At 44.1% G+C, this 57,671-nt stretch carries 49 protein-coding genes and 1 tRNA gene (1 of these 50 running past the window's edge); 23 read left to right on the top strand and 27 right to left on the bottom strand.

The genetic code is table 11. The features are described from left to right. Together mobA and mobB are read left to right on the top strand one after the other, a co-directional pair. On the top strand, window positions 1-180 hold the end of the coding sequence (gene mobA / locus M5X66_RS01540; protein ID WP_036948657.1) for a molybdenum cofactor guanylyltransferase MobA. 414 nt of this gene lie to the left of the window's left edge; the window shows 180 of its 594 coding nt (coding positions 415-594); its start codon lies off the left edge, out of view; it ends in the stop codon at window positions 178-180. After that, window positions 177-695: a molybdopterin-guanine dinucleotide biosynthesis protein MobB gene (mobB, locus tag M5X66_RS01535; protein WP_108478748.1), complete on the top strand. Its 519-nt coding sequence runs from the start codon at window positions 177-179 to the stop codon at window positions 693-695. Before mobA ends, mobB begins: the two co-directional genes overlap by 4 nt. 34 nt (window positions 696-729) lie before the next feature. On the opposite strand, the gene M5X66_RS01530 is transcribed toward mobB, so the two are convergent. From M5X66_RS01530 to M5X66_RS01505, 6 genes are all read right to left on the bottom strand, one after another. Then, window positions 730-1,743 carry a LacI family DNA-binding transcriptional regulator gene (locus tag M5X66_RS01530; RefSeq protein WP_270103822.1) on the bottom strand — a complete coding sequence of 338 codons (1,014 nt, stop codon included), beginning with the start codon at window positions 1,741-1,743 and terminating at the stop codon, window positions 730-732. Next, on the bottom strand, window positions 1,740-2,480 hold the full coding sequence (locus tag M5X66_RS01525; protein ID WP_154599887.1) for an MBL fold metallo-hydrolase: 741 nt from the start codon (window positions 2,478-2,480) through the stop codon (window positions 1,740-1,742). Before M5X66_RS01525 ends, M5X66_RS01530 begins: the two co-directional genes overlap by 4 nt. Then, on the bottom strand, window positions 2,470-3,546 hold the full coding sequence (locus M5X66_RS01520) for an ABC transporter ATP-binding protein (RefSeq protein WP_154599886.1): 1,077 nt from the start codon (window positions 3,544-3,546) through the stop codon (window positions 2,470-2,472). Before M5X66_RS01520 ends, M5X66_RS01525 begins: the two co-directional genes overlap by 11 nt. A gap of 12 nt (window positions 3,547-3,558) precedes the next feature. Continuing rightward, window positions 3,559-4,371 carry a carbohydrate ABC transporter permease gene (locus M5X66_RS01515; protein ID WP_108478746.1) on the bottom strand — a complete coding sequence of 271 codons (813 nt, stop codon included), beginning with the start codon at window positions 4,369-4,371 and terminating at the stop codon, window positions 3,559-3,561. 2 nt (window positions 4,372-4,373) lie between these two features. Then, complete coding sequence (locus tag M5X66_RS01510) at window positions 4,374-5,237, bottom strand: carbohydrate ABC transporter permease (protein WP_108478745.1); 864 nt, start codon at window positions 5,235-5,237, stop codon at window positions 4,374-4,376. 64 nt (window positions 5,238-5,301) lie between these two features. Further along, window positions 5,302-6,519, bottom strand: a complete 1,218-nt coding sequence (locus tag M5X66_RS01505) for an ABC transporter substrate-binding protein (protein WP_270103821.1) — start codon at window positions 6,517-6,519, stop codon at window positions 5,302-5,304. 223 nt (window positions 6,520-6,742) lie between these two features. Here M5X66_RS01505 and M5X66_RS01500 point away from each other — a divergent pair, with 223 nt between their 5' ends. Beyond that, window positions 6,743-7,441 (top strand): helix-turn-helix transcriptional regulator, encoded by a 699-nt coding sequence (locus M5X66_RS01500; protein ID WP_036948745.1) that lies wholly within the window; start codon window positions 6,743-6,745, stop codon window positions 7,439-7,441. A 51-nt stretch (window positions 7,442-7,492) separates the two neighbouring features. Continuing rightward, the gene (locus M5X66_RS01495) at window positions 7,493-8,092 is read left to right on the top strand and encodes a glutathione S-transferase family protein (RefSeq protein ID WP_036948643.1); all 600 of its coding nucleotides are present in this window, start codon (window positions 7,493-7,495) and stop codon (window positions 8,090-8,092) included. Between the two features lie 87 nt (window positions 8,093-8,179). Here M5X66_RS01495 and gorA read toward each other — a convergent pair whose 3' ends face one another. Then, window positions 8,180-9,532 carry a glutathione-disulfide reductase gene (gene gorA, locus M5X66_RS01490; RefSeq protein ID WP_036948641.1) on the bottom strand — a complete coding sequence of 451 codons (1,353 nt, stop codon included), beginning with the start codon at window positions 9,530-9,532 and terminating at the stop codon, window positions 8,180-8,182. Between the two features lie 132 nt (window positions 9,533-9,664). Beyond that, window positions 9,665-10,507 carry a 23S rRNA (adenine(2030)-N(6))-methyltransferase RlmJ gene (locus M5X66_RS01485; protein WP_036948638.1) on the bottom strand — a complete coding sequence of 281 codons (843 nt, stop codon included), beginning with the start codon at window positions 10,505-10,507 and terminating at the stop codon, window positions 9,665-9,667. A gap of 229 nt (window positions 10,508-10,736) precedes the next feature. Between M5X66_RS01485 and M5X66_RS01480 the strand changes: the two genes are divergently transcribed. Together M5X66_RS01480 and yhjD are read left to right on the top strand one after the other, a co-directional pair. Continuing rightward, complete coding sequence (locus tag M5X66_RS01480) at window positions 10,737-11,138, top strand: DUF1090 domain-containing protein (RefSeq protein ID WP_270103820.1); 402 nt, start codon at window positions 10,737-10,739, stop codon at window positions 11,136-11,138. A 175-nt stretch (window positions 11,139-11,313) separates the two neighbouring features. Further along, the gene (gene yhjD, locus M5X66_RS01475) at window positions 11,314-12,306 is read left to right on the top strand and encodes an inner membrane protein YhjD (protein WP_148444782.1); all 993 of its coding nucleotides are present in this window, start codon (window positions 11,314-11,316) and stop codon (window positions 12,304-12,306) included. 45 nt (window positions 12,307-12,351) lie between these two features. Here the strand turns inward: yhjD and M5X66_RS01470 are convergent, their stop codons facing one another. Then, window positions 12,352-13,410, bottom strand: a complete 1,059-nt coding sequence (locus M5X66_RS01470) for an NAD(P)H-dependent flavin oxidoreductase (RefSeq protein ID WP_154634012.1) — start codon at window positions 13,408-13,410, stop codon at window positions 12,352-12,354. A 244-nt stretch (window positions 13,411-13,654) separates the two neighbouring features. On the opposite strand from M5X66_RS01470, the gene M5X66_RS01465 reads away from it, so the two are divergent. Continuing rightward, entirely contained in the window at window positions 13,655-14,647 is a 993-nt protein-coding gene (locus M5X66_RS01465) for a serine hydrolase domain-containing protein (protein ID WP_154599879.1), read from the top strand. A 61-nt stretch (window positions 14,648-14,708) separates the two neighbouring features. On the opposite strand, the gene M5X66_RS01460 is transcribed toward M5X66_RS01465, so the two are convergent. The 10 genes from M5X66_RS01460 to glyQ all read right to left on the bottom strand — a co-directional run bounded on the left by M5X66_RS01460 (window position 14,709) and on the right by glyQ (window position 27,183). Further along, the gene (locus tag M5X66_RS01460; RefSeq protein WP_036948628.1) at window positions 14,709-16,241 is read right to left on the bottom strand and encodes a M16 family metallopeptidase; all 1,533 of its coding nucleotides are present in this window, start codon (window positions 16,239-16,241) and stop codon (window positions 14,709-14,711) included. 354 nt (window positions 16,242-16,595) lie between these two features. Beyond that, on the bottom strand, window positions 16,596-17,294 hold the full coding sequence (locus M5X66_RS01455; RefSeq protein WP_036948625.1) for a HAMP domain-containing protein: 699 nt from the start codon (window positions 17,292-17,294) through the stop codon (window positions 16,596-16,598). 196 nt (window positions 17,295-17,490) lie between these two features. Next, the gene (gene dppF, locus M5X66_RS01450) at window positions 17,491-18,501 is read right to left on the bottom strand and encodes a dipeptide ABC transporter ATP-binding subunit DppF (RefSeq protein WP_036948621.1); all 1,011 of its coding nucleotides are present in this window, start codon (window positions 18,499-18,501) and stop codon (window positions 17,491-17,493) included. Beyond that, entirely contained in the window at window positions 18,498-19,478 is a 981-nt protein-coding gene (dppD, locus tag M5X66_RS01445; protein WP_036948618.1) for a dipeptide ABC transporter ATP-binding protein, read from the bottom strand. Before dppD ends, dppF begins: the two co-directional genes overlap by 4 nt. Window positions 19,479-19,490: 12 nt before the next feature. Then, window positions 19,491-20,393 (bottom strand): dipeptide ABC transporter permease DppC, encoded by a 903-nt coding sequence (gene dppC / locus M5X66_RS01440; protein ID WP_108478736.1) that lies wholly within the window; start codon window positions 20,391-20,393, stop codon window positions 19,491-19,493. Window positions 20,394-20,404: 11 nt separating this feature from the next. Next, complete coding sequence (gene dppB, locus M5X66_RS01435) at window positions 20,405-21,424, bottom strand: dipeptide ABC transporter permease DppB (RefSeq protein ID WP_036948611.1); 1,020 nt, start codon at window positions 21,422-21,424, stop codon at window positions 20,405-20,407. 176 nt (window positions 21,425-21,600) lie between these two features. Beyond that, window positions 21,601-23,211 (bottom strand): dipeptide ABC transporter periplasmic-binding protein DppA, encoded by a 1,611-nt coding sequence (gene dppA, locus M5X66_RS01430; protein WP_154637303.1) that lies wholly within the window; start codon window positions 23,209-23,211, stop codon window positions 21,601-21,603. 676 nt (window positions 23,212-23,887) lie between these two features. Then, window positions 23,888-23,964 (bottom strand) — tRNA-Pro (locus M5X66_RS01425). 231 nt (window positions 23,965-24,195) lie between these two features. Then, the gene (gene glyS / locus M5X66_RS01420) at window positions 24,196-26,265 is read right to left on the bottom strand and encodes a glycine--tRNA ligase subunit beta (protein ID WP_036948602.1); all 2,070 of its coding nucleotides are present in this window, start codon (window positions 26,263-26,265) and stop codon (window positions 24,196-24,198) included. Between the two features lie 9 nt (window positions 26,266-26,274). Beyond that, complete coding sequence (gene glyQ, locus M5X66_RS01415; RefSeq protein WP_006659589.1) at window positions 26,275-27,183, bottom strand: glycine--tRNA ligase subunit alpha; 909 nt, start codon at window positions 27,181-27,183, stop codon at window positions 26,275-26,277. Between the two features lie 199 nt (window positions 27,184-27,382). On the opposite strand from glyQ, the gene M5X66_RS01410 reads away from it, so the two are divergent. Beyond that, the gene (locus tag M5X66_RS01410; protein ID WP_154633913.1) at window positions 27,383-27,946 is read left to right on the top strand and encodes a DNA-3-methyladenine glycosylase I; all 564 of its coding nucleotides are present in this window, start codon (window positions 27,383-27,385) and stop codon (window positions 27,944-27,946) included. A 205-nt stretch (window positions 27,947-28,151) separates the two neighbouring features. After that, the gene (locus tag M5X66_RS01405; protein ID WP_108478732.1) at window positions 28,152-29,408 is read left to right on the top strand and encodes a valine--pyruvate transaminase; all 1,257 of its coding nucleotides are present in this window, start codon (window positions 28,152-28,154) and stop codon (window positions 29,406-29,408) included. Window positions 29,409-29,627: 219 nt separating this feature from the next. On the opposite strand, the gene M5X66_RS01400 is transcribed toward M5X66_RS01405, so the two are convergent. Next, window positions 29,628-31,286: a putative transporter gene (locus M5X66_RS01400; RefSeq protein WP_036948594.1), complete on the bottom strand. Its 1,659-nt coding sequence runs from the start codon at window positions 31,284-31,286 to the stop codon at window positions 29,628-29,630. Window positions 31,287-31,694: 408 nt separating this feature from the next. Here M5X66_RS01400 and M5X66_RS01395 point away from each other — a divergent pair, with 408 nt between their 5' ends. Further along, window positions 31,695-31,985 (top strand): YceK/YidQ family lipoprotein, encoded by a 291-nt coding sequence (locus tag M5X66_RS01395; RefSeq protein WP_230083380.1) that lies wholly within the window; start codon window positions 31,695-31,697, stop codon window positions 31,983-31,985. A gap of 288 nt (window positions 31,986-32,273) precedes the next feature. Here the strand turns inward: M5X66_RS01395 and M5X66_RS01390 are convergent, their stop codons facing one another. Beyond that, a complete protein-coding gene (locus M5X66_RS01390) occupies window positions 32,274-33,602 on the bottom strand; it encodes a DUF3748 domain-containing protein (protein WP_187369818.1) in 1,329 nt (442 codons plus the stop codon). Between the two features lie 123 nt (window positions 33,603-33,725). On the opposite strand from M5X66_RS01390, the gene M5X66_RS01385 reads away from it, so the two are divergent. After that, on the top strand, window positions 33,726-34,340 hold the full coding sequence (locus M5X66_RS01385; RefSeq protein WP_036948588.1) for a trimeric intracellular cation channel family protein: 615 nt from the start codon (window positions 33,726-33,728) through the stop codon (window positions 34,338-34,340). Between the two features lie 37 nt (window positions 34,341-34,377). Here the strand turns inward: M5X66_RS01385 and ligB are convergent, their stop codons facing one another. Then, a complete protein-coding gene (gene ligB, locus M5X66_RS01380; protein ID WP_036948586.1) occupies window positions 34,378-36,090 on the bottom strand; it encodes an NAD-dependent DNA ligase LigB in 1,713 nt (570 codons plus the stop codon). Window positions 36,091-36,400: 310 nt separating this feature from the next. Here ligB and gmk point away from each other — a divergent pair, with 310 nt between their 5' ends. The 5 genes from gmk to recG are packed head-to-tail and all read left to right on the top strand — an operon-like array spanning window position 36,401 to window position 42,340. Then, on the top strand, window positions 36,401-37,024 hold the full coding sequence (gene gmk / locus M5X66_RS01375) for a guanylate kinase (protein ID WP_036948585.1): 624 nt from the start codon (window positions 36,401-36,403) through the stop codon (window positions 37,022-37,024). 56 nt (window positions 37,025-37,080) lie between these two features. Beyond that, window positions 37,081-37,356 carry a DNA-directed RNA polymerase subunit omega gene (gene rpoZ / locus M5X66_RS01370; RefSeq protein WP_006659598.1) on the top strand — a complete coding sequence of 92 codons (276 nt, stop codon included), beginning with the start codon at window positions 37,081-37,083 and terminating at the stop codon, window positions 37,354-37,356. A gap of 19 nt (window positions 37,357-37,375) precedes the next feature. Beyond that, window positions 37,376-39,505 (top strand): bifunctional GTP diphosphokinase/guanosine-3',5'-bis pyrophosphate 3'-pyrophosphohydrolase, encoded by a 2,130-nt coding sequence (gene spoT / locus M5X66_RS01365; protein WP_154599873.1) that lies wholly within the window; start codon window positions 37,376-37,378, stop codon window positions 39,503-39,505. Between the two features lie 30 nt (window positions 39,506-39,535). Continuing rightward, the gene (trmH, locus tag M5X66_RS01360) at window positions 39,536-40,249 is read left to right on the top strand and encodes a tRNA (guanosine(18)-2'-O)-methyltransferase TrmH (protein ID WP_036948577.1); all 714 of its coding nucleotides are present in this window, start codon (window positions 39,536-39,538) and stop codon (window positions 40,247-40,249) included. 9 nt (window positions 40,250-40,258) lie between these two features. Continuing rightward, window positions 40,259-42,340, top strand: a complete 2,082-nt coding sequence (gene recG, locus M5X66_RS01355) for an ATP-dependent DNA helicase RecG (RefSeq protein WP_036948574.1) — start codon at window positions 40,259-40,261, stop codon at window positions 42,338-42,340. Between the two features lie 117 nt (window positions 42,341-42,457). On the opposite strand, the gene gltS is transcribed toward recG, so the two are convergent. Next, window positions 42,458-43,672, bottom strand: coding sequence for a sodium/glutamate symporter (gltS, locus tag M5X66_RS01350; RefSeq protein ID WP_036948572.1), 1,215 nt, complete (start codon window positions 43,670-43,672; stop codon window positions 42,458-42,460). Between the two features lie 233 nt (window positions 43,673-43,905). Here gltS and M5X66_RS01345 point away from each other — a divergent pair, with 233 nt between their 5' ends. Next, the gene (locus M5X66_RS01345) at window positions 43,906-45,294 is read left to right on the top strand and encodes a uracil-xanthine permease family protein (RefSeq protein WP_036948569.1); all 1,389 of its coding nucleotides are present in this window, start codon (window positions 43,906-43,908) and stop codon (window positions 45,292-45,294) included. 125 nt (window positions 45,295-45,419) lie between these two features. Next, entirely contained in the window at window positions 45,420-47,213 is a 1,794-nt protein-coding gene (locus M5X66_RS01340) for an AsmA family protein (protein WP_270103819.1), read from the top strand. A 96-nt stretch (window positions 47,214-47,309) separates the two neighbouring features. Here M5X66_RS01340 and fabY read toward each other — a convergent pair whose 3' ends face one another. The 4 genes from fabY to typA form a co-directional block, all read right to left on the bottom strand. Continuing rightward, window positions 47,310-48,233, bottom strand: coding sequence for a fatty acid biosynthesis protein FabY (gene fabY, locus M5X66_RS01335; RefSeq protein ID WP_036948563.1), 924 nt, complete (start codon window positions 48,231-48,233; stop codon window positions 47,310-47,312). 27 nt (window positions 48,234-48,260) lie between these two features. Then, window positions 48,261-48,698, bottom strand: coding sequence for a D-aminoacyl-tRNA deacylase (dtd, locus tag M5X66_RS01330; protein WP_036948561.1), 438 nt, complete (start codon window positions 48,696-48,698; stop codon window positions 48,261-48,263). Between the two features lie 55 nt (window positions 48,699-48,753). After that, the gene (gene yihX / locus M5X66_RS01325) at window positions 48,754-49,368 is read right to left on the bottom strand and encodes a glucose-1-phosphatase (protein WP_036948558.1); all 615 of its coding nucleotides are present in this window, start codon (window positions 49,366-49,368) and stop codon (window positions 48,754-48,756) included. 250 nt (window positions 49,369-49,618) lie between these two features. Beyond that, entirely contained in the window at window positions 49,619-51,442 is a 1,824-nt protein-coding gene (typA, locus tag M5X66_RS01320; RefSeq protein ID WP_036948555.1) for a ribosome-dependent GTPase TypA, read from the bottom strand. A 426-nt stretch (window positions 51,443-51,868) separates the two neighbouring features. On the opposite strand from typA, the gene M5X66_RS01315 reads away from it, so the two are divergent. The 5 genes from M5X66_RS01315 to M5X66_RS01295 all read left to right on the top strand — a co-directional run bounded on the left by M5X66_RS01315 (window position 51,869) and on the right by M5X66_RS01295 (window position 57,529). Further along, complete coding sequence (locus tag M5X66_RS01315) at window positions 51,869-52,657, top strand: PadR family transcriptional regulator (protein ID WP_270103818.1); 789 nt, start codon at window positions 51,869-51,871, stop codon at window positions 52,655-52,657. A 347-nt stretch (window positions 52,658-53,004) separates the two neighbouring features. Next, the gene (glnA, locus tag M5X66_RS01310; protein WP_036948546.1) at window positions 53,005-54,414 is read left to right on the top strand and encodes a glutamate--ammonia ligase; all 1,410 of its coding nucleotides are present in this window, start codon (window positions 53,005-53,007) and stop codon (window positions 54,412-54,414) included. 164 nt (window positions 54,415-54,578) lie between these two features. Next, entirely contained in the window at window positions 54,579-55,628 is a 1,050-nt protein-coding gene (gene glnL, locus M5X66_RS01305; RefSeq protein WP_036948543.1) for a nitrogen regulation protein NR(II), read from the top strand. A 9-nt stretch (window positions 55,629-55,637) separates the two neighbouring features. Then, complete coding sequence (gene glnG, locus M5X66_RS01300; RefSeq protein WP_270103817.1) at window positions 55,638-57,086, top strand: nitrogen regulation protein NR(I); 1,449 nt, start codon at window positions 55,638-55,640, stop codon at window positions 57,084-57,086. Between the two features lie 179 nt (window positions 57,087-57,265). After that, window positions 57,266-57,529 carry a helix-turn-helix domain-containing protein gene (locus tag M5X66_RS01295; protein WP_154609485.1) on the top strand — a complete coding sequence of 88 codons (264 nt, stop codon included), beginning with the start codon at window positions 57,266-57,268 and terminating at the stop codon, window positions 57,527-57,529. The last annotated feature ends 142 nt before the right edge of the window (window positions 57,530-57,671 follow it).

Raw genomic sequence — 57,671 nt, 5'->3', positions numbered from 1 at the left:
CATCGGTCTCTCCAGAAACCGTTGAATGATTACCTCGCAAGAGGAGATCGCAAACTGATGCTATTTATGCGTGAAATCGATGCAAAAGGCGTCATGTTTACCTCTGAAACCGGCACATTTGCTAATTTAAATACGCCGGAAGATAGCCGTAACTGGGAGTTACAACAAAAAAAATCATGAACCAGAACACGTTACCTCTACTCGGGATCACCGCCTACAGTGGCACCGGGAAAACTACTTTGCTCAAGAAAGTTATCCCTTTACTGAGACTACGTCATGTTCGTGTGGGCTTAATCAAACACACGCATCACGATATGGAAATTGATACGCCGGGCAAAGACAGTTATGAATTACGCAAAGCAGGTGCAGCCCAAACGTTAGTAGCCAGCAATCAGCGCTGGGCATTAATGACCGAAACCCCTGAATGCAATGAAATGAATCTGAGCTATCTGGCTAGCCGCTTTGATCCTGCTTCGCTAGATCTGATCTTAGTGGAAGGATTCAAAAGTGAGCCCATCGATAAAATCGCGCTATTTCGATCCGATGTAGGTAAGCCGCTAAACGGCTTAATTGACGAGTATGTCGTGGCGGTTGCCAGCGACGAAATTATTGATACCGACGTGCCACAATTGGATATCAATAACCCCGAACAGGTGGCGGATTATATTGTTTCCTGGTGGCAGAAAAGCCAGTAAATTGGCTCTCTAAATGCCTCATTCGAGGCATTTTTTATGCGCTTTTGCGTACAACCAGTTCAGGTTCAAGCTTGATAAGATTCGGTTGATTCTCTGACTGCGCCCAAATGCCTTCAAGCAAGGTAATCACTTGCTGGGCAATACGATTTACAGGCTGCGCCAATGTGGTGAGTTGATACCCTTCCCACCCCGCCATCGGAATATCATCACACCCCACGATCCTGAGTTGTTCAGAAACCGTGATATTCAACTTTTGCCGGCAACAATCCATTACCCCGAGCGCCAAAGAATCTGCGGCACAAAATAAGCCATCCAACGATTGTAGTTGCTGCTGATGCTGCAACGCCGCTTCAAAACCCGCTTGATAACGATAGCTCCCCGCAGATAAGCACATTGGCTCAGGATAACCCGCTGCCATTAAATAGTTTTTAAAACCTTGATAGCGTTCATTTGATGCTTGCCCATCTCCACGCCCAGCCAGAAACCCCAACCGAGTTAAGCCTAAACTTAATAGATATTTTGCCGCCATTTCTCCGGCTAATTGGTTATCTGTTTGTACTGATGGAACCAATCCCGCAGCATCACTGCGTCCCAGCGTAATTAGCGGTAAAGAGAGTTTTAAACATTGATGAAAATGCTCGACTGACAGTGACCCCACGACAGCAACCACCCCATCAATTTGATATCCCGATAATTGCAAAATCGCCGCATCAAGGTCGCCCGCCTTTTTCACATTCAATAGCATTGGCTGTTTCCCATGCCCTTGTAATGCGCTGGATAAGGCTTCAAACAAATAGGATTCATACGGGTTCGATAAGTCACTGACAAGGATCGCCACGATATTGGAACGTTTTTTCTGGTTAGGCGTACTCAGTGTGCGAGCAAAAAAATTAGGTTGATAGCCCAATTGCTTCGCAGCGTCTAAAATCTTTTGCTGTTTCTTCGGGTGAATACTCGCACCTTCGGTAAATGCCCGTGATACCGACGAACGGGAAACGCCTGCCACTTCCGCCACATCCGATGCCGTCACTTTGCGATTTTGCATCATGATAAGCATTCCCCCTGCTGAGCCAACTGAAGAAACGGATATTCGGCAATATGTTCACGCAGGCTATCTCGGTAACGCGGCTCAATATGATAAAGCCGCCATTGGCTATTAGATTTGGGAGATAACTTTTGCAACCGCTGGTGTAGTGATGCCCAAGAGCCATGACTGGGATGAATATCGAGGGTTTCACACTCCAAAAATACCCAATCACTTTGCAACGCCAATTGTTCCCCTTGGGGTGAAATCTCACCATCCCCTGAATAAAACAGACTACGCCCCGAATTCGCCGTCAGGTGCAAACTGCGGTTACTGACCGAATGTTGAGTTAACGCCGTTGTCACTTTCCAATCACCAATAAATTGAATCTCTTCACTATTTTGTTGGATGATCTCAAAACCTAATTGCGCTTTAGGCCAATATGAAAAAGCAAGAAGCGGCGTCAATAGCGCCCATTGTTCCCGCTGAGCAATAATCGTCAGTGGGCGCTTTCGTCGGTACGAATCCATCCAGTTAAGCAAGGAGGTTAGCCCCAAACAGTGGTCAGGATGGGTATGGGTTAAATAGATAGCATCCAATTCTTCCACATGCATTTGTCCAAACAGCGCTTGAGGCACCGTCGGACCACAATCCACCAGCAATTGGTAGCCTGACTCTTCCACCAGAATGCTAGCATTGATGCGTTCGCTATCATAAGCATCCCCCGTTCCCACTACCGTAATTTGAAAACTAGGCTGCATGGTTTTTCCTTGTTTTAGCCATTTCAATCCGTTGTTCTTGCTCATCAAAAAGGTGCAACGTCGAACCCGATAAGCTTATGGGTAACCTGTCCCCCAATCCATAAATCTGGTCACTCTCCACCACAAAATGCAGCCCTTGTAGTGAACCGAAGCCTTGTAGAGAACCCTTGTCTTGTAATAGGCCATAGTAGAGCCGTGAATGCCCTAGAGGCTCCACCACCGTGATTGGCATAAAGGCATCCGGGTTTTGGCTATCCACCACCACTTGATTAGGACGAACGCCTATACACTCCGTTCCAGCAGGTAGCGAAATATCGATTGAATCGAACATTTGCGGTGGGAGAAAATTCATCACCGGTGACCCAATAAATGACGCTACAAATTTATTGGCTGGCTTCTGGTATAACGTTTCAGGCGTACCTACTTGCTCAATGCGTCCTTGATTTAAGACCACAATGCGGTCAGCCAAAGTCATCGCTTCAACTTGGTCGTGAGTCACGTAAATCATGGTGGCTTTCAAGTTTTGATGAAGTTGCTTCAAGTAAATGCGCATTTCGCCACGTAGCTTCGCATCAAGGTTTGACAGCGGTTCATCAAACAAAAATAACTCAGGGTCACGCACAATCGCACGCCCAATCGCCACCCGTTGACGCTGCCCACCAGACAGAGCCGATGGTAGTCTGTCAAGCAAATGAGTTAATTGTAAATTCTCGGCGGTTTCCCGTACTTTTTGGGTAATTTCTCGCGCACTCATTCCCGCCATCTTCAGCGGAAATCCCATATTCTTTTCCACGCTCATGTGGGGATATAGGGCATAGGATTGGAACACCATCGCCACTTGTCGCAGTGAGGGATGCACATCATTCAACGGTTGACCATTGAGTCTCAATTCCCCCTCAGTGATGGATTCTAGCCCTGCAATCATACGTAGCAACGTGGATTTCCCGCAGCCAGAAGGTCCAACAAACACCACGAATTCGCCATTATCGATGGTTAAATCCACCTGTGGGATCACGCAATGCCCTTCGTAGCTTTTACCAATATTAATCAGTTCAAGTTTTTTCATGATAAGTGCCTACTATTTCAATCCCATCGAGAAACCACGTAATAAATAGCGCTGCATATAGCCCGCCAGCGCCAGCATCGGCAGCGAAGAAACAATCCCTATCGCCATCATTTCTCCCCATGCAGTACCGTCTTCAGTCATAAAGTTAGAGATAAATAATGGGATAGTGAATTTGTCTGGCGTATGAATAAATAACAGCGAGAATAAAAACTCATTCCAACCGAGGATCATGGAGAAAATCGCCGTCGCGACTAACCCCGGCGCACAAAGCGGAAAGACGATATAGGCTAAACGGCGCAGTAAGTTCGCCCCATCCATCGCCCCTGCCTCTTCAATCTCTAATGGAATATCGCGAATAAAACCGAGCAGCATCCAGATACAAAACGGCAAGGTATACACCTGATAAGACAAAATCAGCCCAATGCGCGTATTCAGTAACCCAACTTGGTTCATCAAGGAATAGAGCGGAATGGCAATCACAATCGGCGGCATCATTTTAATAATCAATACACCGAGCAAAAACACGTTATCGAGCTTAGCAGGGAAGCGATAACGCACTAAGGCGTAAGCACAAAAGAACGCCAGTACCACCGAAACCGCCGTTGCCCCCACCGAGACTAAAACCGTGTTGCCCACTAAGCGCAGCAAGTCCCCTTCAAATAGCTTTTCAAACGACGATAAGCTCGGTTGGCTTGGTAGTAATTGCGCCCCCGATTGCATAATTTCAGACGGGGATTTAAACGCCGTGCCGAACATCCAAATAATCGGCAGCGTCATGATCAACACTGCCAACCAAACCAACAATGTATGTATTTTGGCTTTCATGATCAGCGTCCTTTCATTACGTTTCGGGCATAAATCAATGTCATCAGCAAGGAAATCGCCAACATCACTAACGCCGCCGCACTCGCCATGCCTAAGTCAAAGAAGCGGAAACCGTATTTATAGACAAACATAGATAATGTCTCGGTTGAATTTCCTGGACCGCCCCCCGTCATCACATACACTTTGTCGAATAACTTAAAGGTATCGATAGAGCGCAATAAAAATGCCAGCATCAGTTGCTTTTTGATCAGCGGAAGCGTGATGTAGACAAAGGATTTCCAGCCTTTTGCACCATCCACCATCGCCGCTTCGCCAATATCTTTAGGAATGGATTGCAAGCCCGCCAAAATGATCAGAAATGCCATTGGCGTCCATTGCCAGGTATCCACTAACGCTATGGAATATAAGGCTAAATCCGGATTGAACAACCACTCTTGGGCGGGTAAACCCACCGCCACCAGCAGGCTATTTAAGAATCCAAAATCATAGTTGTACCAAGAGCGCCAAATCGAGGAGCACACCAGCGTGGAGAGCATCATCGGGTAGATAATGATGGGCAACGCAAATTTTCGCCCAGCAAATTGACGGTTAAACAGCAGTGCTAGCCACAGCCCTAAAAGAACTTGGGCAATGGACGCCACGAGGGTAAACACGAAAGTATTTTTAATCGCAGCCAGAAAGAAAAAGTCATCGAACAATTCCGAGAAATTCGACCAGCCAATAAAGTGATAGCTGTCATCGATATAATCCACTTGCCCAAATGCGTGATACAGCACGGATACGATGGGATACAACGTCAATAACCCCAGCATAATCAACACTGGGAGGAGTAACCAAAACAACTGTTTACGGTTTTCAAATAACATACTCAGCATTCCATAAAGGCGCTAGAAACTAGCGCCATGAAAAACATCACTATTTTTTTGGGTGCTATTTTTTGGTGCTACGTTCAATGCGTTTTTGCGCTTGTTCCAAAGCTTGATCTCCGGTCATTTGCCCCATCATCGCCATTTGTAAAAAGTCCCCAAGAATACTTTCCACTTCTGCCCAGTTTTGAATGCGTGGGCGTGCTTTACCCGCTTCTAATGCGGCTGCTTGTTGCGGATACCAACGGTATTGACTAACAACTTGCGGGTCTGCGTAGACGCTATGGCGCGTTGGCGGTGTACCAAAGTTTAGTGCTAACGCTTTTTGCATTTCGGCACTGCTAGCAAATGCAAGGAATTGCTCCGCTTCCACTTTGTTTTTCGCATCCGCCGGAATCGCAAGCTGCCAGATACCCAGCATCGGTGATGGCTGTCCTATTTCTGCTGGTGGAGCCATCATTTCCATTTTGCCGACCACATTCGAGACTTTGGCATTATCAAGATCCGGCACCCAAGCTGGCCATACTTCGATTGCCATTGCTGCGGTACCTTTTTGTAATGCATCGCGAACTTCATCTGCGTTAAACACATCCACCCCTTTCGGCGCATATTGCTTCATGGCTAAGAAGGTTTCTAACGCTTGTTTGGCCTGCGGGGTATTCAAGGTCGGTTTTCCGTTACTATCGACAACGTCGCCACCATATCCCCACAGAATGGGTAAAAATCCCGTCACGATCGGGTTGCCTTTTACTCCGCGGTACACCACGCCATTGGCTTTGCCATCTTGGCTAATGGTTTTCGCTGAGTTCAACACATCCGTCCATGTTTTCGGCTGTTGAAGTTTGTACTGATCGAACAGGTCTTTATTCCACGCGAACATTGCCACGTTACCCACCATTGGCAATGCATAGCTCGCACCTTTGCCATCTTGGCGACCGATATCCACGGTGGATTGAATAAAGTCTTTATCTTGGAGTGAGTCAGGAAGTGGAGATAGCCACTTGTTGGCGAGGAATTCAGGTGCCCACGTGTCATCCATTAAAATCACGTCATAGTTACCGGTTTTCTCGCGCATGGAGAGCACGACGCTTTCATATAGCCCTTTACTCGGACGCTTAACTAACGTGATTTGTGCCTTAGGATTATTTTTTTTATATTCGTCGACAACAAACTGCATCGCATCACCGTAACTGCTATCTCGTCCAGCAATAATTAATTCAGAGGCGCTAGCGCCAAGTGTTGAGGCTATCAGAGCGGATGCCAATAATGTGCGCTTAATCATTTGCTTCTCCTAGTGGATGTCTCTTGTTCTTTGTATGAATTTTCGGTTGAGTCGTTTTTGCACGCGCGTTCAAATTGCCATGGCAGGCTACGGCTGGAAGATGACAGTTAGATGAAGGTGAAGTGAAGGTTTTATTCATAATGGCAAAGACGATTGGAATTCAATGATGGCTTTCTTTAGTATGATGGGCAATTCTTTGCATAACATCCTAACTGAGAGCCGAATGACTCGCACCCAACGCTTACTCACATTGATTCAGATCCTGAAAGAGAATCGCTATCCGGTCACCGCAGATGCCCTCGCCTGTCAGTTAGAGGTGAGTGTTCGTTCCATTTATCGGGATATCGAATCGCTACGCGACCAAGGAGCTGAAATTACAGGTGAAGCGGGCATTGGTTATCAGTTAAAAAGCGGATTGTTACTGCCACCATTGATGTTCGATGAGAATGAACTAGAAGCGCTAATTTTAGGTTTACGCTGGGTACAAAGTAATGCCGATGAAGAACTCAAAAACTCTGCCCTGCGCACACTCAATAAAATTAATGCTGTGGTGGGTAAAGAGGCACAGATCATCCTAAACAGTAATACGCTATTTGCCCCAACGACCCAACTTAATGAAATTGACGAGCATGTGGCTAAAAATTTACGCCTGAGTTTACGGGAAGAGCGCAAAGCCAAAATCGCGTATGTGGATATTAAAGGACAATCCAGTGAACGAATTATTTGGCCGATTGCGGTGGGTTATATGAAAGATACCCAAGTGTTAGCGGCGTGGTGCGAATTGCGCCAAAGCTATCGCCATTTCCGCTTAGATAGAATCCAAGCTTACACCGTCTTGAGTGAGTCGCTGCCCTACCCGAAAGGCTATTTACTCAGCCGTTGGCAGAAAGAAGTTTTGTGTGTCACTCCTGACAATTTCTGACACCGCCTTCGCTTATAGTCAGTGCTCTACTTAATTTAAGGAAAAACCACTATGAGCGAGCTAGTTCTATTTACCAATGCAATGTCCCGCGGCAATACCGTTGATTTACTATTAAAAATGATGGACGTTCCCTATAAGCGCATTGAATTAGCTTATGGTGCAGAGATGCACACCAAGGAATATCTTGCCATTAATCCGATGGCAAAAGTGCCGGCTTTAGTTGATGGTGATGTGGTTGTTACTGAGTGCGCGGCGATTTGTCTTTATTTAGCCGATAAGTTTATTGAAAAGGGTTTTGCCCCCGCACTTAATAGCCCTGAGCGTGGTGCTTATTACCGCTGGTTTTTATTCACGGCAGGTCCGATTGAATCTGCGTTTACCGTCCTTGATTTAGGTGTGGAATTAACAGAAGAACAGCAAAAATCGTCAGGCTTTGGTAGCGTTGAACGCACTTTAGCGACGCTAGATGTCTGCCTCGCCAGTGCCAAACCGTATATTTGCGGTGAAACATTAACCGCAGTGGATGTGTATGTGGGCTGCTTTGTGATGTTTTTAATCAAATATTGTGGATATACCGCAACACCGCCGATGCAAACCTATATGGATAGCCTAGCAACACACCCAGAGATTGCTACGCTGCTAGCGATGTAGTACCTATTATCATCACCGTGAAATGCAAAAAGGCGCAGAATTAACCTGCGCCTTTTTAATTTCTCGCTAAAGAGAGTTAAACGATGCTTAACGCATTGTCACAAACTCTTCCGCAGCAGTTGGGTGGATTGCAACAGTGTTGTCGAAATCTTTCTTGGTTGCGCCCATTTTGAGAGCGACCGCGAAGCCTTGCAGCATTTCATCCATACCAAAACCGATACCGTGGATGCCGACAATTTTCTCTTCTTTACCCACACACACCAGCTTCATGCGGCATGGTTGGCGATGAGAAGTGACTGCGGTATACATCGCGGTAAATGAAGATTTATAGCATTTCACTGCATCTGCACCATATTTTTCAATGGCTTCTGGCTCAGTTAAACCCACTGTACCAATTGGCGGATGGCTGAATACAACCGTTGGCACGTTGGTGTAATCTAAATGTTCGTCAGGTTTGTTGTTAAACAAGCGCTCAGATAGACGGCGACCCGCAGCAACGGCGACTGGCGTTAATTCTACCGCGCCGGTGTTATCGCCCACCGCGTAAACGCCAGCCACATTGGTATTCTGATATTTATCGACTTTAATATAGCCTTTCGCATTTAGCTCAACGCCTGCCGCTTCAATATTCAGGTTATCCGTCATTGGCTCACGACCGATTGCCCAAATCAGCGCATCAACAGTTTGCTCGTGACCATTTTCTAATTTCAGTGTCAGTGAACCGTCTGCATTTTTGACCACTTCTTTCGGAATAGATTCTGTGTGCAGCGTTGGACCTTCTGCATTCATCACTTCCACTAACGTTTCAATAATAAGCGGGTCAAACGCACGCAGTGGAGCATGTTTACGCACAAATAGGTGTGCTTCACTACCTAAACCATTCAGTACGCCAGCCAGTTCAACGGCAATGTAACCCGCACCGACAACAGCAACACGCTTAGGCAGTGCTTCCAGTTCAAAGAAACCGTCAGAAGTCATGCCATATTCCGCACCTGGGATAGCTGGGATCACCGGGCGACCACCCGTTGCGATCAAAATATGATCCGCGGTGTAAATCTCGCCATTCACTTCAACGGTATGTGCATCAACAAAACGAGCAAAACCTTTGATCACATCGACTTTGTTATTGCCAAGTACGCGATCGTAAGATTGGTGGATACGGTCGATATAAGCAGTACGGCTCTCAATTAATTTCTTCCAGTTGAAATCATTGATAGTGGTATCGAAACCATAGTCTGGACCATAGGCGCGAATAGCTTCAGAAATTTGCGCTGCATGCCACATCACTTTTTTCGGTACACAACCGACGTTAACACAAGTGCCGCCTAACTCTTTAGCTTCAATCAGGGCACACTTTTGTCCGTACATTGCCGCACGGTTCATTGACGCAATACCGCCGCTACCGCCGCCAATTGCAATATAGTCGTAATGTTTGCTCATAACTTGGTGATTCCCATTTGTTGAATTACGAATACGTTAATATTCTCTTATTATGCTATGTAAACATAAACATTTAAGATAGCTATTGCCTGTTACTGCAATAGCTAGAGTCTATTATTACTCAAGTACAATTTACTCAGGTACAATCCACTCAACTAATGTATGCCCAGTGCCTTCTGGCACCAGTGTTTTATGTAACCATGGCAGGACATTTTTCATCTGCTGCTCAAGTTTCCAAGGCGGGTTAATGACAATCATACCGGATGCGGTCATGCCGCGTTGGTCGCTGTCAGGGCGTACCGCTAATTCAATTTGCAGAATTTTACGGATACCCGTAGCTTCTAGCTGGTTCACCATACGTTTGATTTGTTGGCGTAGAACCACTGGATACCAAATCGCATAAGTGCCTGTTGCGAAACGTTTATAACCTTCAACAACGCCTTTTACGACCGCTTCATAGTCTGATTTCATCTCATAAGGTGGATCCATCAGCATAAAACCACGGCGGCTTTGCGGAGGTAATTTCGATTTTAACTGCTGATAACCATCTTCGCGGGCAACTTGTGCACGCTCATCGCGAGAAAATTCAGTACGCAATAATGGATAATCACTTGGATGTAACTCGGTTAAAATCAGTTTATCGTGCTCACGCAGTAAATGTTTCGCTAATAGTGGTGATCCCGGGTAATAACGTAAGCGACCATTTTCATTTAAACGGCGCACAACTTGCATATAGGGCAGTAGTTCCTCAGGTAAGTCCGGTTGCTCCCAAACTCGTGCAATCCCTTCGAGATACTCCCCTGTCTTTTCTGAATGTTCGCTGGTTAATTGATAACGACCCGCGCCGGAATGGGTATCCAGATACAGAAATGGTTTCTCTTTTTCTTTAAGAGATTCAATGATCAGGCTTTGTACCGTATGTTTGAGAACATCCGCATGGTTGCCTGCGTGAAAGCTATGACGATAACTTAACATGTCGCGTTTATTTCCTGAGGAATTCAGCAGTCACTTTTGTGAATGCTGTTAATAGAATCTGTACAGAAGGTCTGTTGAATGAAAAATAGACCAAATAATTTCTTTCGCGCCATTATAGCTAAAATTTGATGGGATTGTCATAGTGACAAAACATGACAAAATTGCACATGACCTTTCCTTAGCAAAAAGTTATCCTAAGCAAAATTAAAAACCACAACAGGGGAAACCAATGAAACGAGTATTTATAATACCTTCCATTTTAGCGTTATTTTTAGTGAATAATTCTGCAATGGCAGGTAATTCATCCCAAGGATGTGAAATCAAAAAACAAAAAATTGAAACTCAGCTCAAATATGCCAAAGCACACGGCAATACTTACCGCGTAAATGGCTTAGAGCGAGCGCTCGAGAACGTTAATCGCTACTGTACCTCTGATTCTCTGTATCGCGATAGCCAGCAGAAAATTGCTGAAAAACAGAAAAAAGTCGCTGAGCGTGAAGCTGAATTGCAAGAATCTGTTCAAAAAGGTGACCCTGAAAAAATCGCTAAACATAAGCGTAAGGTCGCCGAAGCAAAGGCTGAACTTAAAGAAGCTCAAGACCTCTCCGACATCTACAAAGATACCCTTTAATAAAAATTCAATTTTAATCAAATAGTTAATTTCTATTCTTTATCTCACCCTATGCCTAATTTTGGATAAATAAAGGCATAGGGTGAAATTATCAACAAACTTAGGCTATAGTATAAAAGAATATAGAATGGTGAATTATAAGAATATTTTGATTAAGCAGTGAAAAGGGGAACGCATGTCAGACATGCAAGATGAGCAACAAAAAGAGACCAACAAATTAAAATCCACTCTAAACAAAAGCCTAGACGGTAGTAAAAAAGCCTTAACGTTCTCAATGAGAGTGGTCGATTTTGTTTGTGCAATTCCATTTATTGCGCATTTAATCCGCACTGCCCAACGTTTTACCGATAGAATGGGTAACCAGTTTGGCGCCGCAATTACCTATTTCTCGTTTTTATCCCTGATCCCTGTACTGATGTTTAGCTTCGCTGCGGCGGGTTTCGTGTTAGCCAGCAATCCTGAATTACTTGAGAAGCTCATTCGTGGCATTTCTGCCAACATTACTGATCCCACACTCGCAAATACCCTTGAACAAACCATTGATACGGCTATCCGCCAGCGTACCACCGTGGGGTTAACTGGTTTAGCACTAGCGGTCTATTCTGGCGTTAACTGGGTAAATAACTTGCGCTTAGCGATTTTAGCGCAATCTCGCACCATTTGGGAACGAAACGAATCAGAACAAGAAAATATCATTTTTCGCTATGTTCGGGACTTTTTCGCGCTAATAGGTTTGCTAATCGCGTTAATTGTCACTATTACACTGACCTCCGTAGCTGGCTCTGCTCAAGCAACCATTGTCAGTACGCTTGGCCTAGACAGCATTGAGTGGCTTAAGCCCGTTTGGACACTGATTGGCTTAGCAATTTCCATTACCGCCAACTTCTTATTATTTTTGTGGATTTTCTGGATTTTACCACGCATGCAGCACCGTCGCCGCTCACTGCTGAAAGGCACCTTGCTCGCCGCGATTGGATTTGAAATCATCAAATCTATCATGACATGGATTTTACCAACCTTAGCCTCTTCACCATCGGGAGCAGCTTTTGGTTCAGTATTGGGGTTAATGGCATTTTTCTATTTCTTTGCCCGACTCACACTCTTTTGCGCTGCGTGGATTGCCACGGATGAGCCGAAGGGGGGTGCACAAGACGTTCTCACTTCCTAATATCAATCATAGGGGAATGGTAGGTTTATCATTCCCCTCACTCATTTATTCCATCTCTTTAATGAGCGTCGCCATTAAATCTTTTGTGCTCATTTCACGGACTTTTGCCACATTTTGTCCCGCCCAATGGGCGGCAAATTCATCACTGCCGGAATGAGTTGCCGCGGCATTCAGCTGCTTACCCACATCATAAGCGATGGGATAATCTGGCAATTTACTTTCATCATACTGCTGCCCCGCTTGCATAAACTGGTTGAAAATACCTCGGGCAGGCCGCCCTGAGATAGCCGCAGTTAAATAAGTATTATCCGTAGTTTGGCTTTTCAGTTTACGACGATATCCTTCATTTGCCGCAGATTCTGGGCATAACAGAAAGGCGGTTCCTAATTGTGCGGCAGAAGCACCATGAGCAAGAGCTTGCTTGATATCCGCACCATCCATGATCCCCCCTGTCGCAATAATCGGTAATTGCGTGTGTTTAGCAAGTAGCGCAACCAGCTGATTTGTTGTCAGTTCTTCATCTTTTAATTGCACATCAAACATGCCACGATGGCCACCAGCTTCTATTCCTTGAGCCACAATTGCATCAATGCCTGCTTGTTCAATTAATTGGGCTTCATGTAAGTTTGTCGCCGTCGCCATCGTAAAAATACCTTTTTCTTTCAAAGCATTGATAACTTCACAAGACGGCACATTGAAGTGGAAACTCACGACTGCGGGTTTCATTTCTAAAAATAGTTCCAACATGGCTGGGTTATCTAAAAATGAGAGATAAATTTCATCCAATTGCTCTGGGGCTTGATGGTTAAACTGCTGAAATTTAGGCTGTAAATGTGCCAACCAAGCCTGTTCGTTCTGGCTATTGCGTTGTGGTGTCGTATGGCAAAACACATTCACATTAAATGGTTTGTTTGTTAGTGCTTGAGTGGCTGCAATCATTGACCTAGCTTGATCTACCGAGCTGGCGCCCAGTGCTAAGGAGCCCAATCCGCCCGCCTCACAAACGGCGGCGACCAACGCAGGTGTTGAAACTACCGCCATAGGCGCTTGAATAATAGGATAACGTAGGTTTAGGCGATGCAGTAATACATTGGAATGGCTCATACTTTCCTTACCTTTTTATGCTTATGCGATAGATGAATGGCATGTTAATAAATTGCATATAATATGTATCTTTATCATTCTATCCCAATATTTACTCAATGAACCTAACTGTTTTTCGGAATGTGATAACAGCCGCATTTCTCATTACTATCATAAAATTAGCAAACTAAACGCATTTTAAGCGTGTATGTTATAGCGACAAACAGCCGAAGATACAGTGAGCCCACGCTTAAGGAAGCCGACAATGCTAATCTCTCAATTGGAAAATCTATCTTGTGGTGTCGTCGTTTATTACCATAATCAGCCACAAAACTGCGTTGGCACATTCTGTGCGCGAGGTAGCGATCTTGCGGGGAAACGATTAACTGTCGATACGCCTTTGCGCATTGCGAGTAACACTAAACCCTTTACTGCAGCGGCGATTTTACGCTTGGCTGAGATGGGCAAGCTGTTTGTAGATGACAGTATTTCTCATTATATTTCACCAAAATACAATCAATTACTCTCACCAAAATACGACACCGATGCGATTACGATCCGTCACCTACTCAACCACAGTAGTGGGCTATTGGATCATGCCAACGAGGAATACCTCAAAGACGTTTTAAAACGTCCTGATTATCAATGGACACGTTCAGAGCAAATTGAGTTATATATTCAGCAAGATCACCCCTTTTTCCGCCCCTCCGAAGCTTTTATCTATTCTGATACGGGCTATATTCTGCTTGGGAATATTATTGAGCGAATGACGGGACAAGCACTGGGAGAAGCTGTCCGAGAACTCTTGAAGTTTAATGAAATTGGCTTGCAGACCGCCTACTGGGAAACATTTGAACTCCCTGCTACAACGGAACCTCGTGCAAAACAGTACCTCGGAAAACTCGATTGCTCCGACATGGATCCTTCAATGGATGTGTATGGCGGTGGTGGCTTAGTGATGTCCTCGAAACAAATGGCACAGTTCTTTGAAGCGCTATTTAGCGGTAAGATTTTTACCAAATCGGAAACCCTAGACACCATGTTAAGTGCAGGCTCCCATGAAGGGGCGCAAGGCTATCGGCAAGGGATCATGGTCAATGAGGTCAACGGTATGACACTCTATTCCCATTTAGGCTTTTGGGGTTCCGTTGCGTACTACTCACCGGCAACTCAAACCAGTGCTGCGGGGTTTGTGGATAATCGAGATTCACGGAACGAACTGATTAACGCGATTGAAGCATTGTTGACGTCTAAATAAAGCGCCATCAACACAAAAAAATAACCCTCATCAGTGAGGGCTATTTTTATTCAGTTGATCACTAACGAGTCAATGGTGCTGGAATCGGTAACGCTGGTGCAGGCCCGCCCTCTTGAGGCTCTGCGACTGCTGGAGATTCTGGCGCCGGCTCCACAACCGCAGGTAATTTAGGCCATAACACTTGCGTGAATTTCTGGCGAATTTGCTCTGCATCCATGGTCTGTTTTTCTTTCGGCTGTGCTAAGACAATCGCCGCTTCTTGAGACAGTAAACGACGCGCTTCCATATTTACTTGTTCAAGATTTTGAGTTCCTAAGAACGCTTGTCTGAGTAATTGATACTGCTCAGGTGCGATATCCACGACGCCATTTTGTTGTGAAATCAAACGCTGGCTAATTAACACATCGGTACTGGTACGCGCATATGCCGCAAACAGTTGTGATAATTGAACTTGCTTCTCTTTCATCATGTCATTGAACAGCTCTGGGTCAATACCATTTTGTTTGATTGCCGCCAGCTCATTCAACGCCACGTCTGCCACTGCTGCCATTTTTTCTGGTGGTGCAGAAATCGCTAACGTACAGCTCGCTTTTTGATACTGAACACGACAATCTAAGCCCGGCGTCACACCCTCTTCCGCAAACTTTTGTTTAAAGGACTTCTGTAATGAGCGGTAAATGGCTTCTCGAGCGAGGTCACTTCCCCAATAACGCAGCAACACGTTGGAATCTTTGATTGGCAACCAATCGATATCCCAAATTAGCGAGAGGGTATCTTGCGTTGATTTGTCTTGAAGGATATCAATTGCCTGAGGCTTCACTGACGATAAAACAGCAACTGAAACAGGCTCAGAACGCTTACCTTCTAACGATGAAAACGCTTGAGTGATACTGTCAGATAACATGCGAGAATCCACATGCCCCGCGACATATAATGTCATGACATCAGGTGTGTACCATTTTTGATAGAACGAATTCACACTGGCTAAATCGACTTTACCGTTTGGCTTCTGCCCTGGATCATAACCTAGCATCGCCGACCCATTGAGACGAGCACGCCAAACAGGGTCGTTGGCATTGACTGGTAAGGTAGCCACTGGAATATTGGGAACAGTTAACCCACTCTGTAATGAACTCTCAGTATATTGCGCCCCAGCCACAGACGTTGCCAACCAACTTAATGCTTGTTTCACCAAATCAGGGCGGTTGTTAGGCAGACTTAAACTATAAATTGTGTAGTCGTAAGAAACGACGGCTGGAGGTAACGGCATATCAGGGTCGGTTGCCTGACGCCAAAAATTTTGCAATGTAGCAGCAGGAAAAGCTTCAGATTGATGGAATAGCGCCATTCGAGGGATCAGATAACTGTACCCTTTTTCACTGGCTTTTTCAGATAACGAACCTGTTTTAATGGCTAACCGAAGTTGGATCCGATCATTTGGACGCTGTGGTGTTTGTAATAACTGCCAATTAAAGCCATTCTCGAGCTTTCCTTGCTGCCATGCTGGATCGGGTTGTAAAGGTTCAGCACTAGCAAAACCAGTGACTGATAAAAGTACCACGCCGATGATATATCGCACTTTCAAACCCTGCATGTAGACCCCTATGTTCTTTATATCCTTGTATTTAACCGTAAACAGCAACAGAAAAATTAACGAAAAACGCTAATTGACTCGGTTAAGCGATATAGTTTGGCTTCATCAAAAATTTGATTATCACTATACCCGAAAAAAACATCGCTGCATGTTATTGAGATAATTGGGCGGCGCTCAATACGCTAAGTCGCTAAGTTGATCACTAAAATGCATGTTAAACATCACCATTTATTTGCTGATATTTCGCATTTTGGATACGACAGATAGTGAGTAAGTCGCCCGAATCTTGCTGCTAACAATATGATAGGTATGTGTAATGATATTAGACCACAAACCTTATAACATGTTCATGGCTTAATCTGAATTTTGTTGTTTTATTTGACGATTATAACCTTTCGCCAATAACCCTATCTCATCATCTTGATGATATTGAGAAACTTCCAAATGGTCGACGTACTGATTTGCTTGCAACTCCCCCGCCATTTTACGCAGTGGGCGTACAATCATGCGGCTCACACACCACGTCATCGCAATGGAGATAATCAGCGCTAGCAGCAAATACGTTGTCGTTAGCAACGCAAAGGTGTTGAGTGCAAAACGGTAAACCCGGTTAGAATCCACTTGTAACGTCAAATAACCTTGAGGTTTCGCTTGTGGCGCTACCGTACCATAGGCATACAATGGAACAGTCATCTCAACCGGAATACCAATAAGCGGTAAAGACCATTCTGGGATCGGTTTCGGCGTGGCAAAGCTTAAATTCATTACCGTCGCATTATCCACCGTAACAATGGCTTTTCCCATAATCCCCGAGGTTTTCAGGCTCACAAGTAGCCTTTTGGCTTCGTTTAAATCAGAGCTAAGTAGTGAGTCCGTCAATGGTTTTTGGACTTGAACTACGGCATTGCTCAGTTGATTTAAATAATCTTGTTTGCGCTGTTCTAAGAGGTAAGTAAATTGAATGGACAAAAAAAGTGCAAGAAAAAGCAACGTAATCACAAAGAATACGACCATGCTCTTAAACGTGAGTGAACGTTGGACACGAGTGTTCATTTCCCACAACCTTCCTAATCAAGCTGCTTTTTAAAGAAAAAAATCGGACAAACAGTATACTTGATTTTCTGTATAAAGGTGCAGCTTTAAAAAAGAAAGATCACTTATTTAAGATAAGCTCCAAATTAACCGCTAAAGTGAGTAGATACAGCATAAAGAAACGGCAGAAAGTTTGCTTTTCTGCCGTTTAAAGTAATTAATTTGCGACTATTACCTGCTTTTCGTCTTCATCAACGGCAAAACAAGCGACTAACTGCTCACGGTAATTTTTCAATGCAGGCTGAGATTGCGTGCAAGGACCAAAAGCGCGTCGACAACGTGCTGCAAACGCACACCCCGGAGGCGGATTCATTGGGCTCGGTAATTCTCCCGTTAATTTGATGCGCTCACGGCGTTGGTCAGGGTTCAAACGTGGCGTCGCAGAAAGTAGCGCTTGAGTGTATGGATGCTGAGGATTGTTAAAAATCTGCTCTTTAGTCCCCTTTTCCACACAACGCCCCAAATACATCACCATCACTTCATCCGCGATATGCTCTACCACCGATAAATCGTGGGAGATGAACACATAGGAAAGCCCCAATTCTTGCTGTAAATCCATCATCAGGTTCAATACCTGAGCACGTACGGACACATCCAACGCCGATACTGGCTCATCCGCCACAACCACATCAGGGTCTAACATCAACCCACGAGCGATAGCGATACGTTGACGTTGCCCACCAGAAAACATGTGCGGATAACGGCTATAATGCTCTGTTTTCAAACCCACTTTTGCCATCATGGATAACACTTTTTCTTTACGCTGCTCTTTCGATAGCGAAGTGTTAATCAATAAAGGCTCTTCCAAAATTTGCCCGACTTTTTTACGCGGGTTCAGCGAACCATATGGGTTTTGGAAGACAATTTGGATTTTTTGGCGACGTAGTTTCTCTGCTGCTTTATCAGCAATCAGTAAGTTTTGGTCACGATAATACAGCTCACCGTCCGATGGTTGCTCAATCATTGTTAATAAGCGCCCAAGTGTGGATTTTCCACAACCTGACTCCCCAACCACCGCCAATGTTTTCCCTTTTTCTAACTCAAAAGAGACACCATCAAGCGCTTTGAGTGTTTTCTCCTTCGAGAAGACCCCGCCTTTCACGGAATAGTATTTTTTCAAGTCCACCGCTTTTAATAACGGCATTCCTTTAGCTTGTTGCTCACTCATAGCGTTGGTCTCCCCATATCATCCAGTGGCATGTGACATTTCACCTGACGGTCACCAATGGTTTGTAACGCAGGCTCCTCTTGGCGACAACGATCCGTTGCATACGGGCAACGCGGGTTGAGTAAGCATCCTTCAGGGCGGTCATATTTACCGGGTACAACACCCGGCAAAGAAGCTAAACGCGATTTGTTGCTAGCAAACTCAGGCAATGCGCGCAGCAATGCTTGGGTATATGGGTGTCTCGGATGTTTAAAAATATCCTTCGCTTTCGCAGACTCGACCACTTGCCCTGCATACATCACGATAATATGGTGTGCGGCTTCTGACACTAACGCTAAGTCATGGGTAATCAGTACTAGCGCCATATTTTCTTGTTGTTGTAATTCCAACAATAATTCAATGATTTGTGCTTGAATGGTCACATCAAGCGCCGTAGTGGGTTCATCGGCGATCAACAACTTTGGACGACAAGCAATCGCCATCGCAATCATAATTCGCTGACTCATCCCGCCAGATAACTGGTGAGGATATACATCAAGGCGTGACTGCGGATCAGGAATTCCCACCATGTTTAGCAGGTCAATGGCCCGCTGTTTACGGGTGCTTCTATTGCCCCCTTGGTGTACTTTTAACGCTTCCATGATCTGATAACCGACCGTAAAGCATGGGTTCAAACTGGTCATCGGATCTTGGAAAATCATTGCCACATCTGCGCCGACAATTTGGCGACGCTCTTTTTCAGGAATCGACAATAAATCGCGTCCATCAAACTGCAACGATTTCGCCATCACTTTGCCGGGGTAATCAATTAACCCCATAATCGCCAGTGAACTAACTGATTTACCGGAACCTGATTCGCCTACGATCCCCACCACTTGCCCTTTCTCAACTTGGTAGCTGATGCGGTCAACGGCGCGAAACGGTGTCCCTTCGTCACCAAAGTGAACGGAGAGTTCTTCTACATTTAACAATGCCATTAGATTACCTCATCACTGCTTGAGTTTTGGATCAAAGGCGTCACGTAAACCATCACCCATCAGGTTAAACGCTAATACCGTTAATAAAATTGCTAATCCTGGGAACGTTACGACCCACCATGCGCTTTGTGCAAACTGCAACACATCAGACAACATAGTTCCCCATTCTGGTGTTGGTGGCTGTGCCCCCATTCCCAGAAAACCCAGTGCAGCCATATCTAAGATGGCGTTCGAGAAGCCTAAAGATGCCTGTACAATCAATGGTGCCAGACAGTTAGGTAAAATATTGACGAACATTTGACGCAACGCCCCTGCTCCCGCCACTCTCGAGGCAGTCACATAGTCACGATTCACTTCCACGAGAACCGCGGCTCGCGTCAAACGAATATAGTGCGGTAATGCCACAAAGGTTAACGCTATCGAGGCATTGACAATCGAAGGTCCGAAAATTGCCACCAAGACCAATGCGAGTAATAAACTTGGCAGAGCCAACATAATGTCGACGATACGCATAATCAGCGCATCCACTACGCCGCCAAAATAGCCCGCAATCACCCCAATAGTGACCCCCATAATTAGGGATAACACCACCACGAGACAGCCCACTAATAACGAAAGCCTTGCTCCGTACATTAGGCGAGATAATAAATCGCGCCCGACATCATCCGTACCAAGAATAAACTCCCATGAGCCACCTTCTTCCCAGACTGGCGGCGTCAGTAACGCCTGACGGAATTGCTCATCAGGAGCATGAGGCGCTAATACACCCGCAAGGATAGCAATTAATACCATCAAGATGATGTAGAACATACCAACAACAGCGCCTTTGTTGCGCTTAAAGTAATGCCAGAATTCTTGTAAGGGTGTCATCGGCTTCGGGGCGCTGACAGCTTTCGACTCAGTTGTTTGAGACATGTTTGCGCTCCTTATTTCTTATGACGAATACGTGGGTTAACAATGCCATACAGCACATCAACCACTAAGTTAACGAAGATAATCAACGTTGCGACAAGTAAGACGCCACCTTGAACCACTGGGTAATCTCGACGTTGTAATCCTTCAATTAACCAACGACCTAATCCCGGCCATGAAAAAATAGTTTCCGTCAAAATTGCACCGGCGAGCATCACACCGACCTGCAAACCAATGACCGTGACAACCGGCAGTAATGCGTTACGCAGGGCGTGAATTAAAATCACGCGAGCACGGCTAACACCTTTGGCTCTCGCCGTACGAATATAGTCTTCCCCTAATACTTCCAGCATCGCCGAGCGAGTCATACGCACAATCACAGCCAGTGGAATGGTTCCGAGTACAATGGATGGCAAAATTAAGTGCTCCACTGCATCTTTGAAGTCTCCCGCTTCCCCCCAAATTAGGGTATCAATCAGCATAAAACCCGTGAGCGGATTCGAGTCATCAAGGAAAACAGTGTCGCTTACCCTTCCCGCAACGGGAGTGAGATCCCACTGAACAGAGACCAGCATGATCAACATGATCCCCCACCAGAAGATCGGCATAGAGTAGCCTGTTAATGAAACCCCGATCGCAGTGTGATCGAAAATCGAACCACGTTTAACTGCCGCTAAAACCCCGACAGGGATCCCAACAGAAACCGCAAAAATCATGGCGCAAGTGGCTAGTTCTACGGTGGCTAAAAAGCGAGGTAAAAATTCTTCCCAAACGCCAATGCGGCTTTTTAAGGAGATCCCTAAATCACCATGCATTATGCCGTTCAGGTAATGGAGGTATTGTTTCCAAAGTGGCTGGTCAAGTCCTAATTCAGCCATTAAGTATGCGTGTCTTTCTGGAGATAATCCGCGTTCACCCGCCATAATCATGACTGGGTCGCCTGGGATCATGTGAACGAAAGCAAAAGTAAGTAGCGTGATACCGATAAAGGTGGGGATCACGAGCCCGAATCGTCGGAGGATAAATTGCAGCATATCCTGAGTCTCTTTAATAATGCCGTCGACGGCTCTTAGTCCGCTTGGCTGGTCAGAAAAACAACGTTTTCATCTGCTCACAAATAACTAAATTTATCTGCATCTTCTGAACGTCAGAGGAGAAAACGCCCTCCGCTGCAAAGAGGCAGCGAAGGGCATTTACAGATTAAAAACAATTACTTATCAATGTCTACGTTTTCGAAGTGGTGTTTACCTAATGGATCAACCACGTAGCCTTTTACTTCTTTACGCACAGGCTCAAATACGGTGGAGTGAGCGATGATCAGCGCTGGCGCTTGTTCGTTCATGATCACTTGAGCTTGTTTGTACAGTTCTACACGTTTGTTGTGATCAGATGTCATACGTGCAGGCTGGATCACGTCTTCAAAGCTTTGATTACACCATTTAGAGTAGTTAGAACCCTGTTTTTTCGCAGCACAGCTGAATAAGGTCGCGAAGAAGTTATCAGGGTCACCATTGTCACCAGTCCAACCCATCATTACGGTTTGAGGCTCGCCGCTCTTAGCACGTTTCAGGTATTCACCCCATTCGTAGCTAACCACTTTCGATTTAACCCCGATCTTCGCCCAGTCAGCTTGGATCATTTCCGCCATTCGGCGTGCATTCGGGTTATATGGGCGTTGAACTGGCATTGCCCACAGGTCAATTTCAAAACCTTCTGGGAAGCCCGCTTCCGCCAGCAATTTCTTGGCTTTTTCTGGATTATATTCGGTATCTTTAATCGCGTCGTTGTAACCCCACATAGTTGGTGGAATTAAGTTTTTCGCTTTTTGACCCGCACCTTGATAAACCGCTTGGATAATGGCGTCTTTGTTCACGGCCATTGACAGCGCTTGGCGAACCTTTTGGTTATCCAGTGGTTTCTTTTCAACGTTGTAAGACAGGTAGCCTACGTTCAGACCTGGCTGCTCCATTAACGTAATTTCTTTATCTGCTCTCATGCGCTCTAAGTCAGCCGGATTTGGATACGGCATCACTTGGCACTCATTTTTCTGCAATTTTGCATAGCGTACTGACGCGTCAGGAGTGATAGAGAAAACTAAACGGTCAATCTTCGGTACCGCGCCCCAGTAATCTTTGTTTGCTTTGTACAGAATGCGAGAGTCTTTCTGATACTGTTGCAGTTCAAAAGGCCCTGTTCCAATTGGGTTCAGGTCAACTTTCTCTGGAGTTTTCGCTTTCATCATTTGGTCAGCATATTCCGCTGATAAAATTGATGCGAAGTCCATTGCCATATCCGCTAAGAATGGCGCTTCTGGGCGTGTTAATGTGATACGAACAGTGTTGTCATCGACTTTTTCAACTTTGTCGATGATTTTGTCCATGTCCATTCCCATAAAGTATTCATAGCTACCGCCAGAAACTTTGTGATATGGGTGGTTTGGATCTTTTTGGCGCATGAACGTATAAATCACGTCATCCGCATTTAAGTCACGGCTTGGTTTGAAATCTTTATTGGAGTGCCATTTCACACCTTTACGCAGGTGGAATGTATACACTTTACCATCGTCACTGACTTCCCAGCTTTCTGCTAAGCCCGGCTCAATTTCAGTCGTACCCAGCTTAAATTCAACCAAACGGTTATACAGAGGGATTGAACTCGCATCATAAGTTGTTCCAGAGGTGAACAACTGCGGGTTAAACCCTTCAGGTGAACCTTCAGAACAATAAACCAGTGTTTTAGCCTGTACTGAGGCAGATACTGCTAAAGCAGCTAATGTTAAGCCTACCGTCAATAAACCTGTCTTTTTCATCGAGAGCGTCATTGGTAATGCTCCTGTGGTGTATGTTGTTTTATCGAATACTGAAATCCATCTTGAATAAGACAGATGCCGTATCTGTATTTTTTGTTATTCACTGTGCAATTAATCAACTGGAATACATTTCGTCAATAGCATTATTCACTGTAACAATTTCGCTTAAATAACATTTATTGGATTATTTCTGTTCAAATATAGCCTTATATGTTACTAAAATGTTTATTTCCTAGCGGTTATAACCACAGAAACATTACTGAATAGATTTTTATAAGGACGTTAATTATTTGTATATTTGTGATTAAGTGCTGAATTACTGAGCGGAAATAGTGGGCAATACAAAAAACTGCAACATAAAACGCTAAATAGAATTCACATGAAACTATTTGTTAGCTGATTGTTTTGCATGTTTTTTATACTAAAAAGAATTATTAGCGGATTTATATATCCTCTTACCATTTTCAGGGAATCGCGGGGGAAAATACCAATCACATTATGAAGGCTGGTTTTGATAGCTAGACTTGTTTTGTTCTGAGCGCTTAGCTTAAAAGCAATGAAAAGCTTATTAATACGTAATGTGCATTAAATGATGCGTAATTGCGTAATAGTGGTAACTAAAAGGCGTTGGAAAAATAAGGGAGATAGAAACGAAAAAACCCACCTCAATGAGGTGGGTTTTAGAATTTGGTCGGCGAGAGAGGATTCGAACCTCCGACCCACTGGTCCCAAACCAGTTGCGCTACCAAGCTGCGCTACTCGCCGAAAACGGTGTGAATAATACTGCCAAGAATGGGGATCGTCAACCCTATTTTTCGCTAAAACCGTTCGTATGCTGATAAAACCATCAAAATGGTATGGTTTCTTATTTTTACGTCTATTTTTGGATAAAAAATAAGCGCTAAAAATATTTTAGCGCTTATTTATTCCAATCACTGGGAAGGTCATATTTATGCAATTATTTTCTAAACAGAAAATAACTGATTAAAAATCAACCTATTGAAGCAGTGAAATATCTGCAACTTTTAAGAATAACTCGCGAAGCTGGCTTAACAGTGTTAAACGGTTATTCCGCACAGCAGGATCTTCATCCATCACCATGACATTAGCAAAGAATTCATCAACGACGTCACGTAAAGAGGCTAACTCTACGAGTGCTTCTTGGTAGTTACGTTCAGCAAACATTGGCGCAAGCTTGTCTTGCAGTACCACAACGTGAGTGGCTAATTTCACTTCTTCTGGCGTTTTCAGTACAGACGCTAACACGCTATCAGCGAGTTTCTCTTCTGACTTACTCAGAATGTTAGAAACACGTTTGTTGGCAGCTGCCAGCGCTTGTGCTTCTTCTAAAGAACGGAAGTGAGTTACTGCTTTAACGCGCGCATCGAAGTCAGCTGGCTGAGTTGGGCGACGTGCTAATACGGCTTGGATAGTGTCGATGCTGTAGCCCAGTTCTTGGTACCAAGAACGGAAGCGACCTAGCATGAACTCAACCACATCTTCCACGACATTTTTGTTAGTCAGTTTATCGCCATATAGACGTACAGCCTCTTGGGTCATTTCCACAAGATCAAGCTGATAGCCTTTTTCAACGATAATACGTAACACACCTAATGCCGCACGGCGCAGAGCGAATGGGTCTTTATCCCCTTTCGGATGCTGACCGATACCGAAAATACCTGCGAGAGTATCCATTTTTTCAGCTAACGCTAATGCCGCAGAAACATCAGTAGATGGCAATTCATCACCCGCAAAACGCGGTTGATACTGTTCTTTTAGTGCAAGTGCAACATCTTCTGACTCACCGTCATGGCGAGCATAGTGCATCCCCATAACACCTTGAGTGTCTGTGAATTCAAAGACCATGTTGGTCATCAAGTCACATTTAGCCAGTAAGCCTGCACGGGTTGCGTGATTTACATCCGCACCAATCTTACTCGCAATCCAACCTGCTAACGCTTCTAAGCGATCGGTTTTATCACGCAGAGTACCTAGCTGTTGCTGGAACAGAACAGTTTCTAAACGTGGTAAGTTATCTTCTAAGCGCTGCTTACGGTCAGTTTTGAAGAAGAATTCCGCATCTGCTAAACGCGGGCGAACGACTTTTTCGTTACCGGAGATAATTTGCTGAGGATCTGAAGACTCAATATTTGCCACAAAGATAAAGTTCGGCATTAACTTGCCAGCATTATCATAAACAGGGAAATATTTTTGGTCGCCTTTCATGGTGTATACCAGTGCTTCAGCAGGAACTTCTAAGAATTTCTCTTCGAATTTTGCTGTTAATACTACTGGCCATTCAACCAAAGAAGCCACTTCTTCAACTAAGCTGTCGGTTAAATCTGCTTTACCGCCCAACGCTTGAGCAGCTTTTTCTGCATCGGCAATAATTGTCGCTTTACGCTCAGCATAATCTGCAATGACTTTACCGCGAGTGCGTAAAATTTCTGGATATTGTTCCGCGTTATCAATTGTGAATTCAGCTTCACCCATAAAACGGTGACCACGGATAATACGGTCGCTCTTAATACCAAGAATTTCACCCTTAACAACATCGCTACCCAGCAGTAATGTCACAGTATGTACTGGACGTACAAACTGAGTTTCTTTATCTGCCCAGCGCATTAATTTAGGGATCGGTAATTTCGCTAGTGAACGGCTAACCATATCAATCAATAATTCGCTGACTGGCTGCCCTTTCATTTGTGCGCGATACAGTAACCATTCGCCTTTATCTGTGGTTAAGCGTTCTGCTTGATCAACGGTGATCCCACAGCCACGCGCCCAACCTTCGGCTGCTTTTGTGGGTTTACCTTCAGCATCAAATGCTTGGGAAATTGCAGGGCCACGTTTTTCAACTTCGCGATCTGGCTGAGCCCCGGATAAGTTTTCCACTTTCAGCGCTAAACGACGAGGTGCAGCAAACCAGTTCACTGCTCCATGAGCGATATCTGCACCATCCAATTCCGCAGTAAAGTTAGCGGCGAATGATTCTGCAAGAGAACGAAGAGCCTTCGGCGGTAACTCTTCTGTACCGATTTCCACTAGGAAAGTCTGTTGAGTCATGACAGCCTCTTAGTTCTTATGACACATAGGGAAACCCAGCGCTTCACGAGAAGCATAATAAGCTTCTGCCACCCCTTTAGTCAGGGTACGGATGCGTAAAATATAGCGCTGGCGTTCTGTGACTGAAATTGCCTTACGGGCATCCAGTAAGTTAAAGGTATGAGCAGCTTTTAAAATACGCTCATAAGCCGGAAGTGGCAGAGGCGTTTCTAAAGCAAGCAGATATTGAGCTTCTTTTTCATACTCTTCAAAGCATTTGAATAAGAATTCAACATTGGCATGTTCAAAGTTATACGTGGATTGCTCAACTTCGTTTTGGTGATAAATATCGCCATACGTGGTTTTACCCAGTGGGCCATCGCACCAAACCAGATCGTACACGCTATCAACGCCTTGAATATACATAGCAAGACGCTCAAGACCATAAGTGATTTCACCGGTTACAGGTTTACACTCCAGACCACCCACTTGCTGGAAGTAAGTAAACTGAGTCACTTCCATGCCATTTAACCAAACTTCCCAACCCAGACCCCAAGCACCCAGTGTTGGGTTTTCCCAGTTATCTTCAACGAAGCGAATGTCATGGACAGTTGGGTCAATACCAAGTTCTTTTAATGAACCTAAGTACAACTCTTGGATATTGTCAGGCGAAGGCTTAATGATCACCTGAAATTGGTAATAGTGCTGTAGACGGTTCGGGTTTTCACCATAGCGACCATCAGTTGGTCGGCGAGATGGCTGAACATAAGCTGCTGCGATAGGCTCTGGACCTAAAGCGCGCAAACACGTCATTGGGTGTGAAGTACCTGCGCCGACTTCCATGTCCAGTGGTTGAACAATGGTACAGCCTTGGCGCGCCCAGTAATCCTGTAATGTCAGGATAAGACCTTGAAAGGTTTTGGTATCAAACTTTTGCATGTTAGATCCGCACGCGATACGTGAAATTTAAGAAAGTGACCAGTATACCCTTTGACCGCCAGATATACAGCAATGAATACGTCTGTAACCATTCTAAAAAGAAAAAAAATTAATTTCACCCCTTTAAAACTGTATTTTTATACAGTATAAAGATTCTATTCTTGCTCACAAGCTGAACATAATTAGAAAAAGGATGAAAATGGAAACCTCACTCACTCGCTGTCATTGGGTCAACCAAGATCCCGAATATATTGCCTATCACGATAATGAATGGGGAAAACCCACCAAGGATAATCAAGAATTATTCGAAATGATCTGCCTCGAAGGCCAGCAAGCAGGGCTCTCTTGGTACACTATTTTGAAAAAGCGCCAAGGGTACCGAGACCTATTCCATCAATTTGATCCTGAAAAGATTGCCTTGATGGATGAAAAAGATATAGAGCGGCTTATGCAAGACTCAAGAATTATTCGTAACAGATTAAAAATCAACGCGATTATTGCTAACGCCAAAGCTTATTTAGCGATGAAAAGCGAAGGAATAGATTTTTCTACTTTCATTTGGGACTTTGTGGACCACCAATCTATTGTGAATAAATGGACGGAATCTGCCCAAGTCCCTGCGGAAACAGAACTTTCTAAAAACTTGTCTAACGCACTGAAAAAACATGGCTTCAAATTTGTAGGTTCTGTTACTTGCTACGCCTTTATGCAAGCCACTGGGATGGTCAATGACCACCTTGTAAATTGTTGCCAGTATCGATAAATCAAAATTTATCGATGGAACCTGAATATATAACAACACAAATAAACTAAGCTTGGTCAATAAGATAACCCAAAAAACTAATTTATTACCTATGTTTGACATTTTATATGAAAAAGAACTGTAATTAAGCTATTGAACTCTAGGTGGGGGCGCGGTATGTTGGAAATTCCATTAACAACCTAATAAACAAATGTGAATAAATACAATGAATTTCTCTAAATTTGGTAATAAATTTGCTAAGAATTCAGGCATTTCAGAATTAATGAAAGACTTGAATGAAGGTCTCAGAACCCCCGGTGCTATTATGCTTGGTGGTGGGAACCCTGCTCATATTCCTGAGATGGATAAATATTTCCAAGATCTCCTCGCTGAAATGTGTGCCAATGGGCAATTGACCGATACCTTGTGTAACTATGATGGTCCTCAAGGCAAAGATGCCATGTTGAAAGCGCTAGCAGCAACTCTAAAAGCGAAACTAGGCTGGGATATCAGCGCGAAAAATATTGCGCTAACAAACGGCAGCCAAAGTGCGTTTTTCTATCTATTTAACCTACTTGCTGGTCGCTTTGAAGATGGTATCTCTCGTAAAGTGCTTTTCCCAATTGCCCCTGAATATGTGGGTTATGCAGACTCTGGACTTGATGATGATCTTTTTGTGGCAAATAAGCCGCAAATTGAATTTTTGCCTGATGGTCAGTTTAAATATCACGTTGATTTCAACACCCTTGAAATTACTGAAGATATTGGTGTAATTTGCGTATCTCGCCCAACGAATCCAACAGGAAACGTGATCACCGATGAGGAAGTGCTGCATCTTGACCAATTAGCTAAGCAACATAATATTCCATTATTGATTGATAATGCGTATGGTGTTCCCTTCCCCGGCATTATATTTAGCGAAGCCACACCATTTTGGAATGACAATGTCATCCTGTGTATGAGCTTATCAAAACTCGGTCTACCGGGAACTCGCTGCGGTATTATTATTGGTAATGAAGAGTTGATTGGTGCCATCAGTAATATGAATGGCATTATTAGTCTTGCTCCGGGTGGTATCGGTCCAAGCATCGCACTTGAAATGCTACAGCGTGACGATTTATTTGAATTATCTCAAAATGTTATAGGACCATTCTATAAACAGCGCGTTGAAGAAGTCATTAAGATCATTCGCCGCTATATCCCTGAAGATAAATGCCTTATTCATAAACCTGAGGGCGCCATTTTCTTGTGGTTGTGGTTTAAAGACCTGCCAATTAGCTGTTTAGAACTTTATCGCCGCTTAAAAGCACGTGGTGTATTGATGGTTCCGGGACATTACTTTTTCCCAGGACTTGAAGAAGATTGGCAACATGCCCATGAATGTATGCGTATGAACTATGTTCCTGAGCCGGAAAAGATTGAGCAAGGGATTCAAATCCTTGCTCAAGAATTAGAAAAAGCCTATCAAGAATCTGAACGCTAAATCTAGCAGTAGGGTTAAAAAAAGCCCTTTCCATTGAGGAAAGGGCCAAAATTAGCGAGAACTCCATAATTGAAATCGAATATATTTGTACACGACAAATCTTATTCGCGGTTATTAAACCACTTTTTCAATATCAGTTATGGCTAGAACAAAGACCAATTACGCCCTTATATAGACGGATACTTTTTCTCCATATCTTATTCCTTCCTTTATTCACAATCATAATGCCCAAAATAAGATAGCTAATAACTGCGGCGAAATAATGCGTAAAAACATCGCTAAAGGATATACCGTGGCATAAGAAAGTGCCGGTGCTCCGCTGGTTGGATGGATATTATTTGCAAAAGCTAATGCTGGTGGATCTGTCATAGAGCCTGCCAATACACCACATAGGCTTAAATAATTCATTTTTCCGAAAATGCGTGCAACTAAGCCGGTGATAAACAGAGGAATAAAGGTAATTAATAGCCCATAGCCAATCCATGTGAGTCCATCACCTTGAATAAGAGTTTCAATAAAACTCCCTCCCGAATTCAGCCCGACAACTGCCAAGAACATCACAATTCCAAGCTCTCTCAACGCTAAGTTGGCACTTGGTGGCATAAACCAATACAGTCGTCCAATGGTACCTATTCGTCCAAGGATCAAGGCAACAACTAATGGTCCGCCCGCTAAACCTAGCTTCAATGCAGCAGGAAAGCCCGGTACAAATATCGGTAACGAGCCTAAAACAACCCCCAAACCTATTCCAATAAATACAGGCAGCATCTGGACTTGCTGTAATTTTTGTTTCGCGTTTCCAAGTATTGCTGTGACCGCTTCAATTGATTCAGGACGCCCAACAATATTGAGGATATCACCAAATTGCAGTACAGAATTGTTGTTTGCCATCAGGTCAATCCCAGTCCGGTTCAAACGAGTTACCACCACATCATACTTCTGCTTGAGATTCAGTTCTTTTAAACGTTTACTTAGTACAGCGTCATTAGTCACGACCACTCGGACAGAGTGCAATACAGAACTTGAAGTTGATAATGAAGCTTCAACCTCCTCACCAAGGATTAGGCGAACTTTATTTAAGTCTTCTCTTTGCCCAACAACATGCAGTAGATCTCCAAGATGTATTTCTGTCGTCGGCTGAGGCACCACCAGCATTTCCCCGCGTTTTAGCCGCGAGCAAACAATGTCTTCACTGCCAAGCATGGGAATGTCTTGCATCATCAAGCCATCAAGATTGGTATTGCGCACCGCGATGTTCATCGTTTGCAGTGAGTCACGATGCTGAACGTTCGCACTATTAAACTCCGCAGCTTCTTTATCTACCGAGATACGAAAGATAATACGAACGAGCCACATCACCAGCAAAATACCGCAAATTCCCATTGGGTAAGCCATCGCATACCCCATTCCCATTTGTCCGACCAAACTCGGATCAGACCCTAAATCAGATAGAATTTGCTGCCCAGCCCCTAACGATGGTGTATTCGTGACTGCGCCCGAGAAAATGCCCAAAATAATTGGTAGAGGAATGTCCGCTATTTTATAGATAATAGCGGTAACGACAGCCCCTAAAATAACCACCATCAAGGCAAATCCATTGAGTTTTAAACCAGAAACACGCAAAGAAGAGAAAAAACCGGGTCCAACTTGTATCCCGATGGTATAAACGAAGAGAATCAAACCAAATTCTTGAATAAAATGCAGCATGTCATTATTGAGAGACAAGCCATAACTTCGCGCAAAATGCCCAACAATAATTCCACCAAAAAGAACCCCGCCAATCCCTAAGCCCACGTTGCGGATTTTCCAATTACCTATCCATAAGCCTAGTGCGGCAGCTAATGCTAATAAACTGACTGTAAGCGCTAATTCACTCATAGACCGCTATCCTTTTGACGACAATGAACCAAAATACGGGACATACGGAGTTATTACATTTGCAACTGAATCGATTGTGCCAAATAAACACAGAGGAAGTTGTGTGATAGAGCACAGTTCACAGCAATTCAATTATGCATTTTCATACTTTAGTTAAAAACAATTTAATTGCTAATTATTAACATCACCGACATAAAATAATACAAAAAAGAGCTATTATTCTGAGGGTATCTTAAATAATAATAGAGTTGCTCGATTGTGAATTTTTAGTTTTTAGTTATTATGATCTCTGATTAGGCAAAATTCATTTAAATGCAGGTCAACATATATATGCCAAGCTTGATTTTTTTTAGGTCGTTAGCATTTTCCACCTTATTAACTCTTACATTAAGTGGGTGCTCCAGTATTATGACTCATGCTGGCCCTACTGATAGCTATTATCCTGGGACAAAAAATAGCGTTGATATGCTGCAGCATGAAGATACCGGCTGGGTAGTTAAGCCGTTGCTGGTTATTGATTTACCATTTACTGCACTCATGGATACATTATTAATTCCGATGGATTATATGCATTCAAACGGCTCACAAGAGGCAGATTCACCAAAAAAACGTGTAGAACAACTTGATAAACAGCGACTTGATAAACAGTCACCTGATAAGCTGCAATTTGATAAACAACAGCCAAAGAACCCTCAATAATTTTCCTATATAAAAGTAGCTTATTGATGCTCTAATCAAGAATATAATACTTAAAATATAATTAATATTATTAACTTAATTTAGGTTAATAAATCCTTTATCTTACTGACCAAATTTCCATCTTTTTTAATCTATTCTATTAACCCACCGCTTATTAATTTTAAATCAATATACATGAATCAAATATTGAGCATTTAATTTAATGATTACTTAAGCCCTCTTTTTTTGAAGAATAAAAAGATGAATACCCACCTTTTTATTCTTCATGAGTGTTATTCCAGATAAACTTTAATTAGACAACCCTGTTTCAACAATATAAATCTGTCTAAACCCATTAATATCTCGCATAAATGCTACAAATTTATCATTTGGAGAAAAGACAACAGCATCTGCGACAGGGGCTATTTCTGTTCTCTGAGTTAACCGTTCTAAATCTCTAGTCGCCACATGGCAACGTACAACGCTATTGTCATACACAAAGCAGAGATACTCACCAGTTTTATTCCAACTAAATGCAGACTGAATTGAAAACTTGCCAAATGTCACCTGAGTGAGTACTCCTGTTGCCGTTGCCACCAACCATAATTGCACAATGCCATGATCATCATGCATCAAACAGGCGATTAATTCGCCATTTGGTGAAGTACGCAACCAGTGTCTTGGCTGTTTCGCTAGCCCTGGAAACTTCCGATGATGTGTATACGTTAAACGCCTTTGTTTCACACCCTTAGGCGGCGCTGGCATGGTTTTTTCGGTACCTTGCAGAGGTTCATCGCCTTGGATTTTGAATTCATTTGGATCTTCAGGTAAATCAACTAAGTAAACTTCAGGGACCACGTCACCATTTTGATGATGCGTATCTCCAATAAACGCTAATGCACGTCGTTGCCACTGGCCTTGTTGATTCATATAACCACGTTGACCAACCCATCCCTCTTCATAGGCTCGGCTAATCTCGTCGCTATTCGGAGTTGGCATCAAAGTTGTCTTCGTCACAACACTACAGAAAAAATCGCCGCTATATTCTCTTTCATGACCAATAGGTTCAATGGTCACTGCGCCTGCAGGTACGGCAACAGCCACATTGCGTTGGTCTAATTGAAGATCGATCTCATGCAAAACATGGTCATTATAGGTAAAGCTCAACCACTTCCCATCAGGGCTAAAAACATGAACATGTGTTCCACCTCTGAGCGCACCCGCCATATAAGGTGGCGTAATGCACATTGCATCAATCGGATGCGCAATACCGAGTTGGCAGTCATCAACGTAAACACCTCGGCGATGATGGAAATCATACTGCCAAGACTCATCGGGATATTCTGGACCCTGAATAAAAGCATAACGAGGCGGATTTTCAGCGCTTACAGTGACTACGCCAACATGGGCACCATGCAATCCTCGATAAATTTCTACTTTTTGATGGGTAATAACATGAATTTTTTCTATGGTTTGCCCGGTAAATGAACTGCCAATTGGTCGAACATCATAAGCTAACCACTGGCTATCTGGTGTCCAAACATTAATATTTGTAAGCTGATGACTTCGCGAATCATCAGTAATACACATTTCTTTATAAGGCATTTTATTGCTCAATCTGTTATCCTTTGACATCATTTAACATAGGCTATCGGATTACTTTAACTAATCAATTCTTTAAGAGAATAAAAAATCTCAGTCGAGAAGTTTCACAAGTAATATTACCCTTAGACAATCACTATAGTATTGAATAAAACCATCATGTTATTAAGTGTTCTCTATATTATTGGTATTACTGCCGAAGCCATGACAGGCGCTTTAGCTGCTGGACGCCGTAAAATGGATGTCTTTGGCGTCATTATTATTGCTTCTGCAACCGCCATCGGCGGTGGCTCTGTCCGTGATATTCTACTCGGTCACTACCCTCTAGGTTGGGTTGCCCACCCCGAGTACATCATGACCGTAGCAGGTGCCGCCATTGTCACCATCTGGATAGCCCCGATGATGAAACACCTTCGCCGGCTCTTCTTAATACTTGATGCGATTGGCTTAATCGTCTTCTCTATTCTTGGTGCCCAAATAGCCCTCGATATGAATTATAGCCCTATTATTGCCGCCATTGCTGCTGTAGTGACCGGTGTATTTGGCGGTGTACTTCGTGACATGCTGTGTAACACCATCCCTCTGGTTTTCCAAAAAGAAGTCTACGCGGGCGTCTCTTTTGCTGCCGCATGGTTATATATCGGCTTGCTGTATACACCACTCCCTAAAGATATCGTGGTTATTATCACGTTGGTCGCAGGTTTAAGTGCCAGGCTGCTTGCCATCCGCTACCGTTTGGGATTACCTATTTTTAATTACGAAAGCCAAGATTAACCAAAACTGATTTTCCTATCAGCCATTCGTTTAACCGCTAATGGCTGAGATCTAGCTTCTGCAAAGTATACAGTTCCTGCAAAGTGTATAGCGCCTTCTGAATTTCAGGCTCTGCCAACCAGTACTTTAATGCCTGCTTCCGCTTTTCAGATAAACCTAGCGACTCCACAGTCTCTTGTTCACTCAATTCTTCTATCGTGGATATCTTGTTTAGATGTTTAATTTCTAAAGGAATTCCGAACCCTTTCAACCAATTTGTTATTGGCTGCATAGATGTCTTTTGTAACTGGCTAAGCGCATTTGCCGTTTTCTTATTCTTAGGTAATGAATCTTGCCAATGAGGAGAAAGCCAACCAAGCAACGTTGAGAGTCCATATTGCTCTACCCATATCTTCCATGTCTTTTCGCCCACCCCGCGAATCTTTAATTGTTTACCTAGCCAAGCTAGGCGAGCAACAAATTGGGGAGCACAATCTGGTGTGTATGCTAAACAGCTCAATGAATGAAAGTTTTCGAGAGAGGATGTGTTCGGATGCAACCTAGGCTCTCGCCGCCAAATGACTTTTTCCATAAATGGCGTCCCATGTCCTGATAACGTTAACTGGATTTTATCCCCAACTAACACATCTTTTTGTTTCCAGGAATTGAGCGAACCAATGCGGATTTTACTCACTTTTTTATCATCGATTGTGACGGGTTCAATGTTAGCAATCACATTCACAGCCCCTGATTTCCCTACCCGAAAAGTTAAATTAATAACCTCTGAGACCACACTTTTTAGCGGGTATTTCCATGCTACACTCCAACTGTTTTGGTTTGCTCGCCAAACCGATGACGGCGGTGGTGGAAAGCTTTTCAAAACGATACCATCGGTTGCAAATGGCATCGGCGCTGAATAATAATGGTCACGCCACTTGGCTGCTGATTGATAGTCAGAGATTGGATGGCTATATTGTTGTACCCAATCAAATCCTAGCCTCTTTAATTCACTCAATTGACGATCCATAGCGACAGAGTTATCAGACCATGCCCAGATAAAAATGCCGATATCATCCGTGACTTGTGTAGGTAGCTCCTTGCGCATCAGCCAACCCGCAATTTTACTCCGTGCATTTTTTCCACCATCCACATTTTGTACATGTCCATTGAGTCTCCAAAATAATTCACCCTGTAAAACAAGAGGTTGCTTCGCTGAAATAGTTTTGGGGATAGCTTGAATAAAGTCGGCTTTATCTCGCCAATTAAGCCCTTCATTCCCATTGCCCCGGCTAATCATTGACACTAAACGTCCATTTTCATAGTGCAGCGTCACCGCAACACCATCGACTTTAGGTTGCAACCAAACTTCATTACGAGCCTTTATCCATGCTGCTATTTCTTCTGATTTTAATTTTTTCAATCCCGTATGGGGTATGGGATGCTTTATTAATCGTTCAGTTTTAGACTGTAACGGTTGTACTAGAGTGTCAGGTAAATTTTGACAGCGCTGCCCCTGCTGCCACTTCGCCAAAAGTTGGTCATAAACCTCGTCACTCACACCGCTCACACCGCCAATCTGATATTGCCTGTCCCACTCTTGTAGCTGCTCTCCCAGCCGCCGCTGTTCCATTCTTGTTAATTCATTATCTAATGAGCGGCATGCTTTTTGAGAATCTACGGTTTCCGCACCATAGCCTATTGAAATAACAGATTGAAGTAATAGGCAGAACCAACCAAATTTCCAGAGTTTCCTGACTGAAAAATAATGCATAATGTCCCTATTATATTTAAGTTTAAACCATGTTCCGAACCGCTATGTGTTGCATTGCATTCTGAGTCAATAAATCAAGGGTAGCAGCAGGCAATGCCGTTAATTGCATAGCGCTTCGCAAAACAGATGGTATTTTCATTAAGTTAAATTTATTTTCTGGAAGGCGTTCACAATTTTCCAATAACCAAAACTTTTTTACTCTTATTTCATGGTTAATGGATATCGCTGCATGTTGTCTTAAGTACGTGTATACTATGTAGGGTTTATCACTATCTTTTATGTCTAACCCACAAATATTCAAGAAATCATCATGATACAAGGCACGTTATATATTCTCTCTGCTCCTAGTGGCGCAGGTAAGTCCAGTCTTATCCAAGCATTACTGAAGACACAACCGTTGTATGACACTCAAGTTTCTGTTTCTCATACAACTCGAGCTGCACGCCCAGGCGAAATTCATGGCGAGCATTACTTCTTTGTTTCTGAAGCTGAATTTCTTCAGATGGTTGAGAACAATGACTTTTTAGAGCATGCCTGTGTTTTCGGTAACTACTACGGCACCTCAAAACCCATTATTGAGGAAGTCTTAAATAGTGGCGTGGATGTGTTTCTCGATATTGACTGGCAAGGTGCTCAGCAAATTCGCGCAAAAATGCCAGAGGCACGTAGTATTTTTATTCTACCGCCATCAAAAGATGAGCTATATCGCCGTCTGCGTGGTCGTGGTCAAGATAGTGATGAAGTCATTGAAAAGCGCATGTCACAAGCAGTTGGCGAAATTGAGCATTACAATGAATACGATTACGTCATTGTAAACGACGATTTCAACACCGCACTGAGCGATTTACAATCTATCATGCGTGCTGAGCGCTTGAGATTAGGTCGCCAAGTCCAGCGACATGATGCTTTAATCAGCAAATTACTAGCAGACTGAGAATAGTTTCAGTATCATATCAGGTCATTTTTTTATTTCTTTGGAGTAGCACACTTATGGCACGCGTAACTGTTCAAGACGCAGTAGAAAAAATTGGTAACCGTTTTGACCTCGTACTGGTCGCAGCACGTAGAGCTCGTCAGTTACAAACTGGTGGTAAAGATCCTTTAGTTCCAGAAGAAAACGATAAGCACACTGTTATCGCGCTACGTGAAGTAGAAGAAGGTTTAATTAACGGTCACATTTTGGATGTGCGTGAACGCCAAGAACAGCAAGAGCAAGAAGCCGCTGAAATGCAGGCAGTTTCTGCGATCGCTGAAGGTCGTCGCTAATTACTAAGGTGGGTCTGCCTTGTATCTGTTTGAAAGCCTAAATCTAATAATTCAGCAATATCTCCCAAAAGAGCAAGTTGAATTACTGAAAAAAGCCTATGTTGTCGCACGGGATGCTCATGAAGGGCAGACCCGTTCCAGTGGTGAGCCTTATATTACTCACCCTGTTGCTGTTGCTTGTATTCTGGCTGAAATGCGTTTGGATCATGAAACACTGATGGCTGCGCTACTTCATGATGTGATTGAAGATACTCCAGCGACATTTCAAGACATAGAGCAGCTGTTTGGAACTACCGTCGCCGGCTTAGTCGAAGGGGTTTCCAAACTGGATAAGCTGAATTTCCGCGACAAGAAAGAAGCTCAAGCAGAAAACTTCCGTAAAATGATCATGGCAATGGTGAAAGATATCCGTGTCATTTTGATCAAACTGGCAGACCGTACTCACAATATGCGCACGCTTGGGTCATTACGACCCGATAAGCGTCGCCGCATAGCGCGTGAAACACTGGAAATTTACAGTCCTCTCGCGCATCGCTTAGGTATCCACCATATTAAAACCGAACTCGAAGAGTTAGGTTTCGAAGCGCTGTATCCAAACCGTTATCGTGTTATCAAGGAAGTGGTGAAATCCGCTCGTGGTAACCGTAAAGAAATGATCCAAAAAATCCTTTCTGAAATTGACGGTCGATTAACGGAAGCAGGTGTACCCTGTACAGTCAGTGGTCGCGAAAAACATCTGTATTCTATCTATCGGAAAATGCATCAAAAAGAGCAGCGATTCCATTCCATTATGGATATCTATGCTTTTAGGGTCATCGTTGAAGACGTTGATACCTGCTACCGTGTTTTAGGGCAAATGCACAGTCTTTATAAACCTCGTCCGGGGCGAATCAAAGACTATATTGCTATTCCTAAAGCTAACGGATACCAATCCCTCCACACCTCATTAATTGGACCTCATGGGGTACCTGTCGAAGTACAAATTCGTACTGAAGATATGGACCAAATGGCCGAAATGGGTGTTGCTGCTCACTGGGCATATAAAGAACAAGGCGAATTGGGAACCACTGCGCAGGTGAAAGCCCAGCGTTGGATGCAAAGCTTGCTCGAACTCCAACAGAGTGCGGGAAGCTCATTTGAATTTATTGAAAGCGTAAAATCAGACCTCTTTCCTGATGAAATTTACGTTTTCACCCCCGAAGGTCGTATTGTCGAATTACCGACAGGCGCAACACCGGTGGACTTCGCGTATGCCGTGCATACTGACATTGGGCATGCTTGTGTGGGTGCACGAGTTGATCGCCAACCTTACCCACTCTCCCAGTCACTTTCTAGCGGTCAAACGGTAGAAATTATTACGGCTCCAGGCGCTCGACCAAATGCGGCATGGTTGAACTTTGTGGTAAGTTCAAAAGCACGTGCAAAAATCCGTCAGTTACTGAAGAATTTAAAACGCGAAGACTCCGTTAATTTAGGTCGTCGCCTACTCAATCATGCGCTAGGTACAGGCACCAAAATCACGGATATACCTCGTGAAAGTATTGATGCCGAATTAGCTCGCATGAAGCTCCACTCTATTGACGATTTACTTGCCGAAATTGGTTTAGGTAATGCCATGAGTGTTGTAGTAGCTCGTAACTTGCAAAGTAACCCTCAGAGTGCTCAGTCAAGTGCCGTTGAAGAACCAGTGATTACGGAAAACCGTAATAAGCTGTCCATCAAAGGGGCTGATGGAGTCTTAATTACCTTTGCTAAATGCTGCCGTCCTATCCCGGGCGACCCAATTATTGCGCATATTAGCCCAGGTAAAGGATTGGTTATTCACCATGAATCTTGCCGTAATATCCGTGGTTATCAGAAAGAACCGGATAAATTTATGGCTGTTGAGTGGGATACCGAGACAGACACGGATTTTATCGCTGAAATTAAAGTTGATATGATAAACCATCAAGGTGCCCTTGCTAACTTGACCGCCGCTATCAATGATGCGAACTCAAGTATTCAAAGCATGAACACTGAAGAAAAAGATGGTCGTGTTTACTGCGCCTTTATTCGCTTGTCGATTAAAAACCGTATTCAATTGGCTAACGTGATGCGTAAAATTCGTATCATGCCAGATGTTCTACGCGTCAGCCGTAACCGTAATTAGTCGATATCATTAAAAATACGAACTCTCACTATGAATGAACGCCGCTATCGCCGCATTTGCCAAATGATGGCGATGCGGCAGCCCGACCTAACACTTTGTCTTGAAGAAATTCATAAGCCTCATAATGTTTCTGCAATTGTGCGCAGTGCTGATGCAGTCGGGATCCATAAAATTCATGCCATTTGGCCAGACCAACAGGTTAAACTCTCCGTCTCCTCTGCAGCGGGAAGTAATAGTTGGGTAAAAGTCATCTCGCACCAATCCACCGAAAGCGCCATTACTCAGATAAAATCCCAAGGTATGCAGATTTTAGTCACGAATCTGTCAGATACGGCTGTCGATTTTCGAGAAATTGATTATACCCGCCCAACCTGTATTATGGTGGGACAAGAGAAAACGGGTATCTCGGATAAGGCATTAGCCCTTGCAGATCAACATATTATCATCCCAATGGTTGGTATGGTGCAGTCACTCAATGTCTCTGTCGCCTCTGCACTTATTTTGTATGAAGCCCAACGTCAGCGCCAACTCGCAGGCATGTATGACCGAGAAAATAGTCTATTATCTGAGCAAGAACAACAAGAGTGGCTATTTGAAGGCGGCTATCCTGTATTGGCTGAAGTGGCTAAACGCAAAGGGCTTCCTCGCCCATTTATCAATCAGCAAGGTCAGATAGAGGCTGATGATGCTTGGTGGGCACAAATGCAGCTTTCTGAAAAAATGAAGAGAAAACAACTCAGTTAAGGAATCGACATGAACCGTGGTCTGCTTAATACCATTTCACTGACTTCACTTCATGGCATTGGTGCCAGCCAGTCAGAAAAAATGAGTAAAATCGGGTTGAACACAGTTCAGGACTTGCTTCTGCATTTTCCACTGCGTTATGAAGATCATACGCGTCTTTATCAGATTAAAGACTTGATACCCGGCACAACGGCCACTATCACTGGTCACGTTCTACAAACCAAAGTCGTTTTTGGACGTAAAAGAATGATGACCTGCCTGATCAGCGATGGTACAGGCAACCTAACGCTGCGTTTTTTCAACTTCTCTGCTGCAATGAAAAACAGTTTAGCCGAAGGTCGCCAAGTGACTGCCTACGGAGAAGTGCGTCGTGGTAATACAGGACCTGAAATTATTCACCCTGAATATAAAGTCTCTCAAGAAACGGATAATATCGCCCTTCAAGAGAACCTAACTCCGGTTTATCCGACAACCGAAGGTGTCCGCCAAGCCACACTGCGTAAAGTGATGGAGCAAGCGCTCACCATGTTAGAAAGTGGCAATATTCAAGAGTTACTGCCCGAAGAGTTCAGCCGTAGCCTAATTAGCCTCCCCGATGCCATCCGACTGTTACACACTCCACCACCGGATGTTTCGTTAGAAGAGTTAGAAAAAGGGCATCACCCAGCCCAAAAGCGTTTGATCCTCGAAGAGTTACTGGCTCACCATTTAAGTATGCTTGCCATTCGGGCTGGCAATGAACGGCTCTATGCTGAACCATTGGTTTCATCTGGAAAGTTTAAAACGCCTTTACTGGCAAATTTGCCGTTCTCACCAACTAACGCGCAAAAACGCGTCGTAGCAGAAATCGAAACTGATTTACGAAAAAATGCCCCAATGATGCGTTTGATCCAAGGTGATGTCGGTTCCGGTAAAACACTTGTGGCTGCATTAGCCGCACTGTGTGCCATTGAAAATGGTAAACAAGTTGCCTTAATGGCACCGACTGAAATTCTTGCAGAGCAGCACGCAAATACCTTTAAGCAATGGTTTGAACCTCTAGGTATCAAAGTAGGCTGGTTAGCAGGTAAACAAAAAGGTAAAGCCCGCCAGCAACAACAAGATGCCATTGCGAGTGGTGAAGTCTCGATGGTAGTCGGTACCCATGCCATCTTCCAAGAGCAAGTGAGCTTTCACTCTTTAGGGTTAGTCATCATTGATGAACAACACCGCTTTGGCGTTCACCAGCGGCTCGCTTTGCGCGAGAAAGGTGAACAGCAAGGATTCCACCCACATCAATTAATCATGACCGCTACGCCAATCCCACGCACGCTGGCAATGACTGCTTACGCCGATCTCGATACCTCAGTGATTGACGAGCTTCCACCAGGAAGAACTCCGGTCACTACTGTGGCGATTCCAGACACCCGACGTAGTGATATTGTCGAGCGCGTTCGCCAAGCCTGTTTAGAGGAAGGACGGCAAGCTTATTGGGTGTGCACATTGATTGATGACTCAGAGGTACTTGAAGCGCAAGCTGCCCAAGTTACCAGCGAAGAACTCGCGTTGGCCCTACCTGAACTCAAAGTTGGACTAGTCCATGGTCGAATGAAACCCGCCGAAAAGCAAAGCATTATGGCGGCATTTAAGAATAACGAAATACAGTTACTTGTTGCTACCACCGTTATCGAAGTCGGGGTGGATGTTCCGAACGCAAGCCTGATGATTATTGATAACCCCGAACGGCTTGGATTAGCACAATTGCACCAACTACGGGGGCGGGTTGGTCGTGGCTCTGTCGCATCTCACTGTGTGCTACTTTATAAAACGCCACTCACTCATACCGCCAAGCAGCGCTTACAAGTTTTACGAGACAGTAATGATGGCTTTGTGATTGCCCAAAAAGACTTAGAAATTCGAGGCCCCGGAGAGCTGCTAGGTACCAGGCAGACAGGGAATGCGGACTTTAAAGTGGCAGACTTGCTACGAGATCAATATATGTTGCCAGAAGTGCAACGGCTAGCTAGACACATCCAGCAAAACTACCCCGAGCATGCTCAAAAGATTATTGAACGCTGGCTCCCTGAGCGCGAGCAATATAGCCACGCTTAAGCTTTTTCCTTCCCTAAAATGAAAATTGCCGTGAACACATCCATGTCCACGGCAATACCTGCTTTATTTATACATTTAGTTATATATGTTTGTATTTACTTCAGTACTTGTTCTGTACTAGCCGCCAATCGTTGGGAAAACTGGCAACCATAAGTAGAACTTAATCACTAACGCATTCACAATATCGATAAAGAATGCCCCTACCATCGGCACGACTAAGAATGCTAGGTGAGATGGACCAAATTTATCGGTTACCGCTTGCATGTTAGCGATAGCGGTTGGTGTTGCCCCTAAACCGAAACCACAATGACCCGCCGCTAAAATAGCAGCATCATAGTTTTTACCCATCACACGGAAGGTAACAAAAATCGCATATCCTGCCATAACGCAAGCTTGAACGCCGAGAATGACTAACATTGGGATTGCTAAAGACGCCAGTTCCCACAGTTTTAAACTCATTAATGCCATGGCTAAGAATAAGGATAGACTGACGTTACCCATCACAGAAACCGCGCGGTCAAATACTCGATAAAAACCAAGTAAAGATAGGCTGTTACTTAAGATAACACCGACGAACAATACGCAAACAAATTTAGGCAGTGCAAATGCGGTGCCTGATAGTAGCCCTGCAATCCAGCTTCCTGCTAGCAAACAGATAGCGATCAACGCAATAGTTTCAATCAACACCATCGAGTTGATCATGCGGTTGGATTGTGGCTTTTCAAATGCGGTAGGAACATCTTTGTCCTCATCCGCGGTACCAGGTGTTGGGATATTGCGAATTAAGAAACGTGCAACAGGGCCACCAATAAGCCCTCCAAGTACTAAACCAAAGGTTGCACAAGCCATTGCAACTTCAGTTGCACTCTTGAAGCCATAATCTTCAGTAAAGATTTTACCCCAAGCGGCGCCAGTACCATGTCCACCGGATAAAGTGATTGAGCCGGCTAATAGCCCCATAAGAGGGTCTAAACCTAATAATTTCGCAAGTGCGATACCGACTGTGTTTTGAACTAGCAATAAACCGACAACGACAAAAATGAAAATTAACAATGCTTTACCGCCAGCTTTTAAGCTCGCTAAGTTAGCATTCAAACCAATGGTCGCAAAGAATGCGAGCATCATCGGTTCTTGCAGTGATAAGTCGAAGGAGAGGCTCCAATCAAATACTTGCTTAACCACTAACAGGGTAAAAGCGACTAATAATCCCCCTGCAACGGGTTCAGGGATAGTGTATTTTTCAAGAAATGAAACTGACTTTACCAGTTTACGTCCGAGTAATAGCACGAGTGTAGCAGCGACCAGAGTGCCGTAGACATCGAGATGATACATTTATGTACCTCGTCTGTTGTTAATATTATTTAAAACTAATTAGACGTTATTTTTTTCCTTAAAACGCCAAAAGCAGGTGCATGGATTAGAAAAAAAAATCGCGATAAATACAAGTTAAAACATATAAAAATGTGACGCTCTTAGTTTAATATCCACCTTAATTTTTTTGCGCAACCGATTGCTTTTTGAATTATTCTCTTTAAAATGCGCTTTTTGCTAGTGGAATTGGAATAATGAACGCAACGGCATCTGAAGAACAAAATGTTGAAAAAACAGTACAAAACCAAAGCGAACTGATCTATCGCCTTGAAGATAGGCCACCTTTACCTCAGGCGCTGTTTGCTGCTGGACAGCATCTATTAGCGATGTTTGTCGCGGTGATTACCCCCGCAATGCTTATCTGCCAAGCACTTGGGCTACCCGCTCATGACACCCAGCGAATCATCAGCATGTCATTGTTTGCTTCAGGAATCGCCTCTCTGATTCAGATCCGCGCGTGGGGTCCTGTCGGCTCAGGATTACTTTCCATTCAAGGCACCAGTTTCAACTTTGTTGCACCGTTGATTATGGGGGGAGTTGCACTCAAGCAAGGCGGAGCCGATATCCCTTCCATGATGGCGGCATTATTCGGCACATTAATGGTCGCAGCACTGACCGAAGTTATCTTATCGCGTTTCTTACATTTAGCTCGCCGAGTTATCACGCCGCTGGTTTCTGGTGTTGTGGTCATGATCATTGGTTTATCACTGATTCAAGTCGGTTTAACCTCAATTGGTGGGGGTTACAGTGCACTGAGCGATAACACATTCGGTTCCCCTGATAACCTCATTCTTGCAGGCATTGTGTTAGCCGTCATTATCCTGTTAACTCGCCAGAAGAACCCGTACTTACGCGTTGCATCATTAGTGATTGCAATGGCAGTAGGCTACCTTGCTGCTTGGTGGATGAATATGCTGCCAACTACGCAAGCCAGTGATGCCAATCAATCTCTGATTACGATCCCTGAACCTTTTTATTATGGTCTCTCTTTTGACTGGAATTTACTCATTCCACTAATTCTAATTTTTATGGTGACGTCGCTAGAAACCATTGGTGATATCACAGCAACGTCAGATGTCTCCGAGCAGCCAGTACACGGACCTCTCTATATGAAACGTATTAAAGGCGGTGTATTAGCCAATGGACTAAATTCTATGGTGTCAGCGGTGTTTAATACCTTTCCTAACTCCTGCTTTGGTCAGAATAATGGCGTTATCCAATTAACAGGTGTTGCTAGCCGCTATGTGGGTTACTTAGTGGCGTTGATGCTAGTGCTACTGGGTCTGTTCCCAGCAGTGGCAGGTTTTGTGCAACAAATTCCTGAACCTGTTCTAGGTGGTGCTACCATTGTGATGTTCGGCACAATTGCTGCGTCCGGTGTGCGTATCGTTTCTCGCGAGCCACTCAATCGCCGCGCAATTATGATCATTGCATTGTCTCTAGCCGTAGGAATGGGGGTTTCTCAGCAACCGTTAATCCTACAATTTGCGCCTGACTGGCTGAAAACCCTGTTTTCATCCGGTATTGCAGCAGGTGGTTTAACTGCGATTGTACTGAACTTGATTTTCCCTCACGAAAAATAATTCCCTATACCGCCGCAAGAGTTGAACACGCCGGCGGTTCTTCTGTATGCTATCCTTGAGTTGCCGATATATTAAACATATCGGCAATTTATATTTTTATCTGATTAATAAGGGAGCAGACAAACGTGAAAGGGTTACTGAGGTTTTTCGGCTATATTTTTCTGCTTCTTTTGATTGTATTTCTAGCCTGCTATATTGCCTTACAAACTCGATGGGGAGCAGGTTACGCCAGCCAACTTCTGAGCAAATTTACGCCTTATGACATTAACGTCGGCATTATGGGACATCAATTCTCCGATCCGGGTAAATTTATTTTCCAAGACATTAAGATTGAATCAAGCAACAAGCAGCTAGAATTAGATGCTCGGCAAATTGTGGTGGATGTCAATTGGCGGCATATTTTCAGTGGTGAAGCTATTCAACGCTTAACCATCACTCAAGGAGACTTATCTGCAAACTTTACCGAGAACACATCGCCGCTACCGCTTTCTGCAAAAGTCCTACAATTTGAAAATAGCCAGATTCAATTAACTCAAGACAAAAACACCGTTCAAGTCGCAGGATTTACAGGGGGTATAACCCCATGGAAACCAACAACTGAAAATCCATTTGGTTATGGTGATTTTCGCTTTACTACCAATCAATTAACCTTGAATTCTCTCCCTTTTAGAAATGTCGCGGTCACGGGGAAATTACAAGAAAAGGTAACAGATTTTAGCCAAATCAGCGGCTACCTCAATAATGGGGCGATCACGGGTAAAGGAAAATGGTTTGCTGACGGTTCTATCACCATTGATAACCTGTCGATGAATAAAGTGGGCTGGCAGAATGACTTAACCTTTGATGCGCTGTTTGATGCAATAAACAGTGACCGAACATTGCAAATCAACCAATTACAACTAACCAATGTAGATATTCAAGGGCGCGATTGGGCACTGTCGGGTCTGAGCAGCGAAGTCGATCAAATTGCCTTGGTGAGAGGGAGTTGGAGCAGCCCAAAAAGCCATATTAATTTCAATGTCGATCAATTGGTTATCCAAGACCAGCAAATTGATACGCTCATCGGTGAGCTGAACATTGACGGTGATAACTTCAATGTTGATAAGCTCTCCGGCTACTACAATAAAGGTATTTTTAACCTCAGTGCGGTTTGGCAACGTAATGATAAATCACTGACCATCACTGACGGTACGCTCGCTGGGGTTCTGTATACCTTGCCAGATAATTGGCTGTCGTTCTTTGCTCAACCCACACCAGCGTGGTTATCCACATTCGCCATTGATAATTTTACCGTCACGCAATCTTTGCTGATGAATATTCAACCTGAATTTCCTTTCGAATTTACCGCGTTAAGCGGCAACATTCGCTATGTTGACCTGATCAAACAGAAACAGTGGGGAATCTGGAAGGGGCAAGCTACTTTCAATGCCGATACAGGTACCATCAACCAGGTGATGATCCGTCGTCCACTTTTAGAAATTGCAGGAAGTAATGGGCGTGCCGCCGCAAGCCTCAGTGGCAGCGTTGACCGTGGTATCGCAAAAATTGGTTTACTGGCACAGCAAGAGCCAAATAAAGTACCTTTTGAATTACGTGCATCAGGGACCAACATTGATTTAAGTGATTTAAACCAATGGGGTTGGTCAGGCTTTTCACCACAAATGTGGGGAGATTTCGAGGCTTCATTACAAGGGGATTTACTCGCATCACCTCTAGTATCAAGCCTCAACGGAAAATTAACCGCTAAGCCACTTCAAGGAAGCGCTCAACTGCGTACTGTGGTTGATGGCCATGTGGCGTCTGGCGTCGCCCCCGTAGAGCCATCAGCAGAATCCCAACCCAAGCTAGAATCACACACTGTACCAGCAGAAAATACCTACCCTGTTGATAGGCATGTTCCTGATATGGTTACTCAATAAAGCAGTGAGTTAGTAAGCAATAAAAAAGCAGGCTCATCCCTTCGGATTGCCTGCTTTTTCGATTCTTCACCAAAAACAGTCAGCCACCTAAAAACATTATTCGCTTTTCTCTTTTTTCGTTTCTGGCAGCACCATGTATATGCCGCTAAATACCGCACCCACTTGGTTTTCTGCATTGCTCACATGCACTTCTAGTTTTACCCGCGCTTTACTTCCTCGGGCGAGGCGATCTAAATCCCCACTAAGATGTGAGAGATCGGCCACTGCGGTTGGGCGTCCACTAACGGGTTTTGCGTAGCGAATATTGGCATCTACCAGAACGATTTCTCCGCCTAATTGATGCTCTTGCAGCAGTAGCCAAATCATTCCCCAGCCAGTTAACGTGGCGAGAGAAAACTGGCTTCCAGCAAAAATAGTATTATGAGGATTTTGGTTGCCAGCTTCTGGCATTGTCGTCACAAAGCGCTTTCCTGTGTACTGTTCAATACGTACACCCATTTTTTCACTTAATGGAATATGCTTGTGCCAAGCTTGCTGAAGCTCACCGCACCAATCCGGACGATGGAGAATTTGGTCAAGGGTTTCAATTGGTTTGATCATCAAATAGTGTCGAACAGGGGTTTTCAACTCTCCAGTGACCTCGCCACGACGTTCAAAACCCATTTTGGCGAAGAATGGTACGGCTTCTTCTCGAACACTGGACACGATACGTTTAACACCTTCTCGCCTTGCAATGGTTTCAAGCGCCATAATAATCAGTTTGCCTAACCCCTTGCCTTGCATGACAGGATTAACTGCGAGAAAGCGAATAGCTCCTTCATTATCGGCATTAATATATAGACGCCCAATGGCCAAAATACGATTTTTTTCATCAACCACCATTTGATGGTGAGCGGTTAAATCATAACCGTCTTTTTCAGAGCCAAGGGGTTGTTTGAACGGTTCTCGCAGCATTGACCAGCGAAATTGGTAGTATGCAGCGAATTCAAGTTCATCTTTTGGTGTCCGTAGGTGATACATCTCTCCCCCCTCCCTTAAGCGATTTTTCTACACTTGCAGCCAAAAAGTCACGGGACCATCATTGGTCAAGCTAACTTGCATGTCCGCTGCAAATTCACCAGTTTCTGTCACGATGCCTTGTGCACGGCTTTGCTCAACAAAATATTGATACAGCTGATCCGCTTTCGCTGGCTCCGCTCCGCCGGAGAAACTTGGGCGCATCCCTTTCTTGGTATCTGCGGCTAACGTGAACTGTGAAACCACTAATAAACTTCCACCAGCTTGTTGAACGTTAAGGTTCATTTTGCCTTGGTCATCGCTAAAAATACGATAGCCAAGGACTTTCTCACAAAGGCGTTTTGCTTTCTGCTCATCATCGTCTTTTTCAACACCGAGCAAAACTAAAAGACCAGGACCAATTTGCCCTACTGTTTTTTCATCAACAACCACACTCGCGTGAGTGACTCTTTGGATTAATGCAATCATGGGTACTCGATAAAAAAAGGAGTAACGTCGCCGTTACTCCTTATTAAGAACTGGATTATTCGACTTCGGCGCTAAAGTCGTAAGTACGAAAATATTCAGGAACGGTGTCTTTATTCAAGACATGAACACCTTTGATACCAAGTGCTTCAGCCGCTTTTACGTTTTCTTCTACATCATCAAAGAATACCGCATCAGCTGCTTCAAATTCTTCAGATTCCAGAACATATTTGAAAATTTCTGGGTCTGGCTTACGCATTCCTAAATCTTGGGATAGATACAGGAAGTCAGAGGACGCTGCAATTTCAGGGTAGTGTTCTGGCCAATAATCAAGATGCAGGCGATTAGTGTTAGATAACACGACAACGCGATGACCTTGCTCACGCAGACGTTCCATAATATCAATGACTTCTGGTCTTAGTGAGATGAAAATTGAGTGCCAGCCTTCTGCAAAATCTTCAAAGCTTAGGGTGATACCCAATTCTTCACAGAGCAGTTCAGCAAATTCGATATCTGAAATTTTGCCACACTCGTGGAGTTGGAAGATATTGCCAAAAGTGAATCGCTTTTTGATTTCTGAACTTGGGGTACCACTTAGTTCAGACCACTTATCAAATACACGATTGAAGTCGATATCAATAATCACATTACCCATATCGAAGATATACAGCATAAATTGTCCTCTTAGTTATTCATTAAATTTACTTTAATCATTATTGAGGCAACTGAACAGTCCTAATTGAGGATTATTAAGGTTATTTTTTCAATTTATCGATTAAGCAAATTGGCTAGAGGAATGACGTTTGTGTCTGGATAAACAAATTTTCTCCTCCGATATAACTAAATTCATTTATCGTTCGATTTTTGTGCATAAAAAAAGGTGCCATATTTGGCACCTTCAATTTTAATTCAAAGACTAACGATTAATCTTCTTTAGAACGGCCAGCACGACGGCGATCGTTCTCTGTCAAGTGACGCTTACGCAGACGAATTGACAGTGGAGTTACTTCAACTAATTCATCATCATCGATAAACTCAAGAGCTTGTTCCAGAGTCATTTTGATAGGTGGTGACAGCGTTGTCGCTTCATCAGTACCTGATGCACGCATGTTAGTCAGTTTTTTACCGGTTAAGCAGTTAACAGTCAGGTCGTTAGAACGTGAGTGAATACCGATGATTTGGCCTTCATACACCTCAGCACCGTGACCTAAGAATAACTTACCGCGATCTTGCAGGCTGTACAGTGCGTATGCAACTGCTTTACCTTGACCGTTAGAGATCAGAACACCGTTTTGACGGCCACCGATTTCGCCTGGGCGAACATCATCGTAATGGCTGAATGTAGAGTACAGTAAACCAGTACCTGAAGTCATAGTCATGAACTCAGTACGGAAGCCAATCAGGCCACGGCTAGGAATGATATAGTCTAAACGTACACGACCTTTACCATCTGGCATCATGTCACGCAGGTCACCTTTACGCTCACCTAACGCTTTCATCACGTCGCCTTGGTTTTGTTCTTCAACATCCAAAGTCACTTGTTCGAATGGCTCTTGTTTACGACCATCGATTTCACGAACGATAACTTTTGGACGAGAAACGGCTAATTCGAAGCCTTCACGACGCATGTTTTCGATCAGAACAGATAAGTGCAGCTCACCACGACCAGAAACGCGGAATGCATCTGGATCTTGAGTTTCTTCAACACGCAGTGCAACGTTGTGAACCAGTTCTTTATTCAGACGATCAAGGATTTGACGTGAAGTAACGAACTTACCTTCTTTACCACAGAATGGTGAGGTGTTAACACAGTAGAACATGCTAACTGTAGGCTCATCAACCGCCAGTGCAGGCAATGCTTCAACGTTACCCACTTGGCAGATAGTGTCAGAAATATTCAGCTCACCTAAACCAGTCAGTGCAACAATGTCGCCAGCTTCAGCTTGTTGTGAATCAATACGCTCTAAACCTAAATGAGTCAGAACTTTACCGATTTTACCGTTGCGAGTCTTACCTTCGCTATCGATAACAGTCACTTGTTGGTTAGGTTTAACAGTACCACGCTTGATGCGACCGATACCGATAACGCCTAAGTAGCTGTTGTAATCTAACTGAGAAACTTGCATCTGGAATGGACCTTCCAGATCAACTGCTGGTGGCTCAACGTGTTCCACGATAGCTTCGTACAGTGGAGTCATGTCTTCAGCCATGTCAGTATGGTCAAGACCAGCGATACCGTTTAATGCGGATGCATAAACGATAGGGAAATCTAATTGCTCATCCGTAGCACCTAAGTTCACGAATAAGTCGAATACTTGGTCAACAACCCAATCAGGACGCGCGCCTGGGCGGTCAACTTTGTTGATAACAACAATTGGACGTAAACCGTGGTCGAACGCTTTTTGCGTTACGAAGCGAGTTTGTGGCATTGGGCCGTCCATCGCATCAACAACCAGCAGAACGCAGTCAACCATGGACATAACACGTTCAACTTCACCACCAAAGTCGGCGTGACCTGGGGTGTCTACGATATTGATGTGATAACCATTCCATTGGATAGCGGTGTTTTTAGCAAGGATTGTAATACCACGCTCTTTCTCCAAGTCATTGGAGTCCATAACACGCTCATCAACAGTTTCACGTTCACCGAAAGTGCCGGACTGTTGCAGTAATTTACCAACCAGTGTTGTCTTGCCATGGTCAACGTGAGCGATGATGGCGATGTTTCTTAAGTTTTGAATTGACAAGGATTTTTACCGTTTAATTGACAGGAAAGGAATATGCTTTATGAGTTGTTGTAATGCCCAAAGCATACTTTCTACGTTAATTTGCTGTTATTTTACACGTTTTTCCACACAAGTGGAATAAATGTGAAAGCCATCACTATTAAAAAAGTTTTTAGCTAAAAAACATTCAGTTGCGTCGTCGTGCAAAGATGCTCAAAAAAATAGCAATTATCAGCACTAGGAAATCACAAAGTGGCAGGATAATACGCTAAAAAGGAAATATTAGCAGCCGAAAAAAAGAATAAAAAATAAACTTTCTTCGTCTATCACTCATTTCAATGTATTTTTTATTGTTTAGATATATCTAATTTGACAATTTAGATATATCGGAATAAAGTGAACTCATCAACGCAATTTAGATATATCGAAATAATAACAGAGGTTCCTATGAGAATACATCAATGCCGTCATGTTTATGCCTCACATCATGACGAACATCAACGAGGACACGGTGGCTGCTGCCACAATAGCGAGCACCAAGAACATCGCCATGGTCATGACCACGGGGAATGTTGTCACGGCGAGGGTCGTCACGGTCGCGGACGCGGTGAAGGCTGCCACGGCGAGGGTCGTCACGGTCGTGGACGTGATGAAGGCTGCCACGGCGAGGGTCGTCACGGTCGTGGACGTGATGAAGGCTGCCACGGCGAGGGTCGTCATGGTCGCGGACGCGGCAAAGGCTTACGTCGCCTATTTGACCATGGAGATCTGCACATTATGGTGCTCTCTTTAGTAGCAAAAAAACCAAGCTATGGTTATGAAATCATCAAAGACATCCAAGAAGCATCTAATGGCTTATATGTACCAAGCCCTGGGGTCATCTACCCAACCTTAACCCTATTAGAAGAACAAGGCTTTTTGGAATCCCAAATTGTCGAGCGTAATCGCAAAAGTTTCTCTATTACTCCAGAAGGGGCTGAACACCTCGCGCAGAATAAAGAAACTGAAGCCGTTATCAGCCGTAAATTAGCCAAAGCCCGTGAACTACAGCAAGGCACCAACTTATCAGAAGATATCGAAATGGCAGTGAGCCGTTTTAAAGCCCTGCTCCGCCACAAAATGGTGCTCAAGCAATTAAATGAAGAACAAACTCATCAAATTGCAGCGATCATCAATGATGCCGTCAAACAAATTGAAGAAGTAAACACGTTATTAACTGACAGTAATGACGAATAAACCTTTTTATATCTCTAAAAATACCAACGGTGTCGCGCCAATCAATGGCACTACACCGTTTTTGTTTCCGCTTTTCATTAATTGCACCATATTGGTGCAGCAAATCTTTTCCTTGCACCAATACAGCGCAATGATAGACTGTTTTTTAGCCTAATCATTGCCATCTTCTTGTCATCATCCCCATTTACGATGATTTTAAAAGTTGGCACGCTTTTCGCTTATATAACCCTAGAGAGCTTGCAATATTGTTAATGAAATAATCATTAATCTTGCGAAGCCAGATAAACCAACCCATGCGCACCTTAATTGCTGCGTGAGTTGATTAGACCCGACCAGGAGAGCCGAGAATGTCCGCTAAACATGTTTTATCGTTAATCGAAGAGCACAATGTTAGATTTATTGATCTGCGTTTTACTGATACAAAAGGTAAAGAGCAACACATCACTATCCCTGCTCATCAAGTTGACGAAGACTTCTTTGAAGAAGGTCAAATGTTTGATGGCTCATCCATCGGTGGCTGGAAAGGCATCAACGAGTCTGACATGGTATTAATGCCTGATGCATCTACCGCAATGTTAGACCCATTCTACGCCGATAATACCTTAATCATTCGTTGCGACATTTTAGAGCCAGGCACTATGCAAGGTTATGATCGCGACCCCCGCTCTATCTCTAAACGTGCTGAAGATTACCTGCGTTCTAGCGGCATTGCGGATATGGTGTTATTTGGACCTGAACCAGAATTTTTCGTGTTCGATGACATTCGCTTCGGCAACAGCATGCACAGCAGCTACTATCACATCGATGATATCGAAGCCGCATGGAACACTGGCACTAAATACGAAGGCGGTAACAAAGGTCACCGTCCAGCAGTGAAAGGCGGTTACTTCCCAGTACCACCAGTAGACTCATCACAAGATTTACGTTCGGCTATGTGTACCACGATGGAAGAGATGGGCTTAGTGGTTGAAGCTCACCACCATGAAGTGGCAACTGCAGGTCAAAACGAAATCGCAACTCGCTTTAATACCATGACCAAAAAAGCGGATGAGACTCAAATTTACAAATACGTTGTCCATAACGTTGCACACGCATACGGCAAAACTGCGACCTTTATGCCAAAACCATTAGTTGGTGATAACGGTTCCGGTATGCACTGCCACATGTCTTTATCTAAAGGTGGTGTGAACCTATTTGCAGGCGATAAATACGGCGGATTATCTGAGATGGCGCTGTACTACATCGGCGGTATCATCAAACACGCTCGCGCACTGAACGCATTCACTAACCCAACGACTAACTCCTACAAACGTTTAGTCCCAGGTTTTGAAGCACCAGTAATGCTGGCTTACTCTGCACGTAACCGCTCTGCTTCTATCCGTATCCCAGTGGTTGCAAGCACGAAAGCACGTCGTATCGAAGTTCGCTTCCCAGACCCAGCGGCTAACCCATACTTAGCGTTTGCTGCTCAGTTAATGGCAGGTCTTGATGGCATCATCAACAAGATCCACCCAGGCGATGCGATGGACAAAAACCTGTATGACTTACCGCCAGAAGAAGCCAAAGAGATCCCAACAGTGGCGGGTTCTTTAGAAGAAGCACTGGCTGAACTGGATAAAAACCGTGAGTTCTTAACTCGTGGTGGTGTATTTACTGACGATGCTATCGACGCTTACATCGAATTACTGCGTGCTGATATCCAACGCGTTCGTATGGCACCACACCCACTCGAATTTGAAATGTACTACAGTGCGTAACACGCCGTTCCACTGATAGTCTTTGTTGCCGTGAAGCACTTGCCCCATCTTTGGATGGGGCCTTTTCTCTGCACCGAGTGATAAACAGCAAATATTGGCTTCGACGTATCGGTTAATCAGTAAATAACGTATAATGCACCAAAATAGTGCAGGAGCAATATTACATGAAAGCCGAGCATTTACCTGTCCCCGAACATCTCCTCGATTCCTTAATTAACAGCGTATTAGTGCTGGATTACGATTTAGTCATTCATTATGCCAACCATGCCGCCTTACAAATTTTGGCACAAAGCCCCCGTAAGCTCTATGGCACCCCGCTCCCGTTACTATTCAACTATTGTTCATTAAATGATGAACAGATGCTCAATAGCCTCAAAACCGGCCACAGTTTTACCGAAAACGAAGTGACTCTGGTGCTTAATAACCACTCTCACATGATGTCTTTAAGTGCTCAGCCTTTATCCGACCAATTTATTCTTGTCGAGCTGTCCCAATTGGATAGCCAGCGACGCCTTAGCCAAGAGTTAGCGCAAAATGCCCAGCAGCTTGCTGCCCGTGAATTGATCCGTGGGCTTGCCCATGAAATCAAAAACCCATTGGGTGGATTACGTGGTGCGGCGCAATTATTGTCTAAGGCGCTGCCCGACCCGCAGCTAAATGAATATACCCAAGTGATTATTGAGCAAGCCGATCGCCTACGTGCCTTAGTCGATAGGTTATTAGGACCTCAATATCCGGGACCGAAAACCGAGCAAAGTATCCATCATAGTGTGGAAAATGTGATGCGCTTAGTCGGGTTAGAAAAACCAGACAATATCACGCTGGTTCGCGATTACGACCCAAGCCTTCCCGATCTGGAATACTACCCAGACCAAGTAGAGCAAGTGCTGCTCAATATCACGCGTAACGCCTTGCAAGCACTTGGCGATACGGGTGGCACCATCACTTTGCGCACGCGCACCGCATTCCAAGTGATGCTGCAAGGGGAGCGCTATAAGCTGGCTGCGCGGATTGATATTGAAGATAACGGTCCCGGTATTCCACTCGCTATCCAAGATACGCTGTTTTACCCGATGGTCAGCGGTCGCCCTGATGGCACTGGCTTAGGCTTATCTATCGCGCGCAGTCTAGTGGATCAACATGCGGGGAAAATTGAGTTTAACAGTTGGCCGGGTCACACCGAGTTTTCTATTTATCTACCCATCAAAAAATAGGAGATAGCCATGCAGAAGGGAAAAATCTGGGTTGTTGACGATGACAGTTCAATCCGCTGGGTACTAGAGCGAGCGCTCAACAGTGCCGAACTTAATTGCACCTGTTTTGACAGCGCCGATGCGGTGCTTGCCGCCCTCAACAATGACGTCCCTGACGTATTGCTCTCCGATATTCGTATGCCGGGCATGGATGGGCTTGCCTTACTCAGCCAGCTAAAACAGTCCCATCCATTACTGCCGATTATTATCATGACCGCGCATTCCGATTTAGATGCCGCCGTTAACGCTTATCAATCTGGCGCTTTTGACTATCTCCCTAAGCCTTTTGATATCGATGAAACCGTCGCCTTAGTAGAGCGCGCACTAAACCACAGCCGTGAACAAAACAATGCTGCTAGCGATAAACCGCAAGCCGCGGTGATTTCGTCAACGATGATCGGCGAAGCCCCTGCTATGCAGGAGGTGTATCGGATCATTGGGCGCCTTTCCCGCTCCTCAATTAGTGTGCTTATCAACGGGGAATCAGGTACAGGTAAAGAGCTCGTTGCCCACGCATTGCATCAACACAGCCCACGCGCCAACGAACCTTTTATCGCCTTAAATATGGCGGCTATTCCAAAAGATTTAATTGAATCCGAACTCTTTGGGCATGAAAAAGGGGCTTTTACAGGCGCATCCCAAGTTCGCCAAGGGCGCTTTGAACAAGCCAATCGAGGTTCACTATTCCTCGATGAAATCGGTGACATGCCTCTGGATGTGCAAACGCGCTTATTGCGGGTACTGGCTGAAGGGCAATTTTATCGAATTGGTGGCTATACCCCTGTTAAGGTCGATGTGCGAATTATCGCCGCAACGCACCAAAACTTAGAAAAGCGCGTGGAAGAAGGATTATTCCGCGAAGACTTGTTCCATCGACTGAACGTGATCCGCGTACAGCTTCCGCCATTACGGGAACGCGTTGAAGATATTCCTCGTCTGGCCCATTACTTTTTGCAAAATACCGCCAAGGAGTTAGGGGTAGAAAGCAAAGTTCTGCACCCTGACAGCATTAAAATTCTTCAACGCTATTCTTGGTCGGGAAATGTGCGCCAATTGGAGAACGTCTGTCGTTGGTTAACCGTGATGGCAGCTAGCCAAGAAGTGCTTCCGCAAGATTTACCAAGCGATCTATTTAATAAGCAAGAATCCAACAAGTCAGCGAAAGAACCTGCTTCATCCGCCATCCATTCTCAAGATCCTAACCTCACATGGTTTGATCTATTAGAAAAATGGACTGATTCCGCACTGAACGCCGGCCAGCAAAATTTATTTAATGACGCCATGCCGTTATTAGAGAAAACCATGCTCAATTGCGCCCTCAAATATACCCACGGACATAAGCAAGAAGCAGCTCGCTTATTAGGCTGGGGTCGAAATACCCTAACGCGAAAATTAAAAGAGCTCGGTATCGAAGATTAATTTCTAGAAAGCTCACCATCTAGCAGCTATGATTTAATTAGGTTAACACGCGAAAAAACGTGTTAACTTTTCATTGGTTAATATTGATTATCAATAAAATATCATCAAAAAGCCGCACTAATTGAATATCGATGCTCGATAACCATCATCTGTCAATATACCGTCATTGAGGGTTTCCTATGAGCGAAAACCATACAATATCCGAAATTATTGGACATAAAATAACACTAATCCGTGAATATCATCATTTGTCATTAAAAGAACTAGCTGATGAAATTGGTGTTTGCGAATTTCAACAGCTGAAATATGAAAAAGGAAAGGCACGAATTCCCGTCGATAAACTAAAACAATACGCCGATTATTTTGAGATTAGTTTATTAAGCTTTTTTATATTTAGTGAAGCGGAGAAGAAATTTATCGTACATTATCTTAATAAAAAGTAATCACTATAAGATATACGCAAATAGACCAATCTTATTTCATGATTGAAATAGGATGATTTAACTTCATAAAAAATAAATCAATATATAAATAAGAATATTGTTTTATGTCAAAACCTGCCATCAATATTTTACATTTACGATA

Origin of the sequence: Providencia sp. PROV188 (genome assembly GCF_027595165.1) — a bacterium.
Taxonomy (GTDB): Bacteria; Pseudomonadota; Gammaproteobacteria; order Enterobacterales; family Enterobacteriaceae; genus Providencia; species Providencia lanzhouensis.
The sequence above is the reverse complement of the archived record's forward strand: the minus strand, read 5'-3'. Positions and strand labels throughout refer to the sequence as shown.

What these genes read in the sequence shown, in the direction of transcription:
- glnA (WP_036948546.1), top strand. Translation starts at nt 53,005, where the DNA reads ATGTCCGCTAAACATGTTTTATCGTTAATCGAAGAGCACAATGTTAGA.
- M5X66_RS01390 (WP_187369818.1), bottom strand. Translation starts at nt 33,602, where the DNA reads ATGATGTCAAAGGATAACAGATTGAGCAATAAAATGCCTTATAAAGAA.
- trmH (WP_036948577.1), top strand. Translation starts at nt 39,536, where the DNA reads ATGAATGAACGCCGCTATCGCCGCATTTGCCAAATGATGGCGATGCGG.
- M5X66_RS01460 (WP_036948628.1), bottom strand. Translation starts at nt 16,241, where the DNA reads ATGCAGGGTTTGAAAGTGCGATATATCATCGGCGTGGTACTTTTATCA.
- M5X66_RS01515 (WP_108478746.1), bottom strand. Translation starts at nt 4,371, where the DNA reads ATGAAAGCCAAAATACATACATTGTTGGTTTGGTTGGCAGTGTTGATC.
- M5X66_RS01455 (WP_036948625.1), bottom strand. Translation starts at nt 17,294, where the DNA reads ATGAACACTCGTGTCCAACGTTCACTCACGTTTAAGAGCATGGTCGTA.
- dppC (WP_108478736.1), bottom strand. Translation starts at nt 20,393, where the DNA reads ATGTCTCAAACAACTGAGTCGAAAGCTGTCAGCGCCCCGAAGCCGATG.
- dppD (WP_036948618.1), bottom strand. Translation starts at nt 19,478, where the DNA reads ATGGCATTGTTAAATGTAGAAGAACTCTCCGTTCACTTTGGTGACGAA.
- rpoZ (WP_006659598.1), top strand. Translation starts at nt 37,081, where the DNA reads ATGGCACGCGTAACTGTTCAAGACGCAGTAGAAAAAATTGGTAACCGT.
- M5X66_RS01480 (WP_270103820.1), top strand. Translation starts at nt 10,737, where the DNA reads ATGAAACGAGTATTTATAATACCTTCCATTTTAGCGTTATTTTTAGTG.
- M5X66_RS01385 (WP_036948588.1), top strand. Translation starts at nt 33,726, where the DNA reads ATGTTATTAAGTGTTCTCTATATTATTGGTATTACTGCCGAAGCCATG.
- M5X66_RS01345 (WP_036948569.1), top strand. Translation starts at nt 43,906, where the DNA reads ATGAACGCAACGGCATCTGAAGAACAAAATGTTGAAAAAACAGTACAA.
- gmk (WP_036948585.1), top strand. Translation starts at nt 36,401, where the DNA reads ATGATACAAGGCACGTTATATATTCTCTCTGCTCCTAGTGGCGCAGGT.
- M5X66_RS01315 (WP_270103818.1), top strand. Translation starts at nt 51,869, where the DNA reads ATGAGAATACATCAATGCCGTCATGTTTATGCCTCACATCATGACGAA.
- M5X66_RS01525 (WP_154599887.1), bottom strand. Translation starts at nt 2,480, where the DNA reads ATGCAGCCTAGTTTTCAAATTACGGTAGTGGGAACGGGGGATGCTTAT.
- glyQ (WP_006659589.1), bottom strand. Translation starts at nt 27,183, where the DNA reads ATGCAAAAGTTTGATACCAAAACCTTTCAAGGTCTTATCCTGACATTA.
- dppB (WP_036948611.1), bottom strand. Translation starts at nt 21,424, where the DNA reads ATGCTGCAATTTATCCTCCGACGATTCGGGCTCGTGATCCCCACCTTT.
- M5X66_RS01470 (WP_154634012.1), bottom strand. Translation starts at nt 13,410, where the DNA reads ATGAGCCATTCCAATGTATTACTGCATCGCCTAAACCTACGTTATCCT.
- glyS (WP_036948602.1), bottom strand. Translation starts at nt 26,265, where the DNA reads ATGACTCAACAGACTTTCCTAGTGGAAATCGGTACAGAAGAGTTACCG.
- dtd (WP_036948561.1), bottom strand. Translation starts at nt 48,698, where the DNA reads ATGATTGCATTAATCCAAAGAGTCACTCACGCGAGTGTGGTTGTTGAT.
- glnL (WP_036948543.1), top strand. Translation starts at nt 54,579, where the DNA reads ATGAAAGCCGAGCATTTACCTGTCCCCGAACATCTCCTCGATTCCTTA.
- mobB (WP_108478748.1), top strand. Translation starts at nt 177, where the DNA reads ATGAACCAGAACACGTTACCTCTACTCGGGATCACCGCCTACAGTGGC.
- M5X66_RS01530 (WP_270103822.1), bottom strand. Translation starts at nt 1,743, where the DNA reads ATGATGCAAAATCGCAAAGTGACGGCATCGGATGTGGCGGAAGTGGCA.
- fabY (WP_036948563.1), bottom strand. Translation starts at nt 48,233, where the DNA reads ATGTATCACCTACGGACACCAAAAGATGAACTTGAATTCGCTGCATAC.
- yihX (WP_036948558.1), bottom strand. Translation starts at nt 49,368, where the DNA reads ATGCTGTATATCTTCGATATGGGTAATGTGATTATTGATATCGACTTC.
- gltS (WP_036948572.1), bottom strand. Translation starts at nt 43,672, where the DNA reads ATGTATCATCTCGATGTCTACGGCACTCTGGTCGCTGCTACACTCGTG.
- glnG (WP_270103817.1), top strand. Translation starts at nt 55,638, where the DNA reads ATGCAGAAGGGAAAAATCTGGGTTGTTGACGATGACAGTTCAATCCGC.
- M5X66_RS01500 (WP_036948745.1), top strand. Translation starts at nt 6,743, where the DNA reads ATGACTCGCACCCAACGCTTACTCACATTGATTCAGATCCTGAAAGAG.
- dppA (WP_154637303.1), bottom strand. Translation starts at nt 23,211, where the DNA reads ATGACGCTCTCGATGAAAAAGACAGGTTTATTGACGGTAGGCTTAACA.
- ligB (WP_036948586.1), bottom strand. Translation starts at nt 36,090, where the DNA reads ATGCATTATTTTTCAGTCAGGAAACTCTGGAAATTTGGTTGGTTCTGC.
- M5X66_RS01405 (WP_108478732.1), top strand. Translation starts at nt 28,152, where the DNA reads ATGAATTTCTCTAAATTTGGTAATAAATTTGCTAAGAATTCAGGCATT.
- M5X66_RS01485 (WP_036948638.1), bottom strand. Translation starts at nt 10,507, where the DNA reads ATGTTAAGTTATCGTCATAGCTTTCACGCAGGCAACCATGCGGATGTT.
- yhjD (WP_148444782.1), top strand. Translation starts at nt 11,314, where the DNA reads ATGTCAGACATGCAAGATGAGCAACAAAAAGAGACCAACAAATTAAAA.
- M5X66_RS01520 (WP_154599886.1), bottom strand. Translation starts at nt 3,546, where the DNA reads ATGAAAAAACTTGAACTGATTAATATTGGTAAAAGCTACGAAGGGCAT.
- M5X66_RS01400 (WP_036948594.1), bottom strand. Translation starts at nt 31,286, where the DNA reads ATGAGTGAATTAGCGCTTACAGTCAGTTTATTAGCATTAGCTGCCGCA.
- recG (WP_036948574.1), top strand. Translation starts at nt 40,259, where the DNA reads ATGAACCGTGGTCTGCTTAATACCATTTCACTGACTTCACTTCATGGC.
- M5X66_RS01395 (WP_230083380.1), top strand. Translation starts at nt 31,695, where the DNA reads ATGACTCATGCTGGCCCTACTGATAGCTATTATCCTGGGACAAAAAAT.
- M5X66_RS01505 (WP_270103821.1), bottom strand. Translation starts at nt 6,519, where the DNA reads ATGATTAAGCGCACATTATTGGCATCCGCTCTGATAGCCTCAACACTT.
- M5X66_RS01495 (WP_036948643.1), top strand. Translation starts at nt 7,493, where the DNA reads ATGAGCGAGCTAGTTCTATTTACCAATGCAATGTCCCGCGGCAATACC.
- gorA (WP_036948641.1), bottom strand. Translation starts at nt 9,532, where the DNA reads ATGAGCAAACATTACGACTATATTGCAATTGGCGGCGGTAGCGGCGGT.
- M5X66_RS01295 (WP_154609485.1), top strand. Translation starts at nt 57,266, where the DNA reads ATGAGCGAAAACCATACAATATCCGAAATTATTGGACATAAAATAACA.
- dppF (WP_036948621.1), bottom strand. Translation starts at nt 18,501, where the DNA reads ATGAGTGAGCAACAAGCTAAAGGAATGCCGTTATTAAAAGCGGTGGAC.
- M5X66_RS01510 (WP_108478745.1), bottom strand. Translation starts at nt 5,237, where the DNA reads ATGTTATTTGAAAACCGTAAACAGTTGTTTTGGTTACTCCTCCCAGTG.
- M5X66_RS01465 (WP_154599879.1), top strand. Translation starts at nt 13,655, where the DNA reads ATGCTAATCTCTCAATTGGAAAATCTATCTTGTGGTGTCGTCGTTTAT.
- M5X66_RS01410 (WP_154633913.1), top strand. Translation starts at nt 27,383, where the DNA reads ATGGAAACCTCACTCACTCGCTGTCATTGGGTCAACCAAGATCCCGAA.